The 48402-nt window shown below is 74.9% G+C and carries 31 protein-coding genes and 2 pseudogenes; 10 read left to right on the top strand and 23 right to left on the bottom strand.

Translation table 11 applies throughout. The features are described 5' to 3' along the window. The first annotated feature begins 235 nt into the window (after positions 1-235). The 3 genes and pseudogenes from E1258_RS01470 (at position 236) to E1258_RS01480 (ending at position 2423) form a co-directional block, all read left to right on the top strand. Positions 236-595, top strand: a complete 360-nt coding sequence (locus tag E1258_RS01470; RefSeq protein WP_243715109.1) for an STAS domain-containing protein — start codon at positions 236-238, stop codon at positions 593-595. A gap of 322 nt (positions 596-917) precedes the next feature. After that, positions 918-1568 (top strand): annotated as a pseudogene (locus tag E1258_RS01475) (DUF2267 domain-containing protein); the annotation flags it as partial. A 63-nt stretch (positions 1569-1631) separates the two neighbouring features. Then, positions 1632-2423 carry a spermidine synthase gene (locus tag E1258_RS01480; RefSeq protein WP_132396094.1) on the top strand — a complete coding sequence of 264 codons (792 nt, stop codon included), beginning with the start codon at positions 1632-1634 and terminating at the stop codon, positions 2421-2423. A 52-nt stretch (positions 2424-2475) separates the two neighbouring features. On the opposite strand, the gene E1258_RS01485 is transcribed toward E1258_RS01480, so the two are convergent. Continuing rightward, positions 2476-3777: an NAD(P)/FAD-dependent oxidoreductase gene (locus E1258_RS01485; protein WP_132396096.1), complete on the bottom strand. Its 1302-nt coding sequence runs from the start codon at positions 3775-3777 to the stop codon at positions 2476-2478. A gap of 128 nt (positions 3778-3905) precedes the next feature. Beyond that, positions 3906-5546 (bottom strand): L-lactate permease, encoded by a 1641-nt coding sequence (locus tag E1258_RS01490; RefSeq protein WP_132396098.1) that lies wholly within the window; start codon positions 5544-5546, stop codon positions 3906-3908. A gap of 162 nt (positions 5547-5708) precedes the next feature. Between E1258_RS01490 and E1258_RS01495 the strand changes: the two genes are divergently transcribed. Further along, positions 5709-6182: an FAD-binding protein gene (locus E1258_RS01495; protein WP_207919364.1), complete on the top strand. Its 474-nt coding sequence runs from the start codon at positions 5709-5711 to the stop codon at positions 6180-6182. Here E1258_RS01495 and E1258_RS01500 read toward each other — a convergent pair. Both E1258_RS01500 and E1258_RS01505 read right to left on the bottom strand, forming a co-directional pair. Beyond that, positions 6148-6246 (bottom strand): annotated as a pseudogene (locus tag E1258_RS01500) (sulfite oxidase-like oxidoreductase); the annotation flags it as partial. The gene E1258_RS01495 and the pseudogene E1258_RS01500 sit on opposite strands and share 35 nt — an antisense overlap. Positions 6247-6326: 80 nt before the next feature. Next, entirely contained in the window at positions 6327-7346 is a 1020-nt protein-coding gene (locus E1258_RS01505; protein ID WP_132396100.1) for a TerC/Alx family metal homeostasis membrane protein, read from the bottom strand. Positions 7347-7732: 386 nt separating this feature from the next. Between E1258_RS01505 and E1258_RS01510 the strand changes: the two genes are divergently transcribed. Then, positions 7733-8863, top strand: a complete 1131-nt coding sequence (locus E1258_RS01510) for a CaiB/BaiF CoA-transferase family protein (protein WP_132396134.1) — start codon at positions 7733-7735, stop codon at positions 8861-8863. Positions 8864-8927: 64 nt separating this feature from the next. On the opposite strand, the gene E1258_RS01515 is transcribed toward E1258_RS01510, so the two are convergent. Continuing rightward, the gene (locus E1258_RS01515) at positions 8928-9341 is read right to left on the bottom strand and encodes a DUF2267 domain-containing protein (RefSeq protein ID WP_132396102.1); all 414 of its coding nucleotides are present in this window, start codon (positions 9339-9341) and stop codon (positions 8928-8930) included. A 163-nt stretch (positions 9342-9504) separates the two neighbouring features. Between E1258_RS01515 and E1258_RS01520 the strand changes: the two genes are divergently transcribed. Next, positions 9505-9774 carry a DUF2795 domain-containing protein gene (locus E1258_RS01520; protein WP_036375618.1) on the top strand — a complete coding sequence of 90 codons (270 nt, stop codon included), beginning with the start codon at positions 9505-9507 and terminating at the stop codon, positions 9772-9774. Positions 9775-9821: 47 nt separating this feature from the next. Next, positions 9822-10460: a DUF1345 domain-containing protein gene (locus E1258_RS01525; RefSeq protein ID WP_207919363.1), complete on the top strand. Its 639-nt coding sequence runs from the start codon at positions 9822-9824 to the stop codon at positions 10458-10460. Positions 10461-10674: 214 nt separating this feature from the next. Here E1258_RS01525 and E1258_RS01530 read toward each other — a convergent pair whose 3' ends face one another. From E1258_RS01530 to E1258_RS01565, 8 genes are all read right to left on the bottom strand, one after another. Then, positions 10675-11340, bottom strand: a complete 666-nt coding sequence (locus tag E1258_RS01530) for a hypothetical protein (protein WP_132396104.1) — start codon at positions 11338-11340, stop codon at positions 10675-10677. Positions 11341-11480: 140 nt separating this feature from the next. Next, a complete protein-coding gene (locus E1258_RS01535; RefSeq protein WP_132396106.1) occupies positions 11481-12452 on the bottom strand; it encodes a pirin family protein in 972 nt (323 codons plus the stop codon). Positions 12453-12467: 15 nt separating this feature from the next. Then, positions 12468-13322, bottom strand: a complete 855-nt coding sequence (locus tag E1258_RS01540) for a hypothetical protein (protein WP_243715111.1) — start codon at positions 13320-13322, stop codon at positions 12468-12470. A 422-nt stretch (positions 13323-13744) separates the two neighbouring features. After that, on the bottom strand, positions 13745-14614 hold the full coding sequence (locus E1258_RS01545) for a DedA family protein (RefSeq protein WP_132396110.1): 870 nt from the start codon (positions 14612-14614) through the stop codon (positions 13745-13747). Positions 14615-14724: 110 nt separating this feature from the next. After that, positions 14725-16389 carry a serine/threonine-protein kinase gene (locus E1258_RS01550; protein WP_243715112.1) on the bottom strand — a complete coding sequence of 555 codons (1665 nt, stop codon included), beginning with the start codon at positions 16387-16389 and terminating at the stop codon, positions 14725-14727. A 97-nt stretch (positions 16390-16486) separates the two neighbouring features. Further along, complete coding sequence (locus E1258_RS01555; RefSeq protein ID WP_132396112.1) at positions 16487-17335, bottom strand: SAM-dependent methyltransferase; 849 nt, start codon at positions 17333-17335, stop codon at positions 16487-16489. A 109-nt stretch (positions 17336-17444) separates the two neighbouring features. Next, positions 17445-18278: a helix-turn-helix domain-containing protein gene (locus E1258_RS01560; protein WP_371688548.1), complete on the bottom strand. Its 834-nt coding sequence runs from the start codon at positions 18276-18278 to the stop codon at positions 17445-17447. Positions 18279-18475: 197 nt separating this feature from the next. Continuing rightward, a complete protein-coding gene (locus tag E1258_RS01565) occupies positions 18476-18715 on the bottom strand; it encodes a DUF397 domain-containing protein (RefSeq protein ID WP_132396117.1) in 240 nt (79 codons plus the stop codon). A 261-nt stretch (positions 18716-18976) separates the two neighbouring features. On the opposite strand from E1258_RS01565, the gene E1258_RS01570 reads away from it, so the two are divergent. Further along, positions 18977-19627 (top strand): GGDEF domain-containing protein, encoded by a 651-nt coding sequence (locus tag E1258_RS01570; RefSeq protein WP_132396119.1) that lies wholly within the window; start codon positions 18977-18979, stop codon positions 19625-19627. Positions 19628-19665: 38 nt separating this feature from the next. On the opposite strand, the gene E1258_RS01575 is transcribed toward E1258_RS01570, so the two are convergent. Next, positions 19666-20160, bottom strand: a complete 495-nt coding sequence (locus E1258_RS01575; protein ID WP_132396121.1) for a type II toxin-antitoxin system PemK/MazF family toxin — start codon at positions 20158-20160, stop codon at positions 19666-19668. A gap of 106 nt (positions 20161-20266) precedes the next feature. Here E1258_RS01575 and E1258_RS01580 point away from each other — a divergent pair, with 106 nt between their 5' ends. Both E1258_RS01580 and E1258_RS01585 read left to right on the top strand, forming a co-directional pair. Then, positions 20267-20785 carry an NUDIX hydrolase gene (locus E1258_RS01580; RefSeq protein ID WP_243715113.1) on the top strand — a complete coding sequence of 173 codons (519 nt, stop codon included), beginning with the start codon at positions 20267-20269 and terminating at the stop codon, positions 20783-20785. A gap of 29 nt (positions 20786-20814) precedes the next feature. Beyond that, positions 20815-22095 (top strand): hypothetical protein, encoded by a 1281-nt coding sequence (locus E1258_RS01585; RefSeq protein WP_132396123.1) that lies wholly within the window; start codon positions 20815-20817, stop codon positions 22093-22095. 56 nt (positions 22096-22151) lie between these two features. On the opposite strand, the gene E1258_RS01590 is transcribed toward E1258_RS01585, so the two are convergent. The 9 genes from E1258_RS01590 to E1258_RS01630 all read right to left on the bottom strand — a co-directional run. Continuing rightward, a complete protein-coding gene (locus E1258_RS01590; RefSeq protein ID WP_132396125.1) occupies positions 22152-27701 on the bottom strand; it encodes a non-ribosomal peptide synthetase/MFS transporter in 5550 nt (1849 codons plus the stop codon). After that, positions 27698-30820 carry a non-ribosomal peptide synthetase gene (locus E1258_RS01595; RefSeq protein WP_132396127.1) on the bottom strand — a complete coding sequence of 1041 codons (3123 nt, stop codon included), beginning with the start codon at positions 30818-30820 and terminating at the stop codon, positions 27698-27700. The genes E1258_RS01590 and E1258_RS01595 overlap by 4 nt, the downstream gene beginning before the upstream one ends. Positions 30821-30875: 55 nt before the next feature. Beyond that, positions 30876-31064: an MbtH family protein gene (locus tag E1258_RS01600; protein ID WP_007076306.1), complete on the bottom strand. Its 189-nt coding sequence runs from the start codon at positions 31062-31064 to the stop codon at positions 30876-30878. Continuing rightward, positions 31064-32017 carry a TauD/TfdA family dioxygenase gene (locus tag E1258_RS01605; RefSeq protein WP_132396129.1) on the bottom strand — a complete coding sequence of 318 codons (954 nt, stop codon included), beginning with the start codon at positions 32015-32017 and terminating at the stop codon, positions 31064-31066. The genes E1258_RS01600 and E1258_RS01605 overlap by 1 nt, the downstream gene beginning before the upstream one ends. 82 nt (positions 32018-32099) lie before the next feature. Beyond that, positions 32100-37604, bottom strand: coding sequence for a type I polyketide synthase (locus E1258_RS01610; protein ID WP_243715114.1), 5505 nt, complete (start codon positions 37602-37604; stop codon positions 32100-32102). Positions 37605-37615: 11 nt separating this feature from the next. Beyond that, entirely contained in the window at positions 37616-41158 is a 3543-nt protein-coding gene (locus tag E1258_RS01615; protein ID WP_132396130.1) for a non-ribosomal peptide synthetase, read from the bottom strand. Further along, positions 41155-43479: a lantibiotic dehydratase gene (locus E1258_RS01620; RefSeq protein ID WP_243715115.1), complete on the bottom strand. Its 2325-nt coding sequence runs from the start codon at positions 43477-43479 to the stop codon at positions 41155-41157. Before E1258_RS01620 ends, E1258_RS01615 begins: the two co-directional genes overlap by 4 nt. Then, entirely contained in the window at positions 43461-46649 is a 3189-nt protein-coding gene (locus tag E1258_RS01625) for a thioesterase domain-containing protein (protein WP_132396132.1), read from the bottom strand. The genes E1258_RS01620 and E1258_RS01625 overlap by 19 nt, the downstream gene beginning before the upstream one ends. Next, positions 46646-48402 (bottom strand): polyketide synthase (locus E1258_RS01630; RefSeq protein ID WP_305847259.1); only part of this gene is annotated, 1757 nt, incomplete at its 5' end. The genes E1258_RS01625 and E1258_RS01630, both read right to left, overlap by 4 nt.

Genomic DNA, 48402 nt, shown 5'->3' on the forward strand with positions numbered 1-48402 from the left:
GCCCGGCACCCGCGGGCCGCCGGAAACGGCGTGTGTTGTCCGATTTCCTCACCCCACCCTACGCCGGTCTGCCGGTACCGCCACCCGACGCTGCCGGAGCGGCCGGAGCGGTCTCAGCGGGCGACGACGCCCCTGAATTGTTACGATCCGAGACGAACCTGCCCGACCAGCAGCCCTGCGGAAAGGCGTGATCGTGGTGCCCCAAGGGAGGAAGTCCGAGGCGACTCCGCTCACCATGTCCGTCGATCTGTCCGACCCGGACGCGCCGCTCATCCGGGTCGGCGGCGACCTCGCCTTCACCACCGCCGCGCCGCTGCGGCGCGAGGTGGACCGGCAGCTCGCCGGGCGCCCTTCGGTGCTCGTGCTCGACTTCGCCGGCCTGCGGTTCATCGACAGCACCGGGCTCTCGGTGATCGTGCACGCGTGGCGGGAAGGGCAGCAGTGCGACACCGCCATCCGGCTGCGCTCGACCCCCCGGTTCCTGGACACCATCCTCGACATGACCGGCGTCACCGGGTTGCTCGCCCGTTCGTTGCCCGACGGTGAGCGGTCCTACGGCGCGTCCGGTTCGCGCAGACCGGCCGCGTCCGCCTGAGGGCCCCGGCGTTCGCCGATCACTTCGTCGCGGCAACCGGCGATGCGGCCCCGGGTCGCCGCCCTCACCGGGCTCGTCCACAGCCTCGACCTCTGCGTCGGCGACGCCCTGCGGCGTCCCCCGGTGCCCCGTTGTCGGGCGTTTGGAACAGGTGGCGCATGAACGCCCGGCCCGATGATCGGCCGGGTGAGCGTCCCTCACCCGCCCCGGGTGACGCTCCGGCGGCTACCGACCGCCAGCGGGTCCCGGGCCCGTTTCGCCTCCGCCCCGGCCGGGAACGCGATCGCCGAGACAGCGGACCGGACAAGGAACGAGGTGTGCCATGCGCAAGCAGATGGAAGGGGACAACCAGCGCCGCCGGGCGCTCGCCCGCCAGGCCCGGGAGCGCGGCCGGCGGGCCAGCGAAACCGGTGCCAGCCTGAGCGCGTCCAAGCAGCTCACTCACCTGGACCAGGGCAAGCGTGCCGGGCCGCCGCCGGCCGGCCGGCACAAGCCCGACAGCACCCGGGGCGGACCGGCCCCGCCGCCGGCCGCGCGGCCGCCGGCCGCCACGCCCCGATCGCGGCCCGAGCGCGGCCCCGGCGGCGCGCCGGGGGCGACCGGGCTCGGCTACCGGGAGCTGGTCGACGACGTGGGCCGGCGGGCCGGCGTCGACTTCCGCACCGCGAAGGTGGCGGCCGAGGCGACGGTGCTGGCCCTGGCCTGGGCGCTGGACCAGGCCTCCCGGGAGCGGCTGCTCGAGTCGGTGCCCGTGAAGCTGCACGACGTGGTGCCGATCGACGGCATCGAACGCCACCACGACCTGCCCGGCTTCGTCGGCGAGGTGGCCCGGATCAGCGGGCGTACCCCGGAACAGGCCCGGCGGCAGGCCGAGGCGACGCTCGCCGCGCTGGCCGACCGCGACGGCGACCTGGTCGCCTCGCTGCGCGTACCGGACGGGTTGCGCGACCTGCTCGGCCCCGCAGCCGGCGGCTGAGCGCGCGGGCCGGCGGGGCCTCTCGCGCCCGCCGGTCCGGCCGGCGGCTACCGTGCCGGGATGCACTCCGCCGCCGAGGGGCTGGAACTCGTGGTCGACCCGAGCCGCCGCACCGGGCGCACGCTGCTCGCCGGGGGTGTCGCCCAGTCCTACGTCGACCTCACCGACCCCCGTTACCTGCACTTCGAGTACGTCCGCCGGATGGCCGCCGTGGTCGACCTCGCCGCGCCGCCCGGCACGCCGGTCGACGCGCTGCACCTCGGCGGGGGCGCGCTGACCCTGCCCCGCTACGTCGGGACGACCCGGCCCGGCTCGGCCCAGCTCGTGGTGGAGCGTGACGCGGGCGTGGTCGAACTGGTGCGTCGGGAACTGCCCCCGCCACCGCCGGGGGTACGCGTCGAGGTCGCCGACGCCCGCGACGCGCTGACCGCGGCCCCGGCGCACGGGTACGACCTGGTGCTCACCGACGTCTACCAGGCCGCCCGGATGCCGGGGCACGTGGCGAGCGTCGAGTTCGCCGCCGAGGCGGCCCGGGTGCTGCGCCCGGACGGGATCCTCCTGGTCAACGTCACCGACCTGCCGCCGCTGGTGTTCACCCGCGCCCGGGCGGCCACCCTGCGGGCCGTTTTCGCCGACGTCTGCCTGCTCGCCGACCGCCGGATGCTGCGGGGGCGGCGCTACGGCAACCTGGTGCTCGCCGCCGCGCGCCGGCCCGGCCGGCTACCGATGGGCCGGCTGGAGACGCGGGCGACCCGCGACTCGGTGCCGGGCAGGGCGCTGCACGGCCCTGCCCTCGACGAGTTCGTCGGCGGGGCGGCCCCGGACACCGACGCGGCCCTCGGCCTCACCTGACCGCGCCGCCCGACGCCGCCGGAATCCGGGCCCGACGCGGCCGAGCCGGCGGTCAGCGGGAACGGACCGGGATCTCCGGCGACGAACTCTCCAGCGGCACCGCGTTGGCCGGCACCAGGCCGAGCTGCACCGCCGGGCGGGGCAGCGCGGCGTCGAGCAGCCAGTCCGCCCCGACCCGGGCCCGGTTGCCCGGCATCGCCAGCAGGTGGTAGCCCCGGGTGACGGCCTTGGCCGGCAGGCCGGCCAGCGACACCTTCAGCGGGTTCGCCGCGGCGTCCCTGCCGCCGAGGTCGACCACCCAGCCCAGGTCGTGATGCTTGTACGGGCGGCGGCTGCCCTGCCCGTAGGAGGCGGCGATGTTGTGGGCCACCAGCTTGCCCTGCCGCTGGGCGTGCTGGGCCGTCATCGTGCAGATCTGCCCGGGGCGGGTCAGGTCGGGCACCGCCGCCGCGTCGCCGCAGGCGTACACCTCGGGGAAGCCGGGCACGGTGAGGTACTCGTCCACCACGAGACGGCCCTTCTCGGTACGCAGGCCCAGTTCGGCGACGAACGGGTCGGGACGCACCCCGACGCACCAGATCAGGCTGCACGTCGGCACGTACTCGCCGTCGGTGAGCATCACCCCGTCGGGGGTCGCCTCCGACACCGAGGTGCCCATCCGCACGTCGACGTCGCGCCGCCGCAGCACCCGGTCGGCGGTGCGCGACATCCGCTCGTCCAGCTCGGGCAGGACCCGGGGGGCCACGTCGAGCAGCATCCAGCGCGGCCGGACGGCCAGGTACGGGCGCTGGGCGACCAGCCGGTCGGTGAACAACTGCCCGTGGGCGGCCACCTCCGTACCGGTGTAGCCGGCGCCGACGACCACGAACGTGGTGCGGGCCCGCTGCTCGGCCGGATCGTCGGTCAGCTCTGCCAGCTCGATCTGGCGAACCACGTGGTCGTGCAGGTAGAGCGCCTCGGGCAGCCCTCGGAAGCCGTGGGCGTACTCGGTCACCCCGGGGATGGGCAGCAACTTGTTGACGCTGCCGACAGCCAGCACCAGCCGGTCGTACGCCAGTCGGCCGCCGCCCCCCTCCGGCATCGTGTAGCCGACCCACCGGTTCTGCAGGTCGACCCGGTCGGCCTCGCCGACGACCACCCGGACACCGTCGAGGGTGCCGCTGAGCGGCACGGAGAGCCGCCCGGGCTCGACCACGCCGGCGGCCACCTCCGGCAGCAGCGGCAGGTAGAGGAAGTAGTCGGTCGAGTTCAGCAGCACGATCTCGGCCCGGCTGCGGGCGGTGCGGCTCAACGTCTTCGCCGCGTGGTAACCGGCGAATCCGGCCCCCACGATCACCACACGAGGTTTCGTCATGACGAGTGCCGTTCCCGTCACAGACGCGGGCAAACGTGCCGGGACACCGCTTGGCCGCAGACGACCGGCTCGGGCGGAACAAGCCGAGGCCGGCCCAGGCGCCATCCGGGGCGGAGCGCCCGGCCGGGCTAGGGCACCATCCAGGACAGCAGCGGCGTGGCCTGCAACCCGACCAGCAGGCACATCAGGGCGAGCAGCAGCACGCTCCAGCCGAACATCCGCCGGAACAGGTCGCCCTCCCGGCCGGTGAGCCCGACGGCCGCGGCGGCGATCGTGAGGTTCTGCAGGCTGATCATCTTGCCGAACGTGCCGCCGGAGGCATTGGCCGCGGCGAGCAGGACCGGGTCGAGGCCCGCCCGCTGCGCCGCCGCCACCTGCAGCGCGCCGAACAGTGAGTTGGACGACGTGTCCGAGCCGGTCAGGGCGACCCCGAGCCAGCCGAGGACGGGCGCCAGGACGGCGAAGAGGGTGCCCGCGCCGGCCATCCAGACGCCGAGGGTGGCGATCTGCCCGGCGGCGTTCATGGTGAACGACAACGCCAGCAGCCCGACCACCGTCAGCACGGCCCACCGCAGCTCGAACAGGGTACGCCCGTACAGTCTCGCGGCCTCGCGCGGTGACACCCGCAGCAGCGCCATCGTGATCAGGCCGGCCGCCACCAGCAACGAGCCGGGCGCGGCGAACCAGGCGAACCGGAAGGTCGACAGGGGTGACGGGGCGCCGGAGGCGGTGCGCACGTGCAGGCCCGGCCAGGAGACCGCGAGCGTGCCGGCGTCGAGCAGGTGCTTGACGGCCGGGATCTGGGAGACGGCGAAGACCGCCACGATCGTCAGGTACGGCGCGTAGGCCCGCCACTGCGGGCCCTGCGGGGTTGGCGCGTCTCGCTCCGACGAGCGCTGCGGCGGCGGCGCGTCGTGTTCCGGCACGCTGGCGGCGGCCAGCGCGGGGACCGGCTGCCGCGCCGCGGCCCGGCGGGTGACGAGCAGCAGGACCCCCGCCCCCGCGAAGGCGGCCACGAGGTCGGCGAGCGCGGCCGTCAGCCAGTTCGCGGTGGCGAACTGGGCCAGCGCGAAGGCGCTGCCGCAGGCCAACGCCGGACGCCACAGCTCGCGGACGCCCCGGCGACCATCGACGACGAGGAGCAGGACCAGCGGTACGACGACCGCGATCACCGGGACCTGCCGGCCGGCCATCATGCCCAGCTCCGTGGCGGGCAGCCCGGTCACCCCGGCCAGCGTGGTGATCGGCAGGCCGAGTGGCCCGAAGGCCGCCGGCACCGTGTTGGCCACCAGCGCCACGGTGGCCGCCCGGACCGGGGTGAACCCGAGGGCCAGCAGCATGACCGTGGTGACGGCCACCGGCGTGCCCTGGCCGGCCAGGGCCTCCAGCAGCGAGCCGAAGCAGAACGCGATCACCATGGCCTGGATCCGGCGGTCGTCGCTGATCCGGGCGAAGCCGCGCCGCAACGTGTCGAAGTGTCCCGTGTGCACGGTCATCCGGTAGATCCAGATCGCCGTGCCGAACGTCCAGACGAGGGGGAAGATCGCGAACGTGGCGCCCTGGCCGGCGGCCAGCAGCGTCTGCGACAGCGGCATCCGCCACAGCCCCCAGGCCAGGGCGACCGCCACGGCCAGCGCGCCGAACGCCGCCACCCAGGCCCGCGTACGCACGACCCCGAGCAGGAGGAACAGGGTGATCAGGGGCAGCGCGGCGCAGGCGGCGCTCAGCGCGAGCGATCCGGCCACCGGTTGCAGGGGCTGCTGGTACATCGAGACCACCTCGGGTGCGACGCCCCCGGTCCCGGTGGCGGGGAGTTGGGCTCATCTCACCCAAGGCCCCCGCGCGACGCTTCTTTTAGGTTGCCCTGCCGCCGGCCCGGCTGCGCAATCTCGGAGAGGACGGGCCCGCCACGGGTCGCCTACCGTCACGCCATGAGCCGAGCGGGCAACGCCGTGGTACTGGGGGGGGTCAGCCGCCCCCTGCTGGAGCGCACGGTCCGGGCCCGGGTGGAGAAGCTGGCGAACGTCCGCTTCCACCCGTCGGCAGAGGCGAGCGCCCTACTGAGCACCGACGATCGTCGCCGGGTCACCGGGGTCCTGGTGACGCCGCGTGACGGTGTGGCGTACCGGCTTCACGCCGACCTGGTGGTCGACGCCTGCGGCCGGGCGTCGCGCAGCCCCGCGTGGCTGGCCGCGCTGGGCTATCCGACGCCGGCCGAACAGCGCGTCGCGGTCGACGTCACCTACGTCACCCGCACCTACGAGCGCGACCCCCGCCACCTCGACGGCCTGCTCGGCGCGCTGACCAACGCCGTTCCGGCACGCCCACGCACCGGGATCGTCGCCGCCCAGGAGGACGACCGGTTCGCGGTGGGCCGGCGGAGAGCACCGGGAAGTCCTCGGTGAGGTACTGGCCGGGTGGCAGGGCCGGCTCCGCCGAGCGGCGCCGGCCCTGGAAGCCCGGTGACACGATTCCCACCTGTCAGTCGCGCCACCTGTGCGAGTGCGACGATACCGTTCGCCCGGACCGGGGTGACGGGTGTTCGCGGGTCAGCGCCGGCCGGCCACGACCTCCTTGTCGCCAGGGGAGGCGTTGCGGGTGGCCCGCAGGCTGGTCAGCGTGACGACGACCAGCACGCCGACGATCACGCCCAGCGAGGCCAGGGTCGGGATCTCCGGTACGCCGGACCAGATGCCGTGCGCCCAGTGCAGGCCGAGCTTGACCCCGATGAAGGCGAGGATGATCGCCAGACCGTAGCTGAGGTGCACGAGCCGGCTGAGCGCGGCGTGCAGCACGAAGTAGAGCGCCCGCAGCCCGAGCAGGGCGAAGGCGTTGGTGGCGAAGACCAGGTACGGGTCCTCGGTGATGCCGTAGACGGCCGGCACCGAGTCGACGGCGAAGACCACGTCGGTGGCGAGCACCGCGACCACCACGAGGGCCAGCGGGGTGAGCGCCCGCCGGCCGTGGTACCGGACGATCATCTTCGTGCCCTGGTACTCGTCGACGACCGGCATGAACCTGCGCAGCAGCTTCACCGACCGCATCTTGTTGATGTCCACCTCCTGCTCGTGGCCGGAGAGGGCGTCCCGGAGCAGCTTGACGGCGGTGGCGATCAGGATGACGGCGAAGAGCAGGAAGGCGAAGTCCAGGGTCTGCAACGCCGCCGCGCCGAGGGCGATGAAGACGGCACGCAGCACCAGCGCCCCGGCGATGCCGTAGAGCAGCACCCGCTGGGCGAGCGCGGCCGGCACCGCGAACGCCCCCAGCAGCAGCATGAAGACGAAGAGGTTGTCGACCGAGAGCGACTTCTCCACCAGGTAGCCGGTGAGGTACTCGACGCCCTGCTGGGAGCCGTAGCGGGACCAGATCCAGGCGCCGAAGGCGAGCGGGAGTGCGACGTAGAACGCCGACCAGCCGAGCGCCTCCTTGAGGGACACCTCGTGGGGTCGCCGGGTGACGAGGAAGTCCAGCACGAGCAGTACGAGCACCCCTGCGATGGTCACCATCCAGAGGGTGGGCGTGCCGATCGAGGACAGCCCACCGGCGGCAAGATAGGACGAATCGGTCATGCGGTCTCCTCGAACACCGTGTCATGTTCGAGGTCTCCTTCACCCACGATTCGTGGGCAACCACCCGAGGCGCGCTCCGGGCACGCCGTACTGACCGGAATGGTTCGTGGGAAGTACTCCCCTCGTGCGACCAGGTTAGGTCAGCTGCGTCGACTCGCCAAACCGACAACCGGGCCGTCACCAGGGGTGATCCCTTCGTGGCTGTGACGCTCGGTTGCCGGCGTCTTACGGGACGCCCGCGCGGCGTCTATGGTGGCCCGGTGAGCGAGCGCGTGAGCCGGCCCGGCGCGGACCCGTCGGCCGACGGCGCAACGGGCGAGCGCGGACCGGTCCCGGGCGGCGCGCCAGCCCCGGCCGGCGCCGGCCAGACCGGTCCCCTCGCCGGGTTGCGCGTGGTCGAGCTGGCCGGCATCGGGCCCGGCCCGTTCGCCGCGATGATGCTGGCTGACCTGGGCGCCGACGTGATCCGGGTCGACCGGGCCACCGACGTCGACCCGGGCGCGTTCGGCGCCCCGCACACGGACCTGCTCAACCGGGGCCGCCGCTCGGTCGCCGTGGACCTGAAGTCGGCCGGGGGTCGGGAGGCGGTGCTGGCCCTGCTCGGCGGCGCGGGCGCGCTGATCGAGGGCTTCCGCCCCGGGGTGACCGAGCGGCTGGGCCTCGGCCCCGCCGACTGCCTGGCGGTCAACCCCCGCCTGGTGTACGGGCGGATGACCGGCTGGGGGCAGGACGGCCCGCTGGCCCAGTGTGCCGGGCACGACATCGACTACCTGGCGTTGACCGGGGCGCTGCACGGCATCGGCCGGGCGGGGGAACGCCCGGTGCCGCCGATGAACCTGCTCGGCGACTTCGGCGGCGGCGGAATGATGCTGGCCCTGGGCGTCGTCGCCGCCCTGTACGCCGTCCGCGCCGGCGCCCCCGGCCAGATCGTCGACGCGGCGATCGTGGACGGCGTGTCGGTGCTGTCCACGATGATCCACTCGCTGCGCGGGGTCGGCATGTGGCAGGACCCGCGTGGGGTGAACCTGCTCGACGGCGGCGCGCCGTTCTACGACACGTACGAGTGCGCCGACGGCCGGCACCTCGCGGTCGGCGCCCTGGAGTCCCGCTTCTACGACGAGCTGGTCCGGCGCACCGGGTTCCCGCTGCCCGGCGACGACGCGCCGGAACGCACCGACCCGGCGAACTGGCCGGCCCTGCGGGCCGCGTGGGCCCGGCTGTTCCGCACCCGCACCCGCGACGAGTGGACGGCCCTGCTCGGCGCCTCCGACGCGTGCGTCGCACCGGTGCTGGACTGGCGGGAAGCCCCGGAACATCCGCACCTGGCGGCCCGGCAGGTGTTCGTCGCGCACGCCGGGGCGACCCAGCCGGCCCCGGCGCCCCGGTTCTCCGGCACGCCGACCGCGCTGCGCCGGCCGCCCCCGCACCCCGGCGAGCACACCGACGAGGTACTGAGCGAGGCCGGCTTCGCCGCCGACCGGATCGCCGCCCTGCGCGCTGCCGGCGCGGTCGCCTGACGGCCACCCCACCGCTCTCCCGGCTGCCGGGCCCTCCTCTCGGTCGCGCCCGACGGCACACCGGTCAGCGCCGGCGGGGGGCCGCCGCGCCCGGAGCAAGGGCCGGTTCCACCATGTCCCGGTAGTCCCGTGGCAGTTGCACCACGATGTCGTCGAACTCCCCGCCGGTCACCGCCTCGCGCAGCGTGGTGAACACGGCCCGGACCGCCTCCCGGGCGGCCCGCTCGTCGACGCCGGCCCGCTGGCCGACTCGGCCGACGAACTCGGCCGCGCCGAACCGGTCGGCGGCCTCGGTGTCCGGGCTGGGCCGCAGGACCAGTTGCAGCGGCCTGGGCAACTGCGCCGCGAGGTCGAGCACCTCGCCGCCGGTCAACCGCTCCGCCAGGGTCTCCAGCGTGGCCCGGGTCAGCTCGACGGCCCGGTCGCCGGGAACCCTCGCCCGCAGGGCCACCTGGTCGACGAAGGTGTCGTAGTTCATGGGTGCTCCTTCCGCTGCCTCGGGCCGGTCGCGTACCCGCCCGGCGGGAGCGGAAACGGCGGCCGGGTAGGCCCGATTGCACGCCCCGCGCGGGCGTGGGCAGCCACACGACGGGTAACCGCGGCCGTCGTGAACCCCGATCGCAGCGGCGAGGAGCGCACCCATGGCGAGCTACGACGACGTCCTGCAGTACCTGTCCAGCCTCGACTACCCGGCGGGCAAGGCCGACGTGGTCCGCGAGGCGGAACGCGAGGGCGCCCCGCCGGACGTGCTGCGCGCGCTGCGTGCCCTGCCCCCGGTCGACTACGCCAACGGCACCGAGGTGGCCCGTTCCGCCGGAATCGAGGCGGCCCCCGAGGTCGACGCGGCGCAGCGTGCGGCGCAGGCCCGGGAACCGCACACCCGGGTCTCGCAGCACCTGCGGCGCATCTGAACGCCGCATTGGCCCGGCGGCGAGTGGGGATACGGCCGGTGCGGCGCGTGGGCGGCCATCTCCCGGCGGTGATCCAACTCCTCGTGATGGGGCTGGTCGGCCTGCTGGCCGGCGGCCTGTTCACGCTCGTCAGCTCACCGAGACTCGGCCCGCTGGTGGGTTGGAACGCGGCGGCGCTGAGCTGGCTGGTGCTGGTGTGGCGCACGCTGTGGCCACTGGACGGCGAGCGCACCGCCCGGCTCGCCCTACTGGAGGACCCGAACCGGGCCACCCGCGACGCGCTGCTGCTGGTCGCCTGCCTGGCGAGCCTGCTGGCGGTGGCGGTCATGCTGATCTTCGCGCAAAGCGTCCCGCCGGGGCCGCGCCGCGACGCCTACGGCGGGCTGGGCATGGCCAGCGTCCTGCTGTCCTGGCTGGTGGTGCAAACCGTCTACACCACCCGGTACGCGCGGATCTACTACACGGGGCCCGACGGCGGCGTGATGTTCAACCAGTCGGAGCGTCCCCGCTTCTCGGACTTCGCCTACCTGGCCTTCACGGTCGGAATGACGTTCCAGATCTCCGACACGAACCTGACCAGCAACGAGATGCGCACCACGGTGCTGCGGCACTCGCTGCTGTCGTACCTGTTCGGGACGGTGATCATCGCTACGACGGTGAACCTGGTGGCGGGGCTGGCCAAGTGAGCGGGCCGAGCCGACAGACGGGCGCCCCGGGCCACGAACCGCGACCTGGGGCGCCACGCAGAACCTGTGCCCCGGCGGTGAACGCGGCCCGAACCGGACCGCACCGCCGGGCGGCCACTCCCACCCGAAGAGGGCGAGAGTCAACTGCCGAGATCATCATACCTTGCCATCGTCCGAACGGTCAGATTTCCGAGAAAGTGTGGGCCAACCCACCTCAAGTGAGCTCGGAGTACCGCTTCTCCAGCTCCACCCGGGCCAGCGCGCCGACCAGCCAGGCGAGCCGCTCCGACTCGCCGCCGCCGGCCAGCGCGGCCAGGTCGGCCGCCGACCGGCCCAGCCCGAGCCGCCGGGCCGCCGCCAGGGCCCGCCGGTCCGCCACCGGGGCCACCTCCCGCCACAGCGCCTGCGCCTCACGCAGGAAGAGGTCCACCGCCTCCGCGTCGACACCCGGCAGCTCGACCAGCAGCGTCCGCTCCCCGGCCGGGTCGTGGTGAGCCACCGCCCGCAACCGGCGCAGGTCACCCCGATACCGCTGCACGACGGTACGGGCGAGGTCGCCGAGGTCGTCGGCGAGCGCGTCGACGTCGCCGCGCTGCCCGGCCCGCCGCAGCACGCGCACCCGATCGGCGTGCAGCGACCGGGCCAGCCGGGCCGCGCTGTCCCAGCCGGCGTCGCGTAACGCCGCCGCCCCGGCCACGGCGCAGCGGAAATCTCCCCGACGGGCCAGCAGGACCGACAGGGTGAGAAGCTGGAACAGGCTGGACGGGTTGTTGGTGACCCGGAAGCCGTACTGCTCGGCGAAACCGCGCCCGTCGCCGGCCAGGCGGCGTACCAGGCGCTTCTTGTCCTCGCTGCTGGAGACTGCGGTGGTGGTCGGCATGTCCGCGACTACCCGCGTCGCCGCCCGCCACGCCCGCGACGGCCATCCGGCGTCGGCGGCCCGGCGAGCGACCCGACCAGGCCATCCGGCCACGGCGACCCGACGAGCAGACCGGAAACGGCGGCCCGGAAGCCGCCGGCTCAGCGCAGGATCTCGCCGTGCCGGGTACGGGCCAGCAGCCGGGTGGTCGGCAACGCGGGCGCCGGCAGCGGCGGCGCCGCGTCGTCCGCCACCACTCCGAAGCGGCGGCCGGCCGTCCAGTCCTCGCGGGCCACGGCGATCTCCTCGTGCGACCGGCCGACGAAGTTCCACCACGTCACCAGCGGCTCCTCGAACGGCTCCCCGCCGAGCAGCAGCAGGCGGCTGCCCGGGACCCCGGCCAGGGCCACGCTCTCCCGCCCCAGGCCGAGGTAGAGCAGCGCGCCCGGCTTCAGCGGCACGTCACCCACCTCGGCGCAACCGGACATCGCCAGCAGCGCGTACTCGAAGTCGCGGCGCAGCGGCAGCCGGACCGGCGCCGCACCCCGGACGGTGAGCTGCGCGCCGAGCAGCGGGGTGTGCACCACGGCCGGGGAACGCTCCCCGGCGAACTCGCCCACCAGCAGCGTGACGTCGGCGTCCCCGTCACGCCACACCGGCAGGTCCTCGTGGTGGGCGAAGTCAGCCCCACCGGCCCGCGCCGGGTCCGGCAGGGCCACCCACAGCTGCGCGCCGTGCATCACCGGTGGATGCGCCGCCGGGGACCGCTCCGAGTGCGTGATGCCGTGGCCGGAGGTCATCACGTTGAGCTGCCCCGGGCGGATCGGCTGCACGTTGCCGAGGCTGTCCCGGTGCACGATCTCCCCGTCGAGCAGCCACGTGACCGTCTGCAGGCCGGTGTGCGGGTGCGGCGGCACCTCCATACCGGGCCGCTCGGCGACGTCGTCCGGGCCGAAGTGGTCGACGAAGCACCAGGCCCCGACCATCCGCCGCTGGCGCTGCGGCAGCAGCCGGCGCACCGTCGTGTAGCGGCCGAGCGGCACGTCGTGGCCAGGCAGCAGCACGCTGCCCGGATCGGCGGGCGTCACGCCCGGCGGGCGGGTCTGCGCCGGCAGGGATTCCGTACGATCCACCGCTCGACTGTACGCTCAGGCCCCGTTGACGGTAACCGTGTTGGCCCCGGCGACCATGTCCACATACACCCGATCGGTGCTGCGGTCCCAGCCCGGCGAGCTGATCAGCGCGCCGGTCGCCACCCCCGGGCGGTGCCGGTCGTAGATGGTGACCGCGCCGGCGCCGGCACCCGCCCGGACCCGGGTCGGCAGCGCCCCGGGCACCCGGATCACCAACTGGTCCACCCCGCCGGTCACCCGCACCCTCAGCGTGCCGACGATTCGGGGCAGGCGCAGGTCGACGCGGGCGGCCCCGGCGGCCAGCTCCAGCGCGGCGAGCCGTCCCCGGGTGAGGTCGAGCACCTGCTCGGCCACCCCGCCAGCCAGCCGCAGCCGCCAGGTCACCCGGGAACTCAGCACGACCTCCGCGACGTTCGGCCCGCGCCGGCCGCTGGTCGCCATCCGCAGCCGCAGGTGGTCCCCGAAGAACTCCGTCCGGGGAATCACCCCGCCGTCGGCGGGGCTGGTGATCCGGTACAGGTCCTCGCCGAGGTCGTCGATCCGCAGGTCGAACGTGGTCAGCCCGTCGACCAGCTCGAAACTGGCCCGGTCACGCCCCGCCAGGGGCTCGGTGAGCACCGGCCCGTCAGCCGAGGCTTTCCCGACTCCGGGCTCCGCCGCCAGCGGAACGGTCGATTCGGCGTCCGGCCGGCCGTCGGAGAACGCCAGCCCCAGCCGACCCGGGTTGGCCAGGGTCACCGCCACCGCACCGGCGCCCAACGCCAGGACCACGACAGCGGCGGCGACCATGAGCCGCGCGCCACGCGGCCAGGCCACAGCGGACGACTCCGCGACGGTCTCCCCGGTCACCTTGACGACCGGCGCGGGCACCGCAGGACCGGCCCCCGGAGGGCGATGCGCGTCATGCTCCGACACCGGCATGTGCTCCCCTTTCACGGTCCCCGCCAGGCAGTACGTACCCGACCCCGGATCGGATCAGTCCGCCGCCTGCCTGCAAGGAAGGGCACCTTGTTAACGCTTTCGGTAGAGCAAGGGCCCCTTGTTAACGCGACTCCATGCCGGCGACATAAGGCATCCGGGCGAGCGGGGCCTCATATCGCCGACATGAAATCGATCAAGCATACCTTTGGCAACCAGGCCGCGAACCACCACGCCAGGCGCATCCGCCACGCCGCCGACAATCACTCCGCAATTCACCAGGCCAACGGCAACCGGGTGCGAACCAGCAGGTTGCCCGACCCGTCGCCTCACCCGCACGGCCCAGCGGCGGCGACCGCACGGCACCCGACCCGTCAGTGCTCAGCCCCGCCGCGCCAGGAGCCGCTGCGGTAGACCGTCCCTCGGTACTCCCCCGGCGCACCACGCTCCGGCCCACCTGGCAGCCCCCCGTCAGCGTCGACATACGGGGCAGCGGCGAACGGAGGGCCGGCAGACGGGCCATCGCCCGTCCTGCCACCCACGGAAGGAGCAGCGGGAAAGGGAGCAGCGGCATCCCGCCGAGCGGCACGGGCCCGCCGTACCCGGGTGACGACGAACCACCCGACCGCCAGCGCGGACACCGCGATGACCACGTTCTGGAACGTGCCGACGTACCCCTCGACCACGTGCCAGTTGTCGCCGAGAAGATAGCCCGCCATGACGAAGACCGTGTTCCAGATGAGGCTGCCCAGCGTCGTGTACAGCAGGAACGTCAGCACCGGCATCCGCTCCACGCCGGCCGGGATCGAGATGAGGCTGCGGAACACCGGGATCATCCGGCCGAAGAACACCGCCTTGACGCCGTGCCGGAGGAACCACGCCTCCGTGCGGTCGACGTCTTCGAGCTTGACCAGCGGCAGCTTGGCGGCGATGGCCCGCATCCGGTCCCGGCCCAGCATGGCGCCGATCACGTACAGCGCCAGCGCGCCGACCACCGAGCCGAGGGTTGTCCAGCCGATCGCCCCGACCAGGCTCATCCGTCCCTGACTGGCGGCGAATCCCGCCAGCGGCAGGATCACCTCGCTGGGGATCGGCGGGAACAGGTTCTCCAGCGCGACGGCCAGCCCGGCACCCGGACCACCCAGCCGTTCGACCAGGCCCGTGACGAATCCGACCGGGCCGCCGGGTTCGGGACCGGCGGCGATCGTACGGGGGAAGGGCAGGAGCGGCTGCGTGCTGATCATCCGACAACGTTAGTGACCCTTGTCGCCGGCTGCCACGCCCCGGCCGGCGAGGCGAGAGCGGAACAGGATCGACCGTGCACCGTGGACCGACCCGGCTTCGGTGCGCGCCGTCAGCCCGCCGCGTCGCCGCGCGCTCCCGCGTACCCGGTGAGCAGGTCCTGGAGCCGGGTGCCGGTCTCCGCGTCGAGCCGATCGCGCTCGACCGCCTCGGCGACGTCCTCGCGCAGCTCCCGCAGTCGCTTGCTGCGGTCCTTGAGCTTGCCGCGGTTCAGCTTGGCAGCCTCCTCGCGCAGTTCGTCGGCGGTTTCGCGGTCGATCTCCCCACGGGCCTGCGCCTCGTCGATCAGGGCGGTGAACTCGACGGCGAGCTGGCGCAGGGTGACCGGCCGCGGTCGCGCGGTGGTCGGTGGGGCGGTGCTCGCCGGGCCCACGGCCCGCGCGGTCGTCGGTGCGGCGGCGGGAGCGGCGGTCTCGGGTGCCCCGGCCGGCGAGGTCGGGGACCCGCTACTGAGGGCGAGCAGCGTGACCAGGCCGACGAGCAACACCACTCCGGCGGCGACGAGGACGTTGAGCAGCCGGTTGCCCGGCGTCCGGGATCGGGACGCCCACGCGGCGGGCGGCGAACTGGCGAACCGCGGCACGGACGGCGCACCGGTCGAGCGCCGCGCGGCCGACAGTGCGGCCGACCCAGCCGCAGCGCGCACGCCGCCCGGGTCCGAGACGTACGGCGGGCCCGCCGAGTCCGGCGCGGTCGGGGGGCGACCGGTGGGCGCCGGGGCGGACGGCCGCCCGGGCCGGGCGGGAGCCGCCCACGGCCGGGCGCGGTCGACCAGGGTCGGCGGGTGTGTCGGGGTCGGCGTGGTGGCCGGCTGCGTCTCGGCCGGCGACTCGGCGGCCGGCGTCGACCCGAGGCGGCGAGCCAGTTGGGCGGCGGTGGGACGCCGGGTCGGATCGGTGGTCAGGCAGGCGAGGGTGAGCGCGGCGATGTCCGGGGGCAGCCCGGGCACGCGCAGTGGCGGGGCCTGCCGGTGCCCCGCGTGCACCTCGAAGGCATCCTCCCAGCTCTGCACGGGCAGTGGGGCGCGGCCGGCGAGGACGCGGTAGAGCAGAACCCCGAGGGCGTACACGTCGCTGGCCGGGTTCGGCGGCCCGGGGGTGAGTCGCTCGGGTGCGAAGTACGCGGGGGTGCCCATCATCAGCTCGCCGGTCTGACCGGCGCGCGGGTGGTGCGGCCCGGCGAGCGCGGCGATGCCGAAGTCGAGCACCTTCGCGCCCGTCTCGGTGAGCATGATGTTGGCGGGTTTGATATCGCGGTGCACCACGCCGATGCGGTGTGCGGCGGCCAGGGCACCGGCGATCTGGCCGGCCAGCCGAACGGCCTCGGGCCAGGGCAGCGGACCGGTGGTGAGCCGGTCGGCGAGGTTGCGCCCCTCGACCAGCTCCATCACCAGGTACGGCACCACCGCCCCGCCTTCGAGGGTCGCCTCGCCGTAGTCGTACACCTGGGTGACGTGCGGGTGGGTGAGCCGGGCGGCGGCCCGGGCCTCGCGCTGGATGGTGACGCGCAGGTGCGGGTCGGCGGCGAGCTGAGCCGCGAGTGCCTTGACCGCGACGGGGCGGTGCAGGACCTCGTCGTCGGCGTGCCACACCTCGGACATTCCGCCGAGGCCGATGCGCTCGCGCAGGACGTACCGGTCGTGCAGCCGCAGGGTGGGCGTGAACGGCGACATGGTGGTCCAGTCTGCCTGGCGGCCGGTGCCGGGCACCAGTCGCATGCCCCGCCCAGCGACACCAGCGGGGCAGCGAAGACAGCCGGGCAGCGAAGACAGCAGCGCAGGCGTTGTCGGCAGCGCCGCGCCGCGCCGGGGCAAGTCAGGGCTTGCGGGCCACGGCCCCGTACATGCTGACGTCGGCCACCGAGGGTCGGGGCTGCGGCTCCCGCTCGGCGCGCCACTCGGCGACCGAGACGACGCCCGGGTCGACCAGTTCCAGGCCCGCGAAAAGGTCGGCGAACTCCTTCCGGCTGCGCAGGCTGATCGCCTCGCGCGAACCGCCGTTCCTCGTCACCGCCCGGGCCTCCTGCGCCACCTGCGGGGCAAGGTAGTCGTAGGTGGCGTGCGAGGCGGCCAGGTAGCTGCCGGCGGGCAACGCGTCCAACAGCCGACGGACCAGCGTGTACGGCTCGTCGGGGTCGGGCAGGAAGTGCAGGATCGCGACCAGCATCAGCGCCACCGGCTGCCCCAGGTCGATGGTGCGGCCAAGGTCGGGGTGCCGCAGGATCTTCTCCGGGTCGCGCAGGTCGGCGTCGATGTAGGCGGTGGCGCCTTCGGGCGAGCTGGTCAGCAGCGCCCGGGCGTGCGCGAGCACGATGGGGTCGTTGTCCACGTAGACCACTCGGGCCTGCGGCACGACGGCCTGGGCGACCTCGTGGGTGTTGTCGGCGGTGGGGATGCCGGTGCCGATGTCGAGGAACTGTCGCATGCCGGCCTCACGGGCCAGGTAGTCGACCGCCCGCTGGAGGAAACGACGGTTCTCCAGGGCTGCGATGCGGACGGTCGGGAAGGCCGCGGCCATCGCGTCCCCGGATTCCCGGTCGGCCTGGAAGTTGTCCTTGCCGCCGAGCCAGTAGTTGTAGCGGCGGGCGGGATGCGCCACCGAGGTGTCGATCCGGTCGCTCGGTTGGGCGGGACCAGTCGAGACGCCGGGGGCATCGGTGGTCAAGGGGTGCCTCCATAGCTCTGCGCTGACCGGAAGCGCGGACGTCCGTCCACTCTCGCCGGTGTCGACCATGGTAGAAGCAGCGCGAGACGCCGCAGCGTCTGGGAGCCCGTCACTGTGGGTAGAGGTCGTCGCGCAGCCGGGTGAGCAGTTCCGGCGTCCGCTCCGGGGGCTCGGCCTCGACGCAGAGCCGCTCCATGGCCGCCGCGTAGTAGTCGAGGTCCTCGCGCTTGTCGAGGTAGATGGCGCTGGTCAGCTGCTCGATATAGACGATGTCGGGCAGGTCCTGGTCGCCGAACCGCAGGATGGTGAAGGCGCCGCCGGCTGCTGCATGGCCGCCCGCGTCGAACGGGATGATCTGCAACCGCACGTGCGGAGACCGGGTCGCCTCGATCAGGGCGGTGAGCTGGTCACGCATGACCTGGGCCCCGCCGATCGGCCGGCGCAGCGCCGCCTCGTCCACGACCACCCACAAATGCGGCGGCTGCGTGCGACGCAGCAGTTCCTGGCGCTGCATGCGCAGGCCCACCCGGCGGTCGATCTCGTCCGCGCCGGCGCAACGGTGGCCAAGCAGGACGACGGACCGGGCGTACTCCGGGGTCTGGAGCAGGCCCGGCACGAACTGCACCTCGTAGCTGCGGATCAGCGCGGCGGCCGCCTCCAGGCCCAGGTAGGACTGGAACCACGACGGCAGCACGTCGCCGTAGCGGTGCCACCAGCCGGGGCTGTTCGCATTCCGGGCCAGCTTGAGCAGGGCCTCCCGCTCCGTAAAATCGGTGACCCCGTAGAGGCTGAGCAAATCGGCGACGTCGCGCTCCTTGAAGCCGACCCTGCCCAGCTCCATCCGGCTGATCTTCGATTCGGAGGCCCGAATCTCCCAGCCGGCGCCCTCCCGGGTCACCCCGCTGGCCTCCCGCAGGCGGCGCAGCTGCGCGCCGAGCAGCATCCGCAGCACGGTCGGGCCGGTGGCCGGGCCACCCTCCGTAGGAACCATCGTCACGCGCCGACCTCCGCTTGCCGCCTCCGTCGCACCGGGTCCCACCCCGGCCGACGTGTAAGCATGCCATGGACCGACAGTGAGGTGAATCGGCCAATCGGCGCGTCAGTCCTGTTGACGGGACGCACTCGCGAGGTGACCCAAAGTCAACCGATCAAGTGGTCAAAGTCTCCGTCCCGAACGCCGAGGACGAAGGCGGCGATCTCGTCGATGGTGTAGATGAGCGCCGGCCCCTCGGGGTGGCGGGAGTTACGAACGGCGATCCCCGCGCCACCGGGAAGCTCGGCCAGCTCGACGCAGTTGCCGCTGGGATTGCTCCGGCGACTCTTCAGCCAGTTCAACGGGGGGAGCTGCGTGGCGTGAACGCCGTTCTGAGGCTGCTGCATGGGGCGTCTTTCTCTTCAAGAGCCTGCCGATGCCGCGGGAGGAGCGGTGTGCTGGCGAGAGGCGGGGCATACGACGGGATTTGCTGCACGTGCATCTGCTATTGCATCTGCACCGGACAGCGAGCATGATATCGCACGTACGGTGTACCCAGACATTCACTTTGGGTTACTCAACCCAGAGCCGTACCAGGGAAAACAGGAGTCCCCACGAACAGCGGCCGGGCACGGCCGGGGTGTGGGCAGACGCGGTGAGGAGGATTCGTGCCGGATCCGTTGACCATCGCGTCCGGCATTTCGGCCGCGGGAGCCCTGATCTCCGCCTGGCAACTGCGCCGCCGGGCTCTGCTGGCCGAGGCGGAGATCAAACACCTCCAGGCGGAGCTGGCCGCCGAGCGGCACGCCGCCAGCCACGACCCGCTCACCGGCCTGCCCAACCGGCGGGCCTTCTTCCGGCTAGCCGCGACCCTGCTCACCGACACCGTCGGTCAGCCGCTGATCGCCATCGTGCTGGACCTGGACGACTTCAAGCAGGTCAACGACCGCTACGGGCACGCCGCCGGGGACCAGGTGCTGATCAGCGTGGCCGAACGACTGGCCGCCTTCGCCGGGGACAACCTGGTGGCCCGGCTCGGCGGCGACGAGTTCGCGGGCCTGCTGACCACCCCGACGGTCGACCGGCGGTGGCTCGAGCACGCCTCCCGGCGGCTCTGCGAGTCACTTGCCGCGCCGATACCCCTCCGCGGCTTCAGCCTCCGGGTCACCGCCTCCGTCGGGCTCGCCCCGGTCACCTGTTCGACCCAGCTCACCGAGGCGCTCGACCGCGCCGACGCGGCGATGTACCGGGCGAAGAGCGTCGGCGCGTCCCGCTCCACTCGCCAGCTCGTCGACAGCGCGTACCTCGCCGAGCGCTGACGCCCCGGCCCCGGGTGCCGGGCAAGCGCCGCCGGCGCTCAGCGCCAGCCGTAGCCGGCGCGCAGGGCTTGGCCCACCCGGTCGAAGCGGGCCCGGTCCAGCACCGCGCCCTCGCGCCGGATGCTGTCCTCACGCATGGTGAGGACCCGGTCGAGCCGCACCCAGCTGGGCCGGTTGTCCCGGTCCCACGCGCCCGGCCCCAGCGAGAGCCAGTGCCGCTGACCGTCCCGCTCGCCCTGGCTGGACAGCATCAGGCCGAACAGGGTCCGGCTGGACCGCCCGACCACCAGCACCGGGCGGTCCTTGCCCTGCCGGGGGTCGTCCTCGTAGGGGACCCAGGTCCAGACGACCTCACCCGGGTCGGCCTGTCCGTCGGGCTCCGGGGCGTAGCTGAGGTCGCGGCGCTGCAACGCCGCGACCTGCCGGCGCCGCGCCACCTGGGCCGGGATCGGCCCGGGGGTACGCGTCGGCGCGGCGTTGCCGCGGGTCACCCGTCCCAGCCGGGACGCCACACTCCTCAACAGACCTGCCACGGCGGGCAGCCTAACCCGGCCCCCGGCCCGCCGCCGAGCCGCTCCCCGCCACGCTCCGGCGGTGGCACGATGTGGGCGACCCAGGTGAGGCGCGAGCGGAGGAACGGTGGTGCTGGAGATCCCCGACGACCTGCCGGCCGTGCGGCGGCACGCGGTACGGCTGGTGGTGCTCGACGCCGACCGGCGGCTCCTGCTGTTCCACACCCGCGACCCGGACCACCCCCGGCTCGGCACCTGGTGGGAGCTGCCCGGCGGCGGCGTCGACCCCGGCGAGACGTACCTCGACGCGGCCGTGCGGGAGCTGCGCGAGGAGACCGGCATCCGGGTGGACCCGCGACGGGTGGGGCCGCCGCGCTGGCGGCGGCGGGCCAGCTTCATCCACCGGCAGCTCCGCCACGTGCAGGACGAGGTGATCGTCACCGTCGGGCTGGACGTCCCGGGCCCGGAGGTGGACGAGACGGATCGGCTGGACTACGAGCGGGAGGACTACTTCGGGTTCCGGTGGTGGCCCGTCGCCGACGTCGTCGACAGCCGGGAACGGTTCTATCCCGGCCGGCTGCCCGGACTGCTCACCGCGTTCCTCGCCGGCGAGGAGATCGACGAGCCGTTCGAGCTGTGGTCGTAGGAATGGTCCCGGGCAGGCACAGTGGGCGGATGACGAACCCTAAGGGCCCGCTGGCCCGCTACGCCGCCCGGCTGCACGCCCCGATCGGCGACCGGCACCACGTCGCGTCCCCGCTGGGCGCGTGGCTGCTGCTCGCGCTCTGCGCGTCGGCCGGCACCGACGAGCACGACGGCACCCCGGGCAGCGCCGGCCTCGCCGAGGCCCTGGGCACCGACCCGGCACGGGCCGCCCGGATCGCCGCCGCGCTGCTCGACGCGCCGCACCCCCTGGTGCCGTCGGCGGCGGCCGTCTGGCACCGGCCGGGGATATCCACCGCCGGGCTGGACGCCTGGCGGGCCGCCCTCCCCCGTGCCACTCGGACCGGCCCGCTGCCGGACCAGGCCGGCCTGGACGCGTGGGCCCGGGAGCACAGCGCCGGGCTGATCGAGCGGTTCCCGCTGACGCTCACCCCCCGGGTCGTGCTCGCACTGGCCTCGGCCGTGGCCACCCGGATCTCCTGGGCCACCCCGTTCGACCTCGCCCCGGCCGATGCGCTCGGGCCGGACAGCCCGTGGGCCGGGCGGCTGACCCGGGTGCTGCGCTCCCCGGGGTACGGGCACCACGCGTGGATCGCCGCGACGGCGGAGGCCGGGGACGTCGCCGTGCACGTGGCGGCGGCGCAGCCGGCCGGGGAGACGACCGGCGAGGACGGGGCGGAGACGGGCGGGGCCGCCGGCGCGGGGCTGTCGGTCGTCTCGGTGGCCGCCGCGCCCGGGGTGGCCCCGGCCGACGTGCTCGCCGCCGCGTACCGGATCGCCGCGGACGCCGACGCCGACGAGCCCGCCGGCCGGCGGTCGCTGTTCGACCTGCCGCTGGGCGACACGCCGCTGTGGACGCTGCGCGAGGAGGCCGTGCGTACGTTCGCCCCCGGCCGCCGGGAGCAGCGGCACACGGCAACGCTGCCCTGCTGGTCGGCGCGGGACGAGCACGACCTGACCGGGCTCGGCTTCGCCGCCGCCGGCCGGGTGCTGGCCCCGCTGTTCGGCACGGGCGACGTGCGGGCCCGGCAGGCGGTCGTGGCCCGCTACAGCCGGTACGGGTTCGAGGCGGCGGCCGTGACCGGGATGTTCGCGAGGGTCAGCCTGCCGCCGGAGGGGGTGGCCCGCGTCGCGGAGCTGCGCTTCGGCCACCCGTACGCGGTGGTGGCCGTCGCCACCGACCGGCGCGGCGGCGGTACCGGCCCGTGGCACGGGGTGCCGGTCTTCTCCGGCTGGATCGCCGAGCCCGACGACGTCGCCGCCACCGACCTGGCCGACCCGCCGGCGGCCTGAGCACGCGGGGCCGGTGGCGGTCGACCGCCACCGGCCCCGGCCACGCGCAGGACGGGTCACGCCGCCACGGGCACCTTCTCCTCCTGCCGCTCGGCCGCGCGGGCGGCCAGCCGCCGCTCGCGCTCCTGGGCGCCGATCAGGTCGTCGGGCAACGAGTCCGGCACCTCGATGTCGAAGCGGCGCAGCAGCCGGATGACGAAGCCGCCGAGGGTGACCAGCACCAGCGCCGCGCCGAAGCAGACGTACGCGAAGCCGATGCCCCGGCCGGGGCCGGTGCCGATGACCGCGCCCACCGACCCGGCGAGCGCGCCGCCGTCGGCGAGCATCGGCTCGAACAGGCCGGTGGCCGCCGGAGCGATCAGCGCGAACCCGATCGGCAGCGTCGACCAGGAGATGGTCTGGTTCAGGCTGAACACCCGGCCGTGGTACCGCTGCGGCACCTTCACCTGGACGATCGTCGCGTAGATCGACTGGGCGGTGGTCATCGCCATGGCCAGCCAGAACGCCCCGACGCAGATGACCGCCACGGAGGCGTCCAGGCCGATCACGACGCAGCCGAGCGCGGTGCCGAGGTTGCCGATCAGCACCCCGATCATCCGCCGGTGGCGGGGGCCGCCCCACAGCGACATCAGCACGCCGCCGGCCACCGCGCCGAGCGCCTCGGCCAGGGCCACCTGCGCCACCTGCGTCGCGGTGGCGAAGGAGAGCACCAGCGGGGTGGTCAGCACCAGCGCCGGGGCCAGGAAGATGTTGCCGATCGCGAAGTAGCCCAGCATGAGCCGGAAACCCCGGTGCTGCCACGAGTAGCGCAGCCCGTTGGCGATCGCGACGAGCAGCCGCTCCCGGGGCCGCCAGCCGAGCAGGTCGGGGAAGCGGACCACGGCCAGGGTCGCCACCGCCACCACGTAGCTGGCCACGTCGATGAGCAGGATGCCCTTGAGCTCGATGGCGGCCAGCAGGCCGGCGGCGAAGACCGGCATCAGCAGCATCGCGAAGCCGTTGGTGAGCTGAGTGACGCCCATCGCGTGGCCGAGGTACCGCTTCGGCACGAGCTGCGGTACCGCCGACTGGAACGCGATGCGCTGGAACGACCCGGCGACCTGGCTGAGCGCCACCAAGGCGTAGATCATCCACAGCCGCAGGTTGTCCGTCCAGAGCAGGGCGGCCAGCACCAGCTGGATCGACCCGGCGCCGGAGCTGGCGATCATCATGATCCGCCGCCGGCTGATCCGGTCGGTGAGCGCCCCCGCTACGGGCAGCATCAGCACGCCGCAGATCAGCGCCAGGGCCCACAGCAGGCCCAGGTTCGCCACCGAGCCGGTCTGGGTGAACAGCCAGATCGGCAGGGCGAACGCGGTCAGCGCCGAGCCGGTGGTGGAGACGAGCTGGCCGGCGGTGACCGCGACGAACCGGGCCATGCTCGGTTTCACCGTGGCCCGCTCCGGACGGGACGCCGCGCCGACGCGCTGGTGGTCGGCGACCACCCAGCCGGCGTCCTCGCCCCGGGCCGCCGGCTGAAGGGCGGCGGTGTCGTCGGCGAGCACCGCCGGGTGCACCGCCGTGACGATCTCCGCCAGCTCGTCGGCCCGGTACTTGAGGAAGAAGTGCCCCGCCTGATCGAGGACGACCAGCCCGACGGTGTCGGTGAGGAACTGCCACTCGGCGTACCGCTCGGTGAAGTAGTCGGTCACCGGGTCCTCGGAGCCGACCACCGAGATGATCGGGGCACGCAGCTTCGCCGCCCCGGCGTCGAGCAGCCCGGTGAAGTACTCCTCCGAGGCTCGGGAGTCGGCCCGCATGTTGCTGATGATTCGGTCGGCCTGCTCCGGGTCCAGCTCGTCGGTGTCGACGCCCATCGACTTGAGCCAGCTCGCGTAGTGCTTGTTGCTGCGGAGCTGTTCCAGGCGGTTGCGCGCGGCGGCGAAGAAGCCCTTCGGACGCGCGAACGGGAACATCGCGCCGATGTAGAGCGCCTCCAGCTCCCGGCCGGCCGCCTCGACCTTGCGGGCCACCTCGGCGACGATGGCGCTGCCGACGCCGCAGTGGCCGTACAGAACGATCGGGCCCTCGATCCGCTCGACGATCTCGTCGGCGACCCGACGGGTCAGCTCCTCGAACGGCAGGCCCTCCTCGCTGAGCCCCACGTCGTGCCCGGGGATCGCCAGCGAGTACAGGGCGTTGCCGGCGGGCAGGGCGTCGGCGAGGGGCTGGTAGACGATGGCGCTGCCGCCGCCGTACGGGACGCAGACGTACGTGCGGACCCGCCTGCCGGCGGGGATCGGTTTGGTCAGCTCGTAGAGCAGCCGGCGCGGCCCGTCGTCGGCGGCGTCGCCGGTCATGAACGCGGCCAGCTCGCGGACGGTCCGCTGCTGGAACAGGTCCATCACGCCGACCGGCCGCCCGCCGCGCCCGGCCTTGCGGATCCTCGCCACGACCTGGGTGGCGAGCATCGAGTGCCCGCCCAGGTCGAAGAAGTCGTCGTCGATGCCGAGCGTGTCGACGCCCAACACCTGCGACCAGATCTCGGCCAGCAACCGCTCGGTGTCGTCGCGCGGCTCGACCAGCTCCACCGACGCCTCGCGGGTCACCACGGGAGCGGGCAGCGCCCGGCGGTCGAGCTTCCCGTTGGGGCTCAGCGGCAGCGCGTCGAGGGTGACGAACGCGGCCGGCACCATGTACTCGGGCAGGGTCTCCTTCAGCGCCGTCTTCAGCGCGGCGTGCTCGGCGTCGCCCACCAGGTACGCGGTGAGCCGTTTGTCGCCCGGGGTGTCCTCGCGGACGACCACCGCGGCATCGGTGACGCCCGGCTGCTCCCGCAGGGCGCTCTCGATCTCACCCAGCTCGATGCGCAGGCCGCGCAGCTTCACCTGGTGGTCGATGCGGCCGAGGAACTCGATCACCCCGCCCGGGACGCCGCCGGCCGCTGCCGAATCGCCGCCACCCGCTTCGCCCGGACCGTCCGGGGAGAGCACCCAGCGGGCCAGGTCGCCGGTGCGGTACAGCCGGGCCCCCGACTCGGAGGAGAACGGGTCGGGCACGAACCGCTCGGCGGTCAGCGCCGGCCGGCGGTGGTAGCCGCGGGCCAAACCGACGCCGCCGATGTGCAGCTCCCCCGCCACGCCGATCGGGCACTCGTTGCCGGCCGGGTCGAGCACGTGCAGCCGCAGGTTGGCGATCGGGCCGCCGATCGGCACGCCGGACAGTCGGGCCAGCGTCGCCGGGTCGCAGTGCCAGGCGCTGACGTCGATGGCCGCCTCGGTGGGCCCGTACAGGTTGTGCAGCTCGCACCAGGGCAGCCGGGCGGTGAACTCCACGGCCGAGGCCAGCGGCAGCTCCTCGCCGGAGCAGATCACCCGGCGCAGGCCGGTGGCGGCCTCGATGCCGTCCTCGCCGAGGAAGACGGTCAGCATCGACGGGACGAAGTGGGCGGTGGTGATCCGCTCGGCCACCAGCAGGTCCCGCAGGTACGCGGCGTCCTTGTGCCCGCCGGGCTTCGCCAGCACCAACCGGGCCCCCTCGCGCAGCGGCCAGAAGAACTCCCACACCGACACGTCGAAGCTGGCCGGGGTCTTTTGCAGCACCGCGTCGTCGGCGGCGAGGCGGTACGCCTTCTGCTTCCAGTCGAGGCGGTTGACGATGCCCCGGTGGGTGTTCGGCACGCCCTTGGGCCGCCCGGTGGAGCCGGAGGTGTAGATGACGTACGCCAGGTTGCCGGGCCCGGCCGTCGGCGCGGGGTCGGTGGTGGCCTGCTCGGCCCACGTCGCCTCGTCGTCGAGGACCAGCACCGTCGCGCCGGTGTCGGGCAGCACGTCGCGCAGGTGCTCCTGCACCAGCACGACGGGCGCGGCGGCGTCGGTGACCATGAAGGACAGCCGGTCGGCCGGGTACTCCGGGTCCAGCGGCAGGTACGCGCCGCCGGCCTTGAGCACACCGAGCAGGCCCGCGACCAGCTCCACCGAGCGCTCCGCGCACACCCCGACGAGGGTTTCCGGGCCGACGCCGGCCGCGCGCAACCGGTGGGCGACCCGGTTCGCGGCGGCGTTCAGCTCGGCGTACGTCACCGAGCGGCCCTCGAAGGTCAGCGCCACCGCGTCACCGCAGGCGGCGGCCCGCCGCTCGAACGGCCCGTGCAGGGTCTGCTCCTGCGGGAACTCGGCCGTGGTGTCGTTCCACGCGGCCAGCAGCTCCCGCTCGGCGGGGTCGGTCAGCGGCAGGGCGGACACCGGGGTGTCCGGCGCGGCGACGACCGCCCGCAGCAGGGTGGTCCACCGCCGGGCGATCCGCTCGACGGTGGACCGGGTGAACAGGTCGGTGTTGAAGACCAGCTTTCCCCACAGCCCCCCGGTGGTCTCCACCGCGTGCAGTTCGAAGTCGAACCGGGTGGCCCGCAGCTCCATCGGCGTCCACTCGAAGCGGACGTCGGCGGCGTCGGAGACGCCGGTGAACCGGCCCATCTCGTAGTTCTGGAGCACGAACATGGCCTGGAACACCGGGGACCGGCTCACGTCGCGGGGCAGGCCCAGCTCGTGGACGACCCTCGCGAACGGCACCTCGGCGTGTTCGAAGCCGTCCAACACGCTGCGCCGGGTGCGTTCCAGCAGCTCGGTGAACGTCGGGTCGCCCGCCAGCTCGGCGCGCAGCGGCAGCATGTTGATGAACATGCCGACGACGTTCTCCAGCTCCGGGGCGGACCGGCCGGCCACGGACGCGCCGACGGCGAAGTCCTCCTGCCCGGCGTGCCGGGCCAGCAGCACCTGGTACGCGGCGAGCAACGTCATGAACAGCGTCGCGCCGCCGGCCCGGGTGAGCGCGTTGAGCCGCTCGGTCTCGGCGGGGTCGAGCTGGAACTCGACGAAGTCGCCCCGGTAGGTCTGGGTGGCCGGGCGCGGGGCGTCCAGCGGCAGCTCCAGTGGGGCCACGCCGGCCAGCCGGGACTTCCACCAGTCCAGGTGCCCCCGGGCCGCCGGGCCGTCCAGCTCCCGCGCCTCCCACACGGCGAAGTCGCCGTACTGCACGGGCAGGGCGGGCGGCTCGCCGCCGTGGTAGAGGGTGATCAGGTCGCGCAGCAGCACGTCCACCGACCAGCCGTCGCCGACGATGTGGTGCTTGCCGAGGAACAGCACGTGGTCGTCGGCGGCGAGCCGGATCAGCAGGGCGCGCAGCAGCGGCCCCGTGGCCAGGTCGAACGGCTCCGCCGAGGCGGCATCGACCAGCGCCCGCGCGGCGTCGGCGTCGGCCGCCTCCGCCACCGTCAGCGGCACCTCGACGGCCTCCTCCACGACCACCGTGGGGCGGCCGTCGGCGTCGGCGGGAAACCGGGTGCGTAACGACTCGTGCCGCGCCGTCAGCCCGGCCAGCGCGCCGCGCAGGCTCGCGACGTCGAGCGGTCCGCGCACCCGCAGCGGCACCGCGATGTGGTAGGCCGCCTCGCCCGGGGCGATCTGGTCCATGAACCAGACCCGCTCCTGGGCGTACGACAGCGGCACCTCGGCGTCGGCGGGCCGGGGGGTGATCCGGGCCGCGGGGGCGGCGGCGCGCTTGCGCAGGCGCTTGGCGATCAGCGCCTGCCGGGCCGCCTCCCGGGCCGGATCCTTCAGGTCGGTCATGCGGTGGGTCCCTCTTCCGTCGCCAACAGCTCGGCGACCTCGGCGTCGGAGAGCTCGTCGAGTTCCGCGGCGATCAGCTTCTCGATCTGGGCGGCCAGGTCGGCCACCACCGGGCTGCCGAACAGCGCCCGCATGGGCAGGTCCACGTCCACCTCGGCGCGGATGCGGGCCATCGCCCGCATGCCGCGCAGCGAGTTGCCGCCGAGGGCGAAGAAGTCGTCGGCCGCGCCGACCTTCTCCACGCCGAGGATGTCCGCGTACACCTCGGCCACCAGGGCCTCGGCGTCGGTGCGCGGGGCGACGTACGCGTCGTCGACCGCCGCCGGGGCGGCCGGGGCGGGCAGCGCGGCCCGGTCCAGCTTGCCGTTGGGGGTCAGCGGCAGCGCGTCGAGCGCGACGAACGCGGCCGGCACCAGGTGCGCGGGCAGCTCCCGGGCCAGGTCGGCGGCGACGCTCGCGCCATCGGCGACGCCGACCAGGTAGCCGACCAGGGTCGGCTCGCCGGAGTCGGTGCGCACGACCACCGCCGCCGCCGACACGTCCGGCCGGGCCAGCAGGACGGCCTCGATCTCGCCCAGCTCGATGCGCATGCCGCGCACCTTCACCTGGTCGTCGCGGCGGCCCAGGTAGTCCAGCGTCCCGTCGGCCCGCCAGCGGGCCAGGTCGCCGGTGCGGTACATGCGCTGCCCCGCCGGCCCGTACGGGCAGGGCAGGAACCGCTCGGCGGTGAGGCCGGGACGGCGCAGGTAGCCGCGGGCGAGCTGGTCGCCGGCCACGTACAGCTCGCCGACCACCCCCGGGGGCACCGGGTTCAGCGCGGCGTCGAGCAGCAACGCCCGGGTGTTCCAGGTGGGGGTGCCGATCGGCACCGCCCCGGCCGCAAGCTCCTGCCCCGGTGCGATGCGGGCGGCCACGCAGCCGACGGTGGCCTCGGTCGGGCCGTACTCGTTGGTCACCGCCACGCCCGGGTGGGCGGCACGCCAGCCGGCGAGCTGCTCGCCGGTGAGCGCCTCGCCGCCGACGACCAGGTCCGTCGTCGGGGACACGGCGTCGTCGAGCAGCGGCAGGTGGCTCGGGGTGACCTTGAGCAACGCCGGCTTCCCCCCGGCGCGGGCGGCCGGTTCGTCGATCGCGGCGAGCCGGACGGTGCCGCCGGCGGTGAGCGGCCCGAGCAGCCCGGTGACGGTCAGGTCGAACGACACCGGGGAGTGCAGCAGCGCGGTGCCGGCCAGGCCCGGATATGCCTGCCGGGCCCACGCCAGGTAGGCGGTTACCGACCGGTGCTCCACCACGACGCCCTTGGGGCGGCCGGTGGAGCCGGAGGTGTACAGCACGTACGCGGGGTGTTCGGGGCGCAGCGGGGCGGCCCGGTCGGCGTCGGTCAGGTCGGCCGCGTCGAGGTCGGCGGCGGTGCGCGCGTCGAGCACCAGCGCGTCGCCGGGCACCAGGGCCGCCGTGTCGGCGGCGGCCAGCACCAGCGCCGGCTCGGCGTCGTCGAGCAGGTATCCGATCCGGGCCGCCGGGTAGCCGGTGTCGACCGGCACGTACGCCGCACCCGACTTGAGCACCGCGAGGATGGCCACCAGCAGGTCCGTCGAGCGGGGCAGGGCCAGGGCGACCCGGGTTTCCGGGCCGGCCCCGCGCGCCACCAGCAGCCGGGCCAGCCGGTTCGCGGCGGCGTTCAGCTCGGCGTACGTCAGCTCGGCGCCGTCGCAGACCAACGCGGTGGCGTGCGGGGTGGCGGCAGCCTGCCGCTGCACCTCGTCGACGACGGTGCCGACCGGCCGGGCGTGGCCGGTGGCGTTCCAGGTGTCCAGGACCAGCCGCCGCTCGGCGTCGTCGAGCAGGGGCAGCTCGCTCACCCGCCGGCCGGGGTCGGCGACGGCGGCGTCGAGCAGCCGGACGTACCGGGTGACGATCGCCTCGGCGGTGGCCCGGTCGAACAGGTCGGTGCGGTACACCAGCCGGCTCTCCCCGGTGGTGACGTCGAAGGCCAGGTCGTCCTTGGTGGTGCCCAGCGGCACCGGGTCCAGGCCGGAGTCGGGAATGAAGTTCAGCGCGGTCTGGAAGATCGGCTGCACGGACGGGTCCCGCTGCGGGGCGACCGCCTCGACGATCCGCTGGAACGGAACCTGCCCGTGCTCCATGGCGTCGATGAGGCTGCCCCGGACCCGGCCGAGCAGCTCGGCGACGGTGGGGTCGCCGGTCAGGTCGCAGCGCAGCGCCACCGGATTGACGAACATGCCGATCAGCGGGGACACCTCGGCGGTGTCCCGGCCGGCGGTGGAGACGCCGACGACCACGGTGTCGTCGCCACAGATCCGCGACAGCAGCGCGGCGAACCCGGTCAGCAGCACCATGTACGGGGTGGCGGCCGAGGCGGCGGCGAGCCGGCCGACGGCGTCGAGCAGCCCGTCGGGCAGGTCGAAGCGGACCTCGTCGCCGGCGAAGCCGAGCTGGGCCGGGCGGGGCCGGTCCAGCGGCAGGCCGGTCACCGCGGGAGCGCCGGCCAGGTGGGCCGTCCAGAAGGCGAGCTGCCGGTCCAGCTCCGGCCCGGCGAGCTGGTCGCGTTGCCAGGCGGCGAAGTCGGCGTACTGGATGGGCAGCTCGGGCACGTCGGCGGGCGCGCCGGTGAGCGCGGCGGTGATGAACGCGGACAGCTCGCTGGTGAACAGCACCGCCGACTGGGCGTCGAAGACGGCGTGGTGCACCACGAACTGCAACGACCACGCCTCGTTGACCTTGATCAGCCGGGCCCGCCACAGCGGCGGCGTGTCCAGCGGGATCGGGGTGCGGGCCAGTTCCTCGCGGATCGCGTGGTATCGGGCGAGCCGCTCGGCCTCCGGCAGGCCCGACAGGTCCTCGGCCGCCAGCCGGACCGGCTCGTGCTCGCGGACCACCTGCACCAGCGTGCCGTCGTCGGAGCGCAGGTGGGTGCGCAGCGCCTCGTGCCGGGCGAGGACCTGGTCGAACACGGCGGTGGCGGCGTCGGCGTCCAGCTCGGCCGGGAAGGGCCACGGGTTGGACACGTTGTAGACCGGCGAGCCGGTGTCGAGCTGGTTGGCCATCCACACCCGCTCCTGGGCGAAGGAGGCGGGGAAGGTCCATTCCCGGGTCATCGCCGCTGCCTTTCGTTCGCGATCGCGGAACTCCGCTCCGCTGCACTCCTCACGCTCACTGGATGGCCTCGCGCACCGAGCGGGGACGCATGTCGGTCCACACGGTGTCGATGTGCGCGAGGCACTCGGCACGCGTGCCGGCGAAGCCGGTGTCGTGCCAACCTGCGGGCAGCTCCCGGTCGGCCGACCAGATCGAGTACTGCTCCTCGTCGTTGCGCACGACCAGGAATCGGGTTTCGGCCATTAGTTGTCTCCAGTGCTCTCGGGGGTGTGCGGCTCGGCCATCGCGACGGCGATCTTGCGGGGGCCGGTGAACGGCTCCCGGGCGTGCGCGGCGGTCATGTTGTCGACCACCAGCACGTCGTCGCGCTGGTAGTCGAAGCGGACGCTGGCGGCCCGGTACGCGGCCCGCAGGTGGTCCAGCACGTCGGCAGGAATCTCACCGCCGTCACCGTAGTAGGTGTTCGACGGCAGCCCGTCGGGGCCGAACATCGCCAGCAGCCCCTCCTGGTACTCCTGCGGCAGGGTGCTCAGGTGGAAGAACGTGGCGTGGTTGAACCAGCGCGGGGTGTCCGAGCCGGGCCGGTAGTGCACCGCGTCGCGCACGGCGCGGGTACGCAGCCCGCCGGCGCCCACCCACTCCACGGCGATCCGGTTCGCCGCCGCGTACGCCTCGACCTCGGCGCGGTCGTCGGTGTTGAACACGTCCTGCCAGCGGGTGCCGAAGTCGGCGTGGAAGTTGCGCACCAGCATCCACCGGCGGCGGACGAACTCCTCCCGCACGGCCGGGTCGATCAGCTCGTACACCCGCCGGACGTCCGCCAGGGGGGTCGCGCCGAGGGTGTCGGGCGGGGTGACGCACCAGAAGAACAAAGTCAGCGGCCAGCGCGCCTGGTACGAGTTCTCGTTGTGCAGGAAGATTTCCTCGTCCGGCGGGTAGTCGGTCGAGGTGTAGACCCGGCCCTTGATGGAGTGCCGGGGCGAGGACCGTTCGGTGTAGACCAGCGGCTCGCCGGCCAGCGCCCGCACCACCGCGTCGAAGCCGTCGACACCGCCGACGTCGAAGCCGCGGAACAGCAGCCCGCCGTGCGCGACGAGGGCGGCCCGCAGCTCGGCGCGGCGGGCGTCGATCAGGTCGGTCAGTGCCCGGCCGTCGCTGTCGACGACCACCGGCAGCGTGGCGATCGTGTCGCTCATTGCTCTGTACTCCCTTGTTTCCGTGAAGCCCACGGCTCCGCCTGCATGCGCGAAGCCACGGCTCCTCCTGCCTTCTCGGTGCTCACGCGCGGGGCAGCCGCGGGATGCTGGTGGTCGGGGCCGGGGGCTCGTCGGCGGCGGACGCCTCGGCGAGCAGCTCCTCGATCCGGGAGGCGAGCCCGGCGACGGTGGGCGTCTCGAAGAGGCTGCGCATCGGCAGCCGCACCCCGGTCGCCTTGCGCATCGACGCGATGAGCTGCACCGCCACGAGGGAGTTGCCGCCGAGGGCGAAGAAGTCGTCGTCGACGCCGACGACCGGCACGCCGAGGCCGTCGCGCCACACCTGGGCGATGGTGGCCTCCAGCTCGGTGCGCGGCGCGGTCGATGCCCCGACCTCCACCGTGGGGCTGGACCCGGCCGGTTCGCTCTCCGCGGCCAGGGCGTCGGTGGTGACCCGGGCGGCGCGAGCCCGAATGTCGGCCACCGACCGGGTGGTGATCACCACCTGGGCGCCGAGGCCGGCGGTGAGGCTGCGGCGGAACGCCTCCGCACCGTCGACCGGGCGGATGTCCTCGCTGGGCGCGCCGCCCTCCGGGGCGACGGGCGCGGCGGCGGCGAGGCCGCCGGTGACCGCCGAGGCGTCCACCCGGCGCAGCACGAAGTCGCTGATCGCGACCAGCTCCCGCCCGTCCGGGTCGGTCAGGGTCAGGTCGGCGGAGACGACCTCGTCGGTGCCGCCGTCGCGGTGGCGCAGGTGGCTGTGGAACCGGCCGGGCAGCGGCCCGCGCACCACGATCCGCCCGTACGACAGCGGCAGGTAGGTGCCGGAGCCCTGGCCCCGGCCGAACGCGGTGGCCACGTCCAGCAGGGCCGGGTGCAGGCCCCACGCGCCGAGGTCGGCGGCGGCCTCGGCGGGCGCGCTGACCAGCGCCAGCTCCTCGCCGTCGGCGAGGTGGTGCGCGGCCAGCGACCGCCAGCGCGGCCCGAAGGTGAGCATGCTGGTGCGGCCCCGGCCGAACGACGCGTCGTCGTCGACCCGGCGGGACCGGGCGACGAACGCCGCGAGGTCGGCCGCCGCCGGGGCGGGCTCGGTGGTCCAGCCCGCCGTGCCCCGCACGTGGGTGCACAGCACCCCGGCGGCGAGGCTCTGCACCATGAACTCCGTGAACCCGTCCTCCGCGGCGGTGAGCGCCACCCGGTACTGGGCGATCGTGCCGTCCGGCACCGAGAACGGCTCCAGGAACACCACGTCGCGCAGCTCCACCGCCGCGTCGGGCCCGGGGGCCTCGACGGCGGCGGCCACGGCGGCGCGGACCGACTCCAGGTGTGCGGTGCCCGGCACCACCGGCACCCCGCCGATGCGGTGCTCGTCGAGCAGCCAGTGGGTCGCGGCGCTGACCAGGCCGTGCAGCACGGTCCCCTCCGGGCCGGTCACCCGAGTGGTGAGCACCGGGTGGTCGACCGTGCTGGTGACGGTGTCCCGGGTCACCGCCCGGAATCCGGCCGGGGCGGTGCTCTCCGCCGCCATGCCGACCTCGGCCCAGCCGCCCCAGTTCTGCGACACCACGGGCGCGGCCCAGCCGGCCCCGGCGCGGGCGTACGCGTCGAGGAAGTTGTTCGCCGCGCAGTAGTCGACCTGGCCGAAGCCGCCGATCACGGCGGTGATCGAGGAGCAGAGCACCACGAAGTCCAGCGGCAGGTCCCCGAAGACCTGGGCCAGGGCGAGGGTGCCGACGAGCTTCGGGGCGAGTACCCGCTCCGCCTCGGCGCGTTCCTTGACCTCGGCCATACCGCCGCCGGGCAGGCCGGCGGCGTGCACGATCCCGTCGATCCCGCCGAACTCGGCCTCGGCGGCGGCCCGGACCCGGCGCAGGTCGGCCGGGTCGGTGACGTCGGCGGCGAGGACCAGCACCGAGGCGCCGGCGGCCTCCATCCGACGGATCGCGGCGATCGCCCGGCCGGCCCGGTCGTCGGCGCCGTGCACGGCGAGATGGTCGTCCCACCGCTCGCGCGGCGGCAGGCCCGAGCGGGCCAGCAGCACCAGCTTCGCCCGCGCGCGGCGGGCGAAGTCCTCGGCGAGGGTGACGCCGATGCCGCCGAGACCACCGGTGATGACGTACCGGCCGCCCTCGCGCAGCGCGCCGGGCTCGGCCTCGGCGTCCACGGTCACCTGCTCGTAGCCGGTGACCCAGCGGCGGGCCCCGCGCAGCGCCACCTCGGTGTGCTCCGGGTCGACCGGGCGGCGTAGCTCGGCGACCACGGCGTCCACGCCGGTGGCGGCGGGGTCGGCGTCGAGCAGCCGGACGGTCAGCCCGGGCAGCTCGACCGGCAGGACCCGGGCCAGGCCGGCGAGGGTGGCGTGCTCGGGGCGGGTGAGGTCAGTGCCGGTCACGTCGCCGATGCCGGCGGTCACCAGGTCCAGGGTCAGGGCGCGCTCGTCGCCGGTGCGGCCGGCCCCGGCGAGGGCCTGCACGAGGTGCAGGGCGCTGAAGAACCCCCGGTCCTGGGCGGCGAGGGCGGCGGCGATGTCGGTGCCGGTGGGCTCGCCGTCGAGGGCGAGGGCGTGCACCAGCCGCGCCGGCAGGTCGTCGCCGAGGGCGGCGACCAGCGCGTCGTGGTCCTCCCGGGCGGCGGGGCGCAACGTGAAACCGCCGTTCCCCGCACCGGCCGCGTCGCCGGTGGCGGCGAACGCGTCGCCGGGGCGTACCACGATGGTCTGCGCGCCGGCGGCACGCAGGCCGGCGACGAGCGCGTCGCCGCGCGGGCCGTCGACCAACACCATGCACCGGCCCAGCGGCGCGGTGGCCGGCGCGGGCGCGGCCTGGCGCCACACCGGCACGGCGAACCACTGCGGCAGCGGCCGGGGGCCGGTCTCGGCCGGCGCGGCGGCGACCGCCTCCACCGGGTCCGGGTCGACCCAGTAGCGGCGCCGCTCGAACGGGTACGTCGGCAGCGACACCCGCCGGGCCTGCGGATCGGAGCCGGTGCGCACGGGCAGGCCGGCGCACCACAGCGCCCCGGCCGTGGTGAGCAGCGTCGCCAGGTCACCGGCCGGCTCGCCCTGACCGGGCAGGCTGCCCAGCGGCACGAGGGCCCGCTGCTGGTCCGAGCCCTTGGCGACCTGCATCCGGGCCAGGTTGGCCAACTGCCGGCCGGGGCCGCACTCGACCAGCGCCCAGGTGCCCTCGGCGAGCAGGGCGGCCACCCCGTCGCCGAAGCGCACCGGCTGGCGCAGGTGCGCCGCCCAGTACGCCGGGTCGGTGGCCTGCGCGTCGGTGATCCAGGTGCCAAAGACGTTCGACACCAACGGGATGCGCGGCGCGCGCAGCGGCACGGTGGCCATCAGCGCGGTGAACTCGGCGAGGATCGGGTCCATCATCGGCGAGTGGAACGCGTGCGAGGTGCGCAGCGCCTTGCTCTTGACCTTCCTGGTGGCCTTCAGCGTCTCGGCGAACGCGGCGACCGCGTCGGCCTCGCCGGCCACCACGCAGGTGCCCGGCCCGTTGACCGTGGCGATCGACACGCCCTCGGGCAGCAGCCCGGCGACCACCGACTCGTCCAGCGGGACGGCCAGCATCGACCCGGCCGGCAGGGACTGCATGAGCCGGCCCCGGGCGGCCACCACCCGCAGCGCGTCGGGCAGGTCGAGCACCCCGGCGACGGTCGCGGCGACGTACTCGCCGATGGAGTGCCCGACCATCGCCGCCGGCCGGACGCCGAAACGCTGCCAGGTGGCGGCCAGGGCGTACTCGACGACGAACAGGGCCGGCTGGGTGTAGCGGGTCTGCGCCAGCAGCTCGACCGTCTCCGGGTCCCGGCCGAGGATCAGGTCCCGGATGTCCAGGCCCAGCTCGCCGCGGAGCAGCTCGGCGCACTCGTCGACGACGGCGGCGTAGGCGGGCTCCTCGGCGTAGAGCTGCGCGCCCATGCCGGCGTACTGGGAGCCCTGGCCGGAGAAGAGGAAGGCCACCTTCGGGGCGGGACGGTCAATCACCCCCCGCTGCGCGCGCCGGCGATCGCGCAAGGCGGCGACCGCGTCGGGCAGGTCGGTGGCGGCCACGGCGAGCCGGTGCGGGTACTGCTGCCGGCCCACGCGCAGGGTGTGCGCGACGTCGGCGAGGTGCCCGGCCCCGCCGTCGGGGTTGCCGGCGAGGTGCTCGGCGAGCCGCGCCACGGCGGTGTCGAGGGCGGTGGCGGTCATCGCCGAGACGTGCAGCAGTTGCGCCGGGCGCACCCGCCGGTCGACCCGGTGCTCCGGCGGCGCCTCCTCCAGCACGACGTGGGCGTTGGTGCCGCCGATGCCGAAGGAGCTGACCCCGGCGCGGCGCGGCACGCCGTCGGTGTCCCACTTGGTGAGGGTGTTCGCCACGTAGAACGGGGTGTCGGCGAACTCGATCGCCGGGTTCGGGGTCTCGTAGTTGATGGTCGGCGGGATCAGCCCGTGCTCCATCGCCAGCACCGTCTTGATCACGCTGACGATACCGGAGGGCTGGCTGAGGTGGCCGATGTTGGACTTGACCGAGCCGATGCCGCACCAGCCCCGGTCGTCGGTGTCCTTCGTGTACACCGCCGACAGGGCGGCCACCTCGATCGGGTCGCCCATCGCGGTGCCGGTGCCATGCGCCTCGACGTAGCTGATGGTGCGCGGGTCTATGCCGGCCATCCCGACAGCCTGGGCGACGGCCTCCGTCTGCCCGTCCACGCTGGGCGCGGTGAAGCCGACCTTGCCGGCGCCGTCGTTGTTGATGGCGTTGCCGAGCACTACGGCGCGAATGTGGTCGCCGTCGGCGATCGCGTCGGAGAGCCGCTTGAGCAGGGTCACCCCCACGCCGCTGCCCCACACGGTGCCGTTCGCGCCGGCGTCGAACGGCCGGCACCGCCCGTCGGGGGAGGTGAAGCCGTCCATGCCGAGGTAGCCGGCCTGCGGCAGCTCGATGTTGACACCGCCGGCCAGGGCCATGTCGCACTCGCCGTTGCGCAGCGCCTCACAGGCCAGGTGGAACGCGACCAGAGACGTGGAGCAGGCGGTGTGCACGGTCAGACTCGGCCCACGCAGGTCCAACCGGTACGACACGTTCGTCGCGGTGTAGTTGGGCGAGTTGCTGGTGGCGGTGGAGACGGCGCTGTGCGGGTTGCCGCCGACCCGCTTGTTGCGCAGCACGTTGCGGTTGAGGTAAGACGGGGCGCCGGTGCCGGCGTACACGCCGACGGCACCGTCGTAGCGGGCCGGGTCGTAGCCGGCGTCCTGCAGGGCGGTGTAGCAGGCCTCCAAGAACAGCCGGTGCTGCGGGTCGGTGACCTCGGCCTCCCGGGCGGTCATCCCGAACAGACCGGCGTCGAACTCGTCGTAGCCGTCGACGAGCGGGGCCCGGCTCACCCAGCCCGGGTCGTCGACCTCCTCCGGGGTGACGCCCCGGGCGAGCTGCTCCTCGCGGGTCAGCTCGGTGACCGACTCGACACCGTCGACCAGGTTGCGCCAGAACTCGTGCACGTCGGCCGCGCCGGGCAGCCGGGCGGCCAGCCCGACGATCGCGATCGGCTCGATGCCGTCGTCGGAGGGGTGGTCGGTGTCGATCGCGTTGTGCATCAGGTCGTCCTTCATGCGGTGCCGCCGGGGCGGCGGGGAGGGATACGTCGGGCGCGGCTGCGGCGGGCGGCGGCCCGCAGCGCGGCGCGGGCCAGCTCCGGCCGGTCGGCCGCGCCGTCGAGGTGCGCGGCGAGGGCCCGGACGGTGGGATGGCGGAACAGGTCGAGCATCGCGATCGACCGGCCGGTGGCGGCGGTCAGCCGGGCGTGCACGGCGGCCAGGGCCAGGGAGTGCCCGCCGATGTCGAAGAAGTTGTCGGTGACGCCGACGCGGTCGCGGTCGAGGATTTCCCGCCAGACCCCGGCGACCAGTTCCTCGGTGTCGGTGAGCGCGTCGGGCCCGGCCGGCAGCGCCGCCGCCCGGGCGGGCTCGGCGGACGCGGCGACGGTCATCGCGCCGAGCCCGGCGGTGCGCACGGTCGCCCGGGGCAGCTCGGCGGCGACCTCGCCGGCCGGCGCCTGCGGGGCGGCGGCCAACGCGCCGACCAGGGCGGCGAGGTCGGCCAGCAGGGCGTCGACCCGGTCGGCCTCGAACAGGTCGGGGTTGAAGACCACCTCGACGCCGAGCCGGCCCGGCCCGGCCGAGGCGGCGGGCGCCCGTTCCACCACGTACACGGTGAGGTCGAACGGGGAGCCCGGCTTGGGTACCGGCACCGGCTCGCCGGCCAGCCCGGCCAGCGCGAGCCGGGGCGGGGCGAAGTTGAGCACGTTGAACAGCACCTGCACCAGCGGGGCGCGGGAGGTGTCCCGGCCGACGCCGAGCGTCTCCACGATCCGCTCCAGCGGCGCGCCCGGGTGGGCGGTGGCGTCGTGCAGCTCGGCCGCGCACCGGTCGACCAGCTCGGCGAAGCTCGCCCCGTCGGTGCGTACCCGCACCGGGACGGTGTCGATGAAGAACCCGACGACGTCGTCGAACGCGGCCAGCCGCCGGTCGGCGACGATCGCGCCGACGACGTGGTCGTCGCCGCCGGTGAGCCGGGTCAGCAGCTCACCGAGCCCGGCCAGCAGCACCGCCGCCACGCCGGTGGCGCGTCGATCGGCCAGCGCCCGCACCGCCCGGTCCGCCTCGGCGGAGAACATCACGGCGGCCTCCATCCCGGCGTACGTCTGCACGGCGGGACGGGGCCGGTCGCGGGGCAGCTCCAGCACGGTCGGCACGCCGGCCAGGTGCTGCGCCCACCAGGCGAGGTCGTCGGCGCCCCGGCGGCGGTCCCGCTCGGCCCGCCAGACGGCGTAGTCGGCGTACCGGGCGGTCAGGGCGGGCAGCGCCGGGTCGTCGCCGCCCACGGCCCGGGCGTACGCGGCGGCGAGGTCGTCGTAGAACACCGCCTCGGACCAGCCGTCGAACACCGCGTGGTGCCAGGTGAGGGCGAGCACGTGCTCGGCCGGGCCGAGCCGGTAGACGGTCACCTGCCAGGGCGGCCCGGTGGCCAGGTCGAACGCGTGCGCCGCGCCGGCGGCGAGCATCCGGGCCAGCTCCGCCTCCGGGTCACCGCCGTCGGTCAGGTCCACCACGGGCACCGCCACGTCGGTGGGTTCCGCGCAGACCGCGTACGGCACCCCGGCGGTCTGCGGGATGCGCCAGCGCAGCACGTCGTGCCGTTCGGCCACCGCGCGCAGGGCCGCGCCGAGGGCCGGGACGTCCAGCTCGCCGCGCAGCCGGTGGGCCACCGCGATGTTGTACGGAGCGCTGGACGGGGCGAGCTGGTCGACGAACCACAGCCGCCGCTGCGGCGGGGACAGCGTCGGCGGGTTGCCGGTGGTCAGCCCGTCCCCGGCGTCGGGGGCGGCGGCGGTGATCCGCCGCACCAGGCCGGCGAGGGTGCGGCCGGCGAACACGTCCCGGGTGTCCACGGCGCGGCCAAGCTCGGCGCGCAGCGCCGCGACCAGCCGCATCGCGGCGATGGAGTTGCCCCCGGCGGCGAGGAAGTCGGTGTCCGGGCCGGGGGCCGCGCCGAGCAGCCGCGCCCACACCCGCGACACCGCCCGGGTGACCGGGTCGCCGTCGGCCGGGCCGTCGACGTCGGCGGCGGGCGCGGGCCGGGCGGCGGCGGCCAACGCCCGCAGCGCCGGCCGGTCCAGCTTGCCGGTGGTCGGGCTGACCGGCAGCTCCGCCAGGCGCAGCACCCGGGCGGGGCGCATCGCGGCGGTCAGCCGGGGCTCGGCGTACGCACGCAGCGTCGCGTCGTCGGGGGCGTCGGCGGGGGTGAGGAACGCGACCAGCTCGGCACCGGCCGGGGCGTCGACGGCCTCCACCACCACCCGGTCGACGCCGGGCAGCCCGGCGAGGACGGCCTCGACCTCGCCCAGCTCGATGCGCTGCCCTCTGATCTTGACCTGCCGGTCGGCCCGACCGAGATAGACCAACCGCCCGTCCGGGGCCTGGGTGACCAGGTCACCCGTGCGGTACAGCCGCTCGCCGGGCAGGCCGGAGAACGGGTCGGGCACGAACCGCTCGGCGGTCAGGCCGGGCCGGTCCAGGTACCCGTCGGCCAGGCCGGGCCCGCCGACCAGCAGCTCGCCCGTCTGCCCCGGCGGCACCGGACGCAGCTCCGCGTCGACGACGTAGGCGCGGTGGTTCGGCAGCGGCAGGCCGATCGGCACCGGGTCGGTCTCGGCGGCGGTCAGCTCGGCGGAGACGGCCAGCACGGTGGTCTCGGTGGGGCCGTACCCGTTGACGAAACGCCGGCCGGGGGCCCAGCGGGCCGCCAGCTCGGCGGGCACGGCCTCGCCGCCGCAGAGCACGGTGCGCCAGGCGGGCAGCTCGGCCGGGTCCAGCATGGACAGCACGGTCGGGGTCAGGAAGCCCCAGTTGATCTCGTGCGCGGCGATGAACCGGGTCAGCCGGGCGGGGTCGGACCGGTCGTCGGCGCCGACGAGGTGCACCGCGCCGCCGAGCAGCAGCGGAACGAACAGGTCGATGACGGCCGCGTCGAAGCCGAGCGAGGCGGCGCCGAGGCCGCGCACCGAGGCGTCCGCGCCGGTGAGCGCCGCGCAGCCGGTGACGAACTCGACGACGTTGCGGTGGCTGACCAGCACTCCCTTGGGCCGGCCGGTGGAGCCGGAGGTGAACAGCACGTACGCGGGGTCGCCCGGGCGGGCCGGGCAGGGGGCCAGCGGCGCGGGGCCGGGCAGCCCGAGCGTCTCGACGCCCGGCGTGTCGCCGAACTCGGCCTCGGCGGCGTCGCCGACGACGATCCGCACCCCGGCGTCGGCGGCGATCTGGCGCAGCCGCCGGCGCGGGCCGCCCGGCTCCAGCGGCACGTAGCAGCCGCCGGCGAGCAGCACGCCGAGGACGGTGACCACCAGGTCGGGCCGGCGCTGCCCGCACACCCCGACCCGGCTCTGCCGGCCCACGCCGCGCTCGCGCAGCGCGGCGGCGACGCCGGCGGCCCGGCCCACCAGTTCCCGGTAGGTGAGCTGCTCGTCCCACTGGCGCACCGCCACGGCACCGGGGGTCCGGGCGGCCTGCGCGGCGACCAGCTCGGCCACCGTCGCGTCGGGCCACGGCAGCGGCTCGGCGTGCGCGGCGCTGATGGACAGGATGTCGGTCACCCGTGTTCCCCCCGATAGGTGGCTGGATCGGTGATCTGCAGGCGCAGCTCGCTGACGTGGCCCCGCCCGGCGGCGTCGGTCACCCACGCGTCGGCGGGGGCGGGCAGCAGCTCGCTGACGGTGAGCGTGACGGCCGGGTCGGTCCGGGCGGCGGCGTCGGCCATGGCGCACAGCGACTGGGCGTACAGCGGGCCGGTGAGGTCGACGAAGCAGGGTTTGACCTCGGTGCCGACCTTGACGAAGACCCGCTCGGGCAGGCCGAGGCGGGCCCGCCAGCGGCGCACCGCGAGGTATCGCGCGGACTCGCTGGTGGCCCCGGCCAGGCCGCTGTCGGCGACGGTGGTGCGCCAGGTGCGCCGGGCCACGACCAGCCGGTCGATGGTGATGCGGGGGGTCGTCGGCGCGGGGGCGAGCAGTTTGAAGCTGTCCAGCAGCAGGGCGCCGAGAAGGTTGGCGAAGACCTCGACCAGTGGCCACCGGGCCCCGTCGGGCAGCACCGCGACGAGCCGGCCCGCCACGGACTCCACCCGCACGGCGCTGGCGGCGACGAGTTCGGTGACGTCCGCGCCCCGGGCGGTGTCGATGCCGACCTGCCGGTCGGCCGGGCCCCGCAGGTGCCAGGTGGTGCGGGTGGTCTGCCGGGGGAAGCCCTGCGGGGGCAGCAGCCGCAGCCGGGCCGGCCCCAGGTCGGCGTCCACGGCGGCGCGCAGCGCCCGCGGGTCGGGGTGGAACGGGGCGAACACGGCGCTGTCGAACGGCGTGGTCGCCGGGTGCAGCTCACCGAGGACGAGCTGGAAATCGCCGGCGTTGAGCGCGTCGACGCTGGCCGCGCCGATCTGCACGTCCGGGCTGTGGATGCGGGCGGTGGGCCAGCCCGGCGCGGCGGCGGGGAACAACGCCTCGGCCGGCCCGGCCAGGTCGGCGCTGCGCAGCCGCAGCTCGGCCTGGTCGGCGTCGACGGCGGCGAGCCCGAACAGCTCCGCCCAGCGGGCGGTGAACCCGGCGCTGGCCACGGCGACCGGCCCGTCCGGGGCGAGGATGAGGCCCTGCGCGAGGGACCACATGTCGGCCAGCCGGACCGGCCCGTCACCGGCCAGTTCGGCGTGCAGTTCGCCGAGGGCCCGCTCGCAGGCGGTGCCGATCTCGGCGGTGAGCCAGCGGGCGGCCCGCAGCACGATCGCCAGGGGCGCGGCGAGCGCGTCGAGCACGGCCGACCCGACGGTGAACTCCAGGTCCCGCGACGTCTCCTCGTAGACCACGGTACGGCCGGTGTACATCTGCCCGCCGTGCCGGGTCGCCGACGCGCCGGTGACGGAGGTGAACTCGGCGTTCAGGGCGGCCAGGGCGGCGGCGAGCCGGTCCGGGTCACCGGCGGCGGACGCCACGTCGTCCCGGGCGGCCCGCAGCCGGTCCAGGTCGGCGACCAGGTCGGCCCGCAGCGCCGGGTCGCCGACTGCGGCGATCCGCTCGGTGAGCACCCGCTCCGCCCCAGGGCTGTTGGGCAGGCCGGCGTCCCAGGTCAGCAGGCCCCGCTCGACGAGCCGGTCGAGCAGCAGGTACCCGTCGTCGGGGCGGCGCAGGCCGGCGTCGCCGTCTTCGCACAGCCGCGCCACGAGGTCCCGGGCGGCGGTGCGGCCGTCGCAACCGGCCAGCAGCCGGGCCTCCACGGCGGACAGCTCCACCGCCGGGGCCAGCGGCGGGCACAGCCGACGCCCGTCGAGCCGCAGGTGGGGCGGCAACACCGGGGCCCACCAGCGGCGCACCGCCGGGTCGGCGGCGAGCCGGTCGGCGTACGCGGTGAGCGCCCACGCCTCCAGGTGCACCTCGCGGCGGTCGACCAGCCCCAGGCCCGGGGCCAGTCGGGTGTGCGGGGTGTCCGGGTCGAGGCTGCCCCAGCAGACCGGCCCGAAGAAGCCGATCGTCTCGGCCTTGCCGCAGTAGCGCTGCCAGTAGCGCAGCACCGCGATCTCCCGCTTGCGGCGGGGCTTGTTGCGCACGGCCGGGTCGGTGCGCAGCAGCCCGTCGAGGGCGACGAGCATCTCCGGGTTCTGCCAGGTGACCGCCTCCCGCACTCCCCGGTCGGCGCAGATCTCGGCGAGCACGGCCGACGAGTGGGCCAGCGCGGTGGCCAGTTCCTTATCGTACACCTCGGCGGCGCCCTCGCCGGCCAGCAGCGCGTCGGCCGCCGCGGCGGCCTCGGTGGCGGCGAACCGGTCGAGGCCGGCGGCGGGGAACCCGGCGGTACGCAGCAGCACGTCCCGCCACACCGACCAGCCGGTGTCGCCCAGCGGCAGCAGGTGGCTCACCGGTCGGCCCGCCACTCGTCGTCGACGATGTGCAGCCGCAGCTCGCTGAAGTAGCGCCGGCCGGCGGCGTCGGGCACCCACGCGTCGTCGGGTGTCGGCAGCATCTCGCTGACGGTCAGCGACACCCCGTCCCCGCCGTCGGTGCGGGCGGCCCGGACCATCGCGGCGAACATGGCGGCGTACGCGGGACTGCTCAGGTCGACGAAGCAGGGCTTCGTCTCGGTGCCGAGCTTGACGTAGACCAGCTCGGGCAGGCCGAGGTCGCGCCGCCAGCGGCGCACGGCGAGGAACCGGTCCCGTTCGGCGGTGACGTCGGCCAGGCCGCACTCCCCCACCGTGGTACGCCACGTCTGGCGGGCCACCACCAACCGGTCGAGGGTGATCCGGGGCGTGTACGAGGCGGCGGCTACCAGCTTGAACCCGTCGACGGCGTGGGCGCTGAGCAGCCCGGCGAACACCTCGGTCAGCGGCCAGCGCGCCCCGTCGCGGGCGGTGACCACGAGCCGGCCGTCCTCGGAGCCGACGGTGAGGTCCACGGTGGGCAGCACCCGGTCCGGGTCGGCGCCCGGGGCGGGCAGGAACGCGAGCTGCCGGTCGGTGGGGCCGGTCAGGGCCTCGGCGGTGCGGCTGGTGCGCCGGGGCCAGTCGCTGGGGAACAGCAGTCGGATCCGGTGCTCGCCGAGGTCGGCGGCGAGCGCCGTGCGCAGCCGTGCCACGTCCGGGTGGGACGGGGTGAACACCTGGCAGTCGAACGACGGCCAGGCGGCGTGCAGCTCGCCGAGCACGGCGGTGTAGTCGCCCCGGGCGAGCGCGTCGGCGTCGGCGGCGCAGAGCTGAAGGTCGGGGCTGTGCAGCCGGCCGCTGCTCCAGTCGCTGGGGCGTGCCGGGAACACCTCGGCGACCCGGGCGGCGAGCTCGGCCACGGCCAGCCGCACCTCGGTGGTGCCCTCGGGCAGGTCGGCGAGGCCGAACAGGCCCGCCCAGCGGGCGGCGAACTCGGCGGCGACCACGTCCACGGGGCGCTCGCCGGTGCCCCAGAACAGGCCCTGCACCAGGAACCACAGGTCGGCCAGGGACACGGGGGCGTCGCCGGCGTCGGCGCGCAGCTCGTCGTACAGCTCGCGGAACGTCGCCCCGTACGCCTGCTCCAGCTCGCCGGCCAGCCACCGGGCTGCCCGCAGCAGCACGGCGAGGGGGGCGGCGAGGTCGGCCAGCAGCGGCGCGCCGAAGGTCACGTCGAGGTCGCGGGCGGTGTCCTCGTAGCAGAGGGTGCGCCCGGCGTACATCTGGCCGGCGCGGCGGTGGGCCGGCTGCCCGGTCAGGTCGGTGAACGTGGCGTCGAGCCGGTCGAGGGCGGCGCGCAGCCGGTCGGGGTCGCCGGCCGCGTCGGCCACCCCGTCGCGGGCCGCGCGCAGCCGGTCCAGTCCGGCGCGGGCCGCGAGTCGGGTCGGCTCGTCGCCGATGCCGTCGATGCGGGACGCCAGCACGTCCTCGGCGTCGGGGCTGACCGGCAGGGCCGCGTCCCAGGTGATCAGCTCCCGCTCGACCAGGCGGTCGAGCAGCGCGTACCCGTCGTCGGGGCGACGCAGCCCGATCGCCGGGTCGGCGACCAGGTCGCGGGCGCTGCGGTGGCCGTCGGCGGCGGCGAGCAGGGCCGCCTCCACGGGCGTGAGGGTCACCGGCGCTCGGCCGGGCCGCAGCACGGACCGGTCGCGCAGGCTCAAGTGGGGCTGGAGCATCGGCGGCCACCATTGCCGCACGGTTAGGTCCGCGCCGATGTGGTCGGCGTACACGGACAGCGCCCACGACTCGAACCACACCCAGCGCCGCCTGGTCAGCGCCGCGCCGGGGCTCACCCGGGCGGTTTGCGCCTGCTCCGGGTCGAGGGTGACCCAGCAGCTCGGGCCGAAGAAGCCGACCGTCTCGTTCTTGCCGCAGTAGCGCTGCCAGTACTTCAGCAGGGCCCGCTCGCGGTCGCGGCGGCGCACGTTGCGCGGCGCGTCGGCTCCGGCGCGGGCCAGCCCGTCGAGGGCGAGCAGGGCGTTGCGGTTCTGCCAGGTGACGGCCTCGCGCAGCAGCGGGTCGGCGGCGAGTTCGCCGAGCCGGCCGGCTGCGGCGGTGAGCGCCTCGGCGAACTCCTTGTCGAACCGTTCCTCACCGTCGCCGGTGGCGAGGAGGTCGTCGGCCGCCGCGGCGGCCAGCGGGGCGGCGAACGCGGTGAGCCCGTCGACGGGGAAACCGGTGGTACGCAGGATCGCGTCCCGCCACACCGCCCAGCCGGTGTCGCCAAGCGGCACCCGGTGCCCGCCGGTTTCCGCCCCGGCCGCGTCCGCCGCGCGGCCCGGGGTCGCCGTGGCCTGCTCCCCCGTCGTGTCGACCGCCGCCGGCTCCGCCGGGCCGTCCGGGGCCGGCACGGTCCCGTGTGTGCCGGCGACCCGGACGGCGTCGGTGCCCCGCAGGGTGTCGGTGAGGTCGCCACGGATCGCGGCGACCAGCTCGGGCAGTCGGTCGTGCAGGAAGAAGTGCCCGCCGTCGATCTCGTGCAGGGTGAACCCGGCGGCGGTGTGCCGCTGCCAGGCGGCGCTCTGCGCGTGGCTCACCGCCCGGTCGGACCGGCCGCTGAACGCCACGATCGGCACCGGCACCGGCTCGCCAGCAACGTACCGGTAGCTGTCGACCCGGCCGAAGTCGGCGCGCAGCAGCGGCAGCAGCAGCTCCACCAACTCGGGGTGCGCCAACACCTGCGGCGGCAGCCCGCCGCCGTCGCCGAGGCGGCGCAGCAGCTCCTCGTCGTCCACGGTCGACAGGCCGTCGAACAGGCTCGCGTCGTCGACGTGCGGGGCGCGGGCCCCGCCGACGTACAGCCGCAGCGGCAACGGACCGCCAATGCGGCGCAGCTCGCGGACCACCTCGAAGCCGACCCGCCCGCCCATCGAGTGGCCGTAGATCGCGTACGGGCGGTCGGCCCGCCCGGCGATCGCGGCGGCGACGCCGGCGACGGTGAAGTTCGGGTCCTCGCTGATCCGGTTCTCCCGCCCGGGTAGCTGCACCGGCAGCACCTCGACGTCCGCGCCGAACTCCCGCTGCCAGTCACGGAACACGCTGGCCCCGGCCCCGGCGTAGGGCAGGCAGAACAACCGCGCCGGTGCCTGGGGACGGCTTCCGGCGGAGACGAACCAGTTCACCGCGCACCTTTCTGAGGGGGGTCGATCCAGTGCCGTTGACGCTCGAAGGGGTACGTGGGCAGCCCGGTGCGCCGGACGCCACCCTCGGGGTGCAGGGCCGCCCAGTCGACGTCGCGGCCGGCCACCCAGTCGAGAGCGAGGTCCCGCAGCTCGCCGGCCGGGCCAGCGACCCGGGCGTCGGTGTGGAGCAGGTCGTCCAGGCCGGCGAGGGCGTCGGCGAGGTCGGCGGCGACGACCGCCGCCCGACACGCGAACGCCCGGCGGCCGAGCGCGAGGGTGGCGGCCACCTCGGCCAGCGCCGGGGACGCCCCGGCCAGGTGCTGCCGCAGCCGGCGCAGCGCCGCGCGCAACGCCACGGGGGTACGCGCCGACACCGGCAACAGGTGCGCCGCCGCGTCCGGGGCGTCCGGCGGCTCGACCGGGGGCGGCTGCTCGACGACCACGTGGGCGTTGGTGCCGCCGAGCCCGAACGAGCTGACCCCGGCCACCCTGCGGGCCACCTGCGGCCAGTCCCGGGCCTTCGTCGGCACGTAGAACGGTCCGCCGGCCAGGTCGATCTCGGGGTGGGGGCGGGTGAAGTGCAGGTTCGGCGGGATGACTCCGTGCTGGACGGCGAGCACCGCCTTGATCAGGCCGGCGATGCCGGCGGCGGCGTCGAGGTGGCCGATGTTGGTCTTCACCGACCCGAGCGCGCAGGACTCGGCGGGCGCGGCGCCCCCGTACACCTCGTGCAGGGCGGCGACTTCCAGGGCATCGCCGAGCGGGGTGCCGCTGCCGTGCGCCTCGATGAGCCGGACCTCGCCGGGGGCGACCTCGGCGGCGGCGAGCGCACCGGCCACGGCCGCGGCCTGCCCGGCCGGCCCGGGGACGGCGTACCCGGCCCGGTCCGCCCCGTCGTTGGTGACCGCCCAGCCGGGCAGCACCGCGTAGATCCGGTCCCCGTCGGCCTGCGCGTCGGCGAGCCGGCGCAGCGCGACGACGCCGACCCCCGAGCCGAAGCCGGAGCCGTTGGCGGCCTCGTCGAAGGCGCGGCAGCGCCCGTCCGGGGAGGCCATCCCGCCGGGGGTGTGCCGGTACCGGGGCCAGGTCACGTTGACCCCACCGGCCAGGGCGATGTCGCACTGGTAGTCGGCGAGGCTCTGGGCGGCGACGCAGACCGCGACCAGGGAGCTGGAGCAGGCGCTCTGCACGGCCAACGCCGGCCCGGTGAGCCCGAGCCGGTACGCGACCTGGCCGGGCAGGTGGTCGGTGAACTGCCGGCCGACCAGCCGGGCCTCCCAGTCGTCCGGGTCGACGTCGCCGACCACGGCCGGGTTGTCCATGAGGTGGAACAGGAAGTACCGGTTGGCGGAGGTGGCGGCGTAGACGCCGACCAGGCCGGGGAACCGGGACGGGTCGTGCCCGGCGTCCTCCAGGGCCTCCCAAGCGGTCTCCAGGAACAGCCGGTGCTGCGGGTCGGTGCGGGCAGCCTCCTGCGCGCCGAAGGCGAAGAAGTCGGCGTCGAAGTCGGCCACGTCGTCGAGCCGGCCGGCGGCCCGGACGTGCCGGGGGTCGGCGAGCAGCCGGGGCCCGATGCCCAGGGCGGTCAGCTCGGCGTCGGTGTGGTCGTGGATGGCGTCGACGCCGGCGCAGAGGTTCCACCAGAGGGTGGCCACGTCCGGTGCGGCGGGGAAGCGGCCGGCGAGCCCGACGACGACGATCTCGTCCCCGGTGTATTCGCGGGCGGCCGTTGCCGGCGGGGCCGGGGCCGGCC

Source organism: Micromonospora sp. KC207 (assembly GCF_004348615.1).
Classification (GTDB): Bacteria; Actinomycetota; Actinomycetes; order Mycobacteriales; family Micromonosporaceae; genus Micromonospora.

Coding starts and splice junctions, on each gene's coding strand:
- E1258_RS01585 (WP_132396123.1), top strand. CDS start 20,815: ATGACGAACCCTAAGGGCCCGCTGGCCCGCTACGCCGCCCGGCTGCAC.
- E1258_RS01515 (WP_132396102.1), bottom strand. CDS start 9,341: ATGAACTACGACACCTTCGTCGACCAGGTGGCCCTGCGGGCGAGGGTT.
- E1258_RS01495 (WP_207919364.1), top strand. CDS start 5,709: ATGAGCCGAGCGGGCAACGCCGTGGTACTGGGGGGGGTCAGCCGCCCC.
- E1258_RS01600 (WP_007076306.1), bottom strand. CDS start 31,064: ATGGCCGAAACCCGATTCCTGGTCGTGCGCAACGACGAGGAGCAGTAC.
- E1258_RS01565 (WP_132396117.1), bottom strand. CDS start 18,715: ATGCAGCAGCCTCAGAACGGCGTTCACGCCACGCAGCTCCCCCCGTTG.
- E1258_RS01595 (WP_132396127.1), bottom strand. CDS start 30,820: ATGACCCGGGAATGGACCTTCCCCGCCTCCTTCGCCCAGGAGCGGGTG.
- E1258_RS01530 (WP_132396104.1), bottom strand. CDS start 11,340: ATGCCGACCACCACCGCAGTCTCCAGCAGCGAGGACAAGAAGCGCCTG.
- E1258_RS01590 (WP_132396125.1), bottom strand. CDS start 27,701: ATGACCGACCTGAAGGATCCGGCCCGGGAGGCGGCCCGGCAGGCGCTG.
- E1258_RS01605 (WP_132396129.1), bottom strand. CDS start 32,017: ATGAGCGACACGATCGCCACGCTGCCGGTGGTCGTCGACAGCGACGGC.
- E1258_RS01505 (WP_132396100.1), bottom strand. CDS start 7,346: ATGACCGATTCGTCCTATCTTGCCGCCGGTGGGCTGTCCTCGATCGGC.
- E1258_RS01490 (WP_132396098.1), bottom strand. CDS start 5,546: ATGTACCAGCAGCCCCTGCAACCGGTGGCCGGATCGCTCGCGCTGAGC.
- E1258_RS01610 (WP_243715114.1), bottom strand. CDS start 37,604: ATGCACAACGCGATCGACACCGACCACCCCTCCGACGACGGCATCGAG.
- E1258_RS01520 (WP_036375618.1), top strand. CDS start 9,505: ATGGCGAGCTACGACGACGTCCTGCAGTACCTGTCCAGCCTCGACTAC.
- E1258_RS01560 (WP_371688548.1), bottom strand. CDS start 18,278: ATGCTGCTCGGCGCGCAGCTGCGCCGCCTGCGGGAGGCCAGCGGGGTG.
- E1258_RS01550 (WP_243715112.1), bottom strand. CDS start 16,389: ATGCGACTGGTGCCCGGCACCGGCCGCCAGGCAGACTGGACCACCATG.
- E1258_RS01480 (WP_132396094.1), top strand. CDS start 1,632: ATGCACTCCGCCGCCGAGGGGCTGGAACTCGTGGTCGACCCGAGCCGC.
- E1258_RS01470 (WP_243715109.1), top strand. CDS start 236: ATGTCCGTCGATCTGTCCGACCCGGACGCGCCGCTCATCCGGGTCGGC.
- E1258_RS01485 (WP_132396096.1), bottom strand. CDS start 3,777: ATGACGAAACCTCGTGTGGTGATCGTGGGGGCCGGATTCGCCGGTTAC.
- E1258_RS01545 (WP_132396110.1), bottom strand. CDS start 14,614: ATGATCAGCACGCAGCCGCTCCTGCCCTTCCCCCGTACGATCGCCGCC.